Here is a 57,671-nt window from a genome sequence, read left to right as displayed (position 1 = left end):
CGCCGCGTACGTCTCCACGCTCGGTGCGGACGCGGTGGACGCCTTCTACGTCACCGATGCCGAGGGCCTGCCGCTGGCCGCGGCGCGTGCGACGCAGGTGGCCAGAGCGGTCCAGGAGGCCCTCGGCTGAGCCCGCGGCCGGCGGCCGGAGCGCGTGTGCGGCCGCCGGACGACCGGGGTGGAGACCGTTCGCCGGGCGGCCCGATACCCTGGGGGGCGACGACAGTACCCATACCGATGCCGCAAGGGACCCGCGACCGACGTGTTCGACACTCTCTCCGACCGCCTCGCAGCGACGTTCAAGAACCTCCGGGGCAAGGGCCGCCTCAGCGAGGCGGACATCGACGCCACCGCCCGCGAGATCCGGATCGCGCTGCTGGAGGCGGATGTCGCGCTGCCGGTGGTGCGGGCCTTCATCAAGCAGGTCAAGGACCGCGCCCTCGGCGCGGAGGTCTCCGGCGCGCTGAACCCGGCGCAGCAGATCATCAAGATCGTCAACGAGGAGCTCATCAGCATCCTCGGTGGCGAGACCCGCCGCCTGCGGTACGCCAAGACCGGCCCGACCGTGATCATGCTGGCCGGTCTGCAGGGTGCCGGTAAGACCACCCTCGCCGGAAAGCTCGGCCACTGGCTCAAGAGCCAGAAGCACACCCCCCTGCTGGTCGCCTGCGACCTCCAGCGCCCCAACGCGGTCAACCAGCTCGGCGTCGTCGCCGAGCGGGCCGGCGTGGCCTTCTACGGCCCCGAGCCGGGCAACGGCGTCGGCGACCCGGTCAAGGTCGCCCGCGACTCGATCGAGTACGCCAAGCAGAAGCAGTACGACGTCGTCATCGTCGACACCGCCGGCCGCCTCGGCATCGACGCCGAGATGATGCAGCAGGCCGCCGACATCCGGGCCGCCGTCCAGCCCGACGAGGTCCTGTTCGTCGTCGACGCCATGGTCGGCCAGGACGCGGTCACCACCGCGCAGGCCTTCCTGGAGGGCGTCGACTTCACCGGCGTCGTGCTCTCCAAGCTCGACGGCGACGCCCGCGGCGGCGCCGCCCTCTCGGTCGCCCACGTGACCGGCCGCCAGATCATGTTCGCCTCCAACGGCGAGAAGGTCGACGACTTCGACGCCTTCCACCCGGACCGGATGGCCTCGCGCATCCTCGGCATGGGCGACATGCTGTCGCTCATCGAGAAGGCCGAGCAGACCTTCTCGCAGGCCGAGGCCGAGAAGATGGCCTCCAAGCTCCAGGGCGGCGGCAAGGACTTCACGCTCGACGACTTCCTGTCGCAGCTGGAGCAGGTCCAGAAGATGGGCTCGATCTCCAAGCTGCTCGGCATGCTGCCCGGCATGGGTCAGATCCGCGACCAGATCAACAACATCGACGACAAGGACGTCAACCGCGTCGGCGCGATCATCAAGTCGATGACCCCCGCCGAGCGCACCGACCCGAAGATGATCAACGGCTCGCGCCGGCTGCGCATCGCCAAGGGCTCGGGCGTCCAGGTCGGCGAGGTCAACAACCTCGTCGAGCGGTTCTTCGAGGCCCGCAAGATGATGTCCGCCATGGCCTCCGGCAAGGGCATCCCCGGCATGCCGGGCATCCCCGGCATGGGCGGCGGCGGCAAGAAGTCCGCCAAGAAGGCCCCGGCCGCCAAGGGCAAGCGCAAGTCCGGCAACCCGCTGAAGCGGGCCCAGGAGGAGGCGGCCGCCGCCGAGCGTCGCGCCCTCGGGGCCGGCGGCCAGGGCCAGCAGCAGGCCGCCCCGGGCGGCGCCTTCGGCCTCGGCGCGGGCAAGGGCCCGGCCGACTTCGAACTGCCCAAGGAGTTCAAGGACCTGCTCTGACGGTCCCCGCCCGCCGGCCCGCCGCCCCCTCGCCCGGGGCGGCGGGCCGGCGGCGTTTCCGGAGGCCTGCCGCGCTGCGCGAACGACCCGTCCGGCGCCCGCCCGCACCCATGGCCGATGATGGTGGTGTGCGAGTGAGGATCAGGGAACCCCGACCGGACGACGTGGCCCCGTACGCCGAGGCGGTGCGGCGCTCGGCCGACCACATAGGGCGCTGGAACCCGGTGGAGCCGGACGGCCTCGCCGAGCTGCTGGACCGTCAGGGCCCCGGCCTGCGCACCTTCCTGATCGAGGACGTCGCCAGCGGCGGGCTCGTCGGCAAGTGCAACGTGGCCAACATCGTGATGGGCCGCTTCTGCAACGGCGCCCTCGGCTACGACTCCTACCTGCCCTACGCGGGCACCGGGCGGATGACCGAGGGCATGCGGCTGGTGGTCGACCGCTGCTTCGCCCCGGGCGAGCGCGGCGGGCTCGGCCTGCACCGGCTGGAGATCAACGTGCAGCCCGACAACGTCCGCTCCGTCGCCCTGGCCGAGCGGCTCGGCTTCCGGCACGAGGGCTTCACCCCGCGGATGCTGTTCCTCTCCGGCGCCTGGCGCGACCACGAGCGGTACGCACTGACCGCCGAGGAGTGGACCCCGCTCGACCGCTGAACCGCGGCCGGGCGGGGAGCCACCGCGCGCCGCGGCCCGGGGCGGGGGCGCCCGCCCCGGGCCGCGACGGATCAGCGCGGCTGCTCGGCCACCACGTACCGGAACACGTTGGCCATCCGCACCGAGGCGTCCGCCTGCACGAAGGGGTGCAGCGCCTCCTCCAGCTCCTTCGTCACCAGCGCCGGCCCCCACTCCTCGATCGCGCCCCCGTACAGGCCGGTCGAGAGCATGCCGCGGACGGCGCTGTCGAGGTCCGGGTAGGCGAATGGGCAGCTGACCCGGCCGCTGCCGGCGGGCCGGAGCCCCACGCCGGCGCACAGCTCCTCCAGTGCGCCGGGGGCGCTCAGTGCGAACGGGTCGCGGGCGGGGACCCGGGCCGAGCGGCGCCGGGCCACCTCCAGCACGCTCGCGCTCTCGCACCGCTCCGGCGGCCCCCAGCCGGCCAGCACCACGTGCCCGCCCTGCAGGGTGAGCGTCGCCGCCTCCAGCACCAGGACGGCGGGATCCGCCACGTAGGCTAGCTCCTCGAAAACAGTGACCAGCGAATACGCCGAGCGGGGGACGGGTTGGCCCGACCGGTCGATGCCGCCGACACCCGCCACCCGCAGTCGCCGGCCCTCCGCGAGTTCGCGCAGCTCCGCCTCCGGCTCCAGTCCGGCGACCTGCGCGCCGCGGTCCGCGGCGAGCAGCAGGGCGAGCCCCGAGCGGCAGCCGAGACCGAGCAGGCTGGTCGCCGGCCCGACCTCCAACCGCCGGTATACCGCCTGGTAGAGCGGCACCAGCATCCGCTCCTGGATCTCCGCCCAGTCACGCGCCCGACCGTGCGACCCCGCTCCGCCGCCCGCGTGCGGGCGCTGCGCGGTCGTGGCGGTCACCTGCGCTGAAGCCATCGCGGCCTCCCATTCGGTGTGTGCGTCCGATGCTCCGGCTCCCCCCGGTCGTGTCCCGCCCCGCCTTCCAGCGAACAGCGGTCGGGCGCTGCCGTCCAGAGGTGTGCAGGGAGTGTCCGTGCGCCGAGGCGTGCGCCCCCGCAGTGCGCTGGTGAAACGGATTCACGATCGGCACCCCGATCCCCGTACCATCTGCCCCATGGCCAAGACACCCGTACTCACCCCCCAGTCGGAAGACTTCCCCCGCTGGTACCAGGACCTGATCAACAAGGCCGAGCTGGCCGACAACGGTCCGGTGCGCGGCACCATGGTCATCCGACCGTACGGGTACAGCCTGTGGGAGCGGATGCAGCAGGAGATGGACGCCCGCATCAAGAAGGCCGGCGCACAGAACGCCTACTTCCCGATGTTCATCCCGCAGTCCTACCTGACCAAGGAGGCGGAGCACGTCGAGGGCTTCGCCCCCGAGCTCGCGGTGGTCACCCACGGTGGCGGCAAGGAGCTGGAGGAGCCGGTCGTCGTCCGTCCCACCTCCGAGACGATCATCAACGAGTACTTCTCCAAGTGGGTCCAGAGCCACCGTGACCTGCCGCTGCTGATCAACCAGTGGGCCAACGTCGTCCGCTGGGAGCTCCGCCCGCGCGTCTTCCTGCGCACCACCGAGTTCCTCTGGCAGGAGGGCCACACCGCCCACGCCACCTACGAGGACGCCCGCGCCTACGCCTCGCGCATCCACACCGAGGTGTACGGCGACTTCATGACCAACGTGCTCGGCATCGACGTGGTGCTCGGCCGCAAGACCGCCCGCGAGCGCTTCGCCGGTGCCATCAACACCCTCACCCTCGAAGGCATGATGGGCGACGGCAAGGCCCTGCAGATGGGCACCAGCCACGAGCTCGGCCAGAACTTCGCCAAGGCGTTCAACACCACGTACCAGCTGCAGGGTGCCGAGCGCGAGCACGTCTGGCAGACCTCCTGGGGCGTCTCCACCCGCATGGTCGGCGGCCTGATCATGTCCCACGGCGACGACAGCGGCCTGCGGGTGCCGCCGCGCCTCGCCGCCGTCCAGGCCGTCGTGCTGGCGATCAAGGGCGATGACGCGGTGCTCGCCAAGGTCCGCGAGATCGGCGCCGCCCTGGAGGCCGTCGGTGTCCGCGTCGTGGTCGACGACCGCACCGACACCCCGTTCGGCCGCCGCGCCGTCGACTGGGAGCTCAAGGGCGTCCCGCTGCGCATCGAGGTCGGCCCGCGCGACCTGGAGAACGGCACCGCGATGCTGGTCCGCCGGATCGCCGGCGGCAAGGAGCCGGTCTCGGTGGACGGCCTGGCCGCGATCGTGCCCGGCATCCTGGAGGAGGACCAGGCGCTGCTGCTCCGCCAGTCCCGCGAGCGCCGCGAGGCCCGGACGGTCGACGTCGCGAGCATCGAGGAGGCCGTCGAGGCCGCGGCCACCGGCTGGGGCCGGATCTCCTGGGCCGACCTCGGCCCGGAGGGCGAGGCCAAGCTGGCCGAGCAGGGCGTCTCGGTGCGCTGCATCGTCGCCGCCGACGGCTCCGTGCCGGAGGCCGACGACCAGGCCGGGAACATCGCCATCGTCGCCCGCGCCTACTGAGCACCGCCTACGGACAACTGTTCGCACCCGGGAGTCAACGATCGTGGAGTGCACGAGCGATCCCGGGCGCGGACCGGAACAAACCGAAGCCCTTCCGGGCGCCTCTCGGTTGCAATTCGATGCCGATTCAGCGGATTGTTAACCACGGTTTGCACACTGCTCGTCGATGCTACTCGCCGGTCAACTCCCGGCGGTGCGAAACAAGCGGTACGGTATACGGCCCGTGGCCCTGTCAATTTCGACCGGGCTGCGGGCCGTCCTCCTTGGGGCGGCATGCGCGTTCCCCGGGTGATAGCCGAGAGCCCGTCGAGAATCGGCGGGTCCACAGATGCAGGGGGTTGGTCTTGCGTCAGGTCAGAACAACGCAATTCAGGTGCGGCCACGCATTCCTGAGAGAATGCTGGGAATTCCCGGTGAACGGGAACTCGCGGAACATCGGCCCTCTCTCCATCGTTGGTCCAGCGTGAGCACGACACAGCCTCTCGTCCTCGCGGCCGAACTGGCCGCCGCCTGGAGCGACATCCAGGCCCATCATCAGGACCTCCCCGACCTGGCCTCGCCCGAGGCACTGATCGGCGAGTCCTCCTCGGCGTGCGGCACCCGGCTCGGTTTCGAGCGTCTGCTGCACGAAGCCGCCCACGGACTGGCCGCCGCGCGGGAGATCCGCGACACCTCGCGGGCCGGTCGCTACCACAACCGGCGCTTCCTGATGCTCGCCTCCGAGCTCGGGCTGGCCCACCCGGTCGAGCCGCACGCCAGCAGCGGCTTCTCCCAGGTGACCATGCTCAAGGAGACGCAGGACAGGTACGCCGACACCATCGAGCGGCTGGACCGCGCGCTCGGGGCGCACCAGCTCGCCGTCGCCGGCGAGGGCAGCCACCGGGCCTTCCGCGGCCCCGCGGCGCGGCACGGCTCGTCCGGCGGCGGCGTGCGCGTCAAGGCGGTGTGCGGCTGCGGGCGGAACGTCCGCGTCGTCCCCTCCGTGCTCGCGCAGGCGTCCATCGTGTGCGGTGCCTGCCAGCAGCCGTTCAAGATCGGCTGATTTCCCTCCGGCACCGGTCGGCCCCCCGGGGGACCGGCTGAGTACCGGCCGGCGGACGTGCGCCGCCGGTGACACCTCCTTCGCGACAGTTCGCTGTGCTCGGCTCTACCGGGGGCGGGGGCCCTCGGTCGAGCCGGTCCGCGTGCTGTCGCAGCCTGTGCGGTCCCTGCCCGCGCAGTCGTTCCCGCCCGCGCAGGCGTCCTTGTCCTGCTTGTCCTGTGCGGGCGTCCTTGCCCGTGCGGACCTCCGTGCCGTTCGGTCGTTCTGCCCTCGTCGTCGTGCACCGCCCCCGGTGGAACGCTGCCGGGGCTCCGTGCCGTGTTCCTGAACTTCGCGGTGCGTCCGGCCCTCCGGTGGGCCGCGGCCCCGGAGCGGGCCGGTTCGGGCGTCAGGCCCGACTGTGGCAGAATGGACAGCTGAGTACTCGGCAGCCGGGCAGGACCCCTCTCTCCTACGGCTGGCGTGTCCCTTGAACGGCCGGTCGCCGCAACCCCACGCAGTGACAGCGGCCGCTCACCCACGTCAACACCAGGAGAACCCACTCCCGTGGCAGTCAAGATCAAGCTGAAGCGTCTCGGCAAGATTCGCTCCCCGCACTACCGCATCGTCGTCGCCGACTCCCGCACCAAGCGTGACGGCCGCGCGATCGAGGAGATCGGCATCTACCAGCCGACCTACAACCCCTCGAAGATCGAGGTCGACGGCGACCGCGCCCAGTACTGGCTGTCCGTCGGCGCCCAGCCGACCGAGCCGGTCCTCGCCATCCTGAAGCTCACCGGTGACTGGCAGAAGTTCAAGGGCCTGCCGGCGCCGGAGCCGCTGAAGGTCGCCGAGCCCAAGGTCGAGGACTTCTCGCACCTGTTCGCCAAGGCCGTCGCGGGCTTCGAGGACAGCACCACCGGTGTTGCCATCACCCCGAAGGCGAAGAAGGCGGACAAGGCCGAGGCTGACGCCGAGGCCGCCTCCACCGAGGCCTGAGCATGATCGAGGAAGCCCTGGACCACCTGGTGAAGGGCATCGTCGAGCACCCCGACGAGGTGCAGGTGCGCTCGCGCAACCTGCGCCGGGGCAACACCATCGAGGTCCGGGTGCACCCCGACGACCTCGGCAAGGTGATCGGCCGCGGGGGTCGTACGGCCCGCGCACTGCGTACCGTGGTGGGTGCGCTCGGCGGCCGGAACGTCCGGGTCGACCTCGTCGACGTGGACAGCATCCGCTGACGCGGAGCCGTCAGGTCATCGTCGGTACCAGGGGCCGGCCGGGACGCACGTCGTCCCGGCCGGCCCTTCTGGCGTTCGGCCGCAGCCCGGCCCGCCAGCCCAGCCAGGAACGCGCCGTGGAGCGCGGCAACACCCCAGGAGAACGATCACCGTGCAGCTCGTCGTCGGCCGGATCGGCCGTGCCCACGGCATCAGGGGCGACGTCAGTGTCGAAGTCCGCACCGACGAACCCGAACTCCGGCTCGGGCCGGGCGCCGTCCTTCTCACCGACCCCGCCTCCACCGGCCCGCTGACCATCGAGTCCGGCCGGGTGCACAGCGGCCGGCTGCTGCTCCGCTTCGCCGGCGTCAAGGACCGCAACGCCGCCGAAGCGCTGCGCGGCACCATGCTGATCGCCGAGGTCGACCCGGAGGAGACCCCCGAGGACCCGGACGAGTACTACGACCACCAGCTGATCGGCCTGGACGTGGTGCTGGCCGACGGCACCGTCGTGGGCGAGCTCTCCGAGGTCCTCCACCTGCCCTACCAGGACCTGCTGACCGTCACCAGGCCGGACGGCACCGAGGTGCTGGTGCCCTTCGTCGAGCAGATCGTCCCCACCATCGACCTGGAGAACCAGCGCGCCGTCATCACACCGCCGGCCGGGCTGATCGAGCCGTTGGAGCCGGAGGCAGGTGATGCCGGTGCTGTCGGTGGCTCCGGTGCCGAGACGGAGGTCGGGGACGGCGGCGACGGCTCCGCGCGTGACGGCGACGCCGGAGACGGCTCCGCGGGCGGTACCGGGCGTGAGTGAGATGCGGATCGACGTCGTCACGATCTTCCCCGAGTACCTGGAGCCGCTGAACGTCTCCCTGGTCGGCAAGGCCCGCGCCCGCGGCCAGCTGGACGTGCACCTGCACGACCTGCGCGGCTGGACCACCGACGTCCACCGCACGGTCGACGACACCCCGTACGGCGGCGGGCCCGGCATGGTGATGAAGCCCGAGCCGTGGGGTGCCGCCCTGGACGCGGTGCTCGCCCAGGGGCCGGAGGGCGAGGTGCCGACCCTGGTCGTCCCCACCCCGAGCGGACGCCCGTTCACCCAGGAACTCGCACAGGAACTGGCAGGCCGCTCCTGGCTCGCCTTCGCCCCGGCCCGATACGAGGGCATCGACCGCCGGGTCATCGAGGAGGCCGCCACCCGCATGCCGGTGGTGGAGGCGTCCATCGGCGACTACGTGCTGGCGGGCGGCGAGGTCGCCGTCCTGGTGATGGTCGAGGCCATCGCCCGGCTGCTGCCCGGGGTGCTCGGCAACGCCGAGTCCCACCGGGACGACTCCTTCGCCCCCGGCGCCATGGCCGACCTGCTGGAGGGCCCCGTCTACACCAAGCCCGCCGAGTGGCGCGGCCGCGAGGTGCCGGAGGTGCTGCTCAGCGGCCACCACGGGAAGATCGCGCGGTGGCGCAGGGAGCAGGCCTTCGCCCGGACCCTCGCCAACCGGCCGGACCTGGTGGCACGCTGGCAGCTCGGCGCCTTCGACAAGAAGGAGCGCGAGGCGCTCAACCTGCTCGGCCTGGTCTGGGACGAGGCGGCCGGCCGATTTCGGCCCACGGCGGATGCTGTGGAAGAATAGGCGACTGTTGTCTGTCGCTGGGCGTCCCCTCGGGGTCGCTACGTGGCCCGATGCGCCCGCCACAGGGGGCTCACCGCCAGCCGATGCGGCCCGCAGCACCATCCTTCTTCACGAACTTCCGTGGGCGGCCTGTGGCGTCTGCGATGGAGAGCATCATGAGCAACAAGCTCGCTGCTGTCGACGCGGCCTCGCTGCGTACCGACGTCCCGTCCTTCCGTCCGGGTGACACCCTCAAGGTTCACGTCCGCGTCATCGAGGGCAACCGCTCCCGCGTCCAGGTCTTCCAGGGCGTCGTCATCCGTCGCCACGGCGCCGGCATCGGTGAGACCTTCACCGTCCGCAAGGTCAGCTTCAACGTCGGCGTGGAGCGCACCTTCCCGGTGCACACCCCGGTCGTCGAGAAGATCGAGGTCGTGACCCGCGGTGCCGTTCGTCGCGCCAAGCTGTACTACCTCCGTGACCTGCGCGGCAAGGCCGCGAAGATCAAGGAGAAGCGCGACAGGTGATCCGTCGCCCCGGCTCACCGGGGCACGGAGTCTCGGGTCGGGCCCTTCCTCCCGGGCCGCAGGCCTTGGCCTTTCAGGCCTGGGAGATAAGCTCAGCCCGATGACCACGCACGAACCTTCCACGGACCGCGACGGCAGGTCCGCACCCACGGGTGCGGACCTGCTGGCGCGGTCCGTGGTCGTTTCCGCAGGCCCGGCGGATGCCGGTCGGCCGGCGGAGGGTGCTCCGCCGGACGGTGCCGCGGATGACGGTGGCTCGGTGCACGGCGCCCCGGCGGACGGTAGCGCGGCGGACGGTAGCGCGGTGCACGATGACTCGGCCGTGGACGACGGCGTCACCGTGGGGGCGGCGCCCGAGGCCGCGGACGGCCCGGGCAGGGGCTGGGGGCGCGACCTCCTGCTGATCGGCGGGACGTGCCTGCTGCTCCTGCTCGTGGTGAACGCCTTCGTGGCGCGGCCGTTCGCCGTGCCCTCCGGCTCGATGGAGAACACCCTCCGGCCCGGTGACCGGGTGGTGGCCAATGAACTCGTGTACGCCTTCGGCGGGCACGTCCGGCGCGGTGACGTCGTCGTCTTCGACGGCACGGGCTCCTTCCTGCCGTACGCGGCCGAGCCCTCCGCCGGGCGCCGGCTGCTCGACCGCCTGGGGCTCGCCCCGGGCGGCGACTCGGTGTTCGTGAAGCGGGTGATCGGGGTCGGCGGGGACCGGGTGACCTGCTGCGGCGCGGACGGCCGGCTCAGGGTGAACGGTGTGCCGCTGGACGAGAGCGCCTACCTGGCGCCCGGGGACGCACCGTCGCGCGTCCCCTTCGACGTGGTGGTGCCGAGCGGCCGGCTCTGGGTGATGGGGGACCACCGCGGTGACTCCCGTGACTCGCGCGACCACCTCGGCGAACCGGGCGGCGGCTTCGTGCCGGAGTCCAAGGTGATCGGCCGCGCCGACTGGGTGGTCTTCCCGTTCGGTCGCCTGACCTCGCTCGACCGGCCGGAGGCGTTCGCGGCAATAGGGGGGACTGGTGGCCATGGGGACCAGAGGTAGGGGCAGGACGGTCGAGGCGGAGCCCGAGGAGGCGCGCTCGACCACCCCGATACGCGGCCGCGCCGAGCGGCGCCGGACCGCGCAGCGCGCCGCCCGCCGCCGCCGGCGTTCGCTGCTGCGCGAGATACCGCTCGTGGTGGTCGTCGCGCTGGTGATCGCCCTCGTACTGAAGACGTTCTTCGTCCAGGTCTTCGTCATTCCCTCGGGGTCGATGGAGGAGACCATCCAGATCGGCGACCGCGTCCTGGTCGACAAGCTGACCCCGTGGTTCGGCAACGAGCCGGGCCGCGGCGAGGTCGTTGTCTTCCGCGACCCGGGCGGTTGGCTGGAGACCGACCGCGGGTCGTCCGACGACGGGCCGGTGGTGAAGAAGGTCAAGCACGTCTTCTCCTCTGTCGGCCTGCTGCCCTCAGACAACGAGCACGACCTGATCAAGCGGGTCATCGGCGTCGCCGGCGACACCGTGGAGTGCTGCGACGCCAAGGGCCGCGTCAGCGTCAACGGCACCCCGGTGGACGAGCCCTACCTGGCGCCGGGCAACGTGCCCTCCCGGCAGCCGTTCAAGGTCAGCGTGCCCGCAGGGCGGCTCTGGGTGATGGGCGACCACCGCGACCTCTCGGCGGACTCCCGCTTCCACATGAACAACCCCGGCAACGGCACCATCCCGGTGAGCAACGTCGTCGGGCGCGCCGTCCTCATCGCCTGGCCGCTGCCGAGGCTCGGTCAACTCGACGTTCCGTCGTCACTCTCCTCGATCCGGGCCGGATCGGCGGCAGGGGCAGCCCAGGGGTCGGCGTCCGGGGTGGCGCCGGGTTCGGCCGCCGCGCTGCCCGCGCCGACCGGATTGGTCGGCCTTCCGCCGACTCCTGCGGAACCCTCGCTCGTTATGGGTGTGTTGGGCGTCCTTCCGTTCGCCGTCAGGCGGAGGTCGACCAGGCCAGGGCGCACAGGCCGGTCCGGTTGATGGATCGGCCTGCCGTGTGGGAGCACGGACGGGTCGATCCGGAGTGATAGAGAAGTGCTGGACTGCTCGGCGCATGGTCTCGTGGCCTTCCCGGGTTCTCGGGTCGTCACCGGTGTAGACGTGCCCTCGGCGGGCAGGCTGATGCGGGTCGACGGTCGGTTACGGAGCGTGGTGCCCGCTGTGCGGCACTGATGAGCGCGGGCGCGCGGGCGTCCGCACAGCAGGGAGGAGATGTCGTGGGGGATCTGGTGGTCGGTGCCCGCTCGGGCGCCCCGGAGCCCGAGGGCCCGGGTAGCCGCGCGGTCCGGTCGGCCCAGTCCGCACAGGCCGTGCAGCCCGCCGACGCGGGCACGGCGGCCGCCGCCGGCGGTAGGCTCGTCGGTGCCCCGAACGACGCGGAGGACGTGGTGAGTGAGGCCGCGGAGGAGAACGACACCGCGCAGGACAGTTCCGACGAGACCGGGACGCGGCCGCAGCGGCAGCGGTCGTTCTGGAAGGAACTGCCGATCCTGATCGGCATCGCGCTGATCCTGGCGCTGGTGATCAAGACCTTCTTCGTCCAGGCGTTCTCGATCCCCTCGGGATCGATGGAGCAGACGCTGAAGATCGGCGACCGCGTCCTGGTCGACAAGCTGACCCCCTGGTTCGGATCCGAGCCGGAACGCGGCGAGGTCGTGGTCTTCCACGACCCGGGCGGCTGGCTGAACGACGAGCCGACGCAGCAGAACAGCAACGCCTTCGTGCGCGGCATCCAGAACGTGTTCAGCTTCATCGGCCTGATGCCGTCGTCCAACGAGAAGGACCTCATCAAGCGGGTCATCGCGGTCGGCGGCGACACCGTCGAGTGCCAGGGCAGCGGACCGGTCAAGGTGAACGGCATCGCGCTCGACGAGCCCTACCTGTACCCGGGCAACACCCCCTGCGGCGAGAAGCCGTTCGGCCCGGTGAAGGTCCCGGACGGGCGGATCTGGGTCATGGGCGACCACCGCGGCGACTCGCTGGACTCCCGCTACCACCAGGACCAGCCCGGTGGCGGCACGGTGCCGGTGAAGAACGTCGTCGGCCGCGCCTTCGTCGTCGCCTGGCCGATCGGCGACTGGGCCACCCTGCCGGTGCCGGACACCTTCGACCAGAAGGGGCTCTCCGCCTCCGCACCCCTGCTCCCGCCGATGGCGGGGGCCGCGGCCGCCGTGCCGGCCGTCTGGTGGCTGCGCCGGCGCCGTCACTGACGGACGCACGGCGAAGGCCGTTCGGCCGGAGGGCGTGAACGGCCCACCCGGGCTGGACCGGCAAGCGGGCGGCCCACCCTGGTGAGCGGGCGGCCTGTTCTGCGGAACCGGCGGCCGGTCCCGGCGAACGGGCGGCCGGTCGTGGTGAACCGGCGGCCGGTCCCGGCGAACGGGCGGCCGGTCGTGGTGAACCGGCGGCCGGTCCCGGTGAACGGGCGGCCGGTCGTGGTGAACCGGCGGCCGGTCCCGGTGAACGGGCGGCCGGTCCCGGGAAACCGACTGCCTGTCCTGGGGAACCGGTGGCCGCCGATCCACCGCCGACTCTTGCGCGAGCCGCGGTACCGACGAGTAATCTGCTCGGACGTGCCGCGGCTCGCCGGTTCTCCGGAGCGCGGTGCAGCGTCCGTACCGCAGGCGCGGACCGAGCAGGAGCGAGCCGGACGGGCCCGCACCGACCAGGAAGGCGCGACCGCGATGAGCAGTGGCAGTGTCACGGAGCGCCCGGTCGCGGCACCGGCGGCCCGCCGGCCCCGGCGGAGCGTCGCCTCGGTCCTCCAGGGTGTGGCCATCGCCGTGGGCTTCGCGATGCTGGTGGGCGGCTTCGGCCTGATCGCACTCCAGTACCGGCCCTACCGCATCCCGAGCACCTCGATGTCGCCCACCCTGCAGGTCGGTGACACCGTCCTCGCCCACCGGGCCGACGGGGCATCGGTCGGCCGCGGCGACATCGTCGTCTTCAGCGAGCCGCTGTGGGGCGGCGCGACCATGGTCAAACGGGTCGTCGCCGTGGGCGGGGACACCGTCGCCTGCTGCGGCTCCGAGGGCCGCCTCACCGTGAACGGCGTCGCCGTCGACGAGCCCTACACCGACGACCACCTCGGCCCCGGCGAGGGGTACCGCATCACCGTCCCCGAGGGCCGGCTCTTCCTGCTCGGCGACTCCCGGTCGAACTCGCTCGACTCGCGCAGCCACCTCGACGTGGCGAGCGGTACCGTGGCCGCGACCGACGTCGTCGGCCGGGTCGAGGGCATCGTCTGGCCGTCGGCCAGGATCGCCGCCGTACCGCGGACCCCCGCCTTCGACGAGGTGAAGGGGCCCACCGCCTCGCGGCACGGCCTGCTCGTTCCCGCCGGCTACGCCGCGGTGGGCGGTGCCGTCCTCGTCCTCGCGGCCGGGGCCGCCGGATGGGCGGTCTCGTTGGGCCAGTGGGTACGCCGACGTTCCCGCCGCTGAGGTGCCTGCTGCCGAGGTTGTTGCCGCCGAGGTTCTTGCCGTCGAGGTCGCCCGCCGCCGCGGCGGGCCGTGGGACGAGGAGGTGAGTGCCGTGGCCGTCCTGCGCCGACGTGCCGCCCGCGTCCTGCTGCTCGACCGCGACGACCGCCTGCTGCTGCTCCGGGGGCTCGACCCGGCCGTCCCGGAGACCATCTGGTGGATCACCCCGGGAGGCGGGCTGGAGCCTGGCGAGAGCGTCCGGGAGGCGGCGCTGCGCGAGCTGGCCGAAGAGCTCGGGTCGGCCGACGTGGAGCTGGGGCCGGTGGTGGCGTACGGCACCGTGTCGTTCTCCTTTCAGGGGCAGGACTACGAGCAGGAGCAGTGGTTCCATCTGGCCCGGACCGAGGCCGAGCCCGACAGCTTCGGGCTCGCGGGTGTCGACGGTCCGGCCGGCGTGAGTGCCGGCGGTGCCGGCGGTTCTACGGGAACGGCGGGTGCGGGCGGCGGTGCCGGTGGTCCTGCGGGAACGGCGGGCGCGGGCGGCGAGGAGCACGCCCGGCTGCTCGCCGCCCGCTGGTGGACCGTCCAGGAGCTCCGCGACACCGCGGAGACGGTCTACCCTGCGGGCCTGGCCGAACTGGTCGAACAGCTGGTCACGGATGGCCCGCCAGTCCCGCCGGTACGGCTTTGACGGTGGGTGCGGTGGTCCACAATGGGGTGGACGTGACGAGTGAGGGGACGCCTGGATGAGTGCCGAAGATCTCGAGAAGTACGAGACCGAGATGGAGCTCAAGCTCTACCGGGAGTACCGGGACGTCGTCGGACTCTTCAAATTCGTGATCGAGACCGAGCGAAGGTTCTACCTCACGAACGACTACGACCTGCAGGTCCACTCGGTGCAGGGCGAGGTGTTCTTCGAGGTGTCGATGGCGGATGCGTGGGTCTGGGACATGTACCGGCCGGCCAGATTCGTCCGCAAGGTGCGGGTCCTGACCTTCAAGGACGTCAACATCGAGGAGCTGGCGAAGAGCGACCTGGAGCTGCCGTCCGACGACGCCTCCTTCGGCAACTGACCGACGCGCCGCCCGGCGCCGGGAGTCGACGTCGGCAGCCATCGGCCGCCGGGAGCTGACAGCGAAGGCCACCGGGAGCGATCGACGCCGCGTCCGGAGCACCGAGCATGGACGGGCCTGCATCCGCATGTCCAGACCGGCTCCGGAAAGCCACTCCTGAGAGGGACGCGGGTTATCCACAGGCCCGGGTTGTCCACAGGATCCGACGCCGCGCCGCTTGCACCTTCGCCCTCACGGCAATCTCCGTGCCACGGAGGTGATAGCCGTGCAGAGTCCCAACAACGGTCTCGGCCGCTACGGCGAAGAAGTGGCCGCCCGCAGGCTCGCCCACGAAGGCCTGCACATCCTCGAACGCAACTGGCGATGCGCCGAGGGTGAACTCGACATCGTCGCGCTGGACGGCGACACCCTCGCGATCTGCGAGGTCAAGACGCGTTCGGAGAACGCGTTCCAGCAACCCACCGAAGGCATCGACCGGTCGAAGGCAGACCGACTGCGAAGACTCGCCGAGCGCTGGCTGGCGGAACGCTGGCCCACCTATTTCGAACTGCTCGCCGAACGTGTGACCTGTCTGTCCGGGAGCACAGGCATCCCCGTGCCGGCGGCCGCAGCTTCGATCCGGTCGGCGGACGGGCCGGCCCCGCAGTCCCACCGGTCGGAGACGGCCCCGCGGGAGAGCACGAGCGGCGAGGGCACAAGCGGCGGGAGCCCGGGCGAGGAGGGGCCGAGGAAGCGGACCTCGAAACAGGCCGCATCGGGCAAGGGCCCGGCCCGGAAGCGGGCTGCCGCGAAGGGCGGCGCGCCGCCCTCGTCGGACACCCGGGGCGGGGCGCCGCACCCCGCGGATCCGCCGACACCACCGCCGCCCGGCGGAGTCCGCATCGACCTGGTGGCCGTCATCAACCGGGCCAAGGGAGCAGCCCGGGTCGAGCACGTCCGAGGGGCGGTCTGAGATGGCCTTCGCCCATACCTGCTCGGTCGCGCTCGTCGGTGTCGAAGGCGTGGTGGTCGAGGTCCAGGCCGACCTCGAACCCGGTGTGGCCGCCTTCACCCTGGTCGGCCTGCCCGACAAGGCCCTCTCCGAGGCGCGGGACCGGGTCCGCGCGGCTGTCGTCAACAGCGGCGAGAGCTGGCCGCAGCGCAAGCTCACCGTCGGCCTCAGCCCGGCCTCCGTGCCGAAGAGCGGCAGCGGATTCGACCTGGCCGTCGCCTGCGCCGTACTCGCGGCGGCGGACCGGATCGACCCCGCCGCGATCGCCGAACTGCTCATCATCGGCGAACTCGGGCTGGACGGCCGGGTGCGGCCCGTCCGGGGTGTGCTGCCGTCCGTGCTGGCGGCCGCCGACGCCGGGTACCGCCAGGTCGTCGTGGCGGAGCAGACCGCGGCGGAGGCCTCCCTCGTCCCGGGCATCTCCGTGCTGGGCGTCCGGAGCCTGCGCCAACTCGTCGCACTGCTCACCGACGCCACGCCGCCCGATGACGAGCCGGAGATCCTGGCCGGCCGCCCGGACCCACTGCTGGCCGGCCTGCTGCTGCCCGGTATCGGCATCCGCGACATCTCGTCCGCGCGCGCCGTCCGGCCGGACCTCGCCGATGTCGCGGGCCAGTACGAGGCCCGGCACGCCCTGGAGATCGCCGCGGCCGGCGGGCACCACCTCTACCTCAAGGGCCCGCCCGGCGCCGGCAAGACCATGCTGGCCGAGCGCCTGCCCGCCCTGCTCCCGCCGCTCACCGAGAAGGAGGCGCTGGAGGTCACCGCCGTGCATTCCGTCGCCGGGCTGCTGCCACCGAACCGGCCGCTCGTCGACAGCCCGCCCTACTGCGCGCCGCACCACTCGACGACGATGCCCGCCATCGTCGGCGGCGGCAGCGGGATGCCGAGACCCGGCGCCGTCTCCCTGGCGCACCGGGGGGTGCTGTTCCTGGACGAGGCGCCGGAGTTCCCGGTCCGCGTCCTCGACGCCCTGCGGCAGCCGCTGGAGTCGGGCGAGGTGATGATCGCTCGCGCGGCCGGCTCCATGCGGCTGCCCGCCCGCTTCCTGCTCTGCCTCGCGGCCAACCCGTGCCCCTGCGGGCGCCACTCGATCCGCGGCGAGGGCTGCGAGTGCACACCGACGATGGTCAACCGGTACCAGGCGAGACTCTCCGGACCTCTGCTGGACCGGGTCGACCTCCAGGTCCGGGTGTCCTCGGTCTCCCGGGCGGAACTGATGACCCGCGACAGCGCGGCCGAGTCCACCGCCGTCGTGGCCTCCCGCGTCCTGGCCGCCCGCCACCGCGCGGCCGCCCGGCTGGCCGAGACCCCGTGGCGCACCAATGGGGAGGTGCCGGGCCACGAACTGCGGACGCGCTGGCGGCTGCAGCCCGACGCACTGACCGACGCCGAACGGGACCTGGAGCGGGGGCTGCTGACGGCCCGCGGACTCGACCGGGTCCTGCGGGTCGCCTGGACCATCGCCGACCTGGCCGGCCGCGAACGGCCGGCGCGGTCCGACGTCAGAACCGCCCTCGCCCTGCGGACCGGTGTCCACCGTGGCCCGATGGTCGAACGGCCGCGACTGCCGCGCGACACCGACCTGGACCACACCCACGACCTGTGACGGTGCGCGCCGAGGAACGCCACCCGCGACACGGCACGCCGGACCCCGCTCACACCCAGGAGACCAGCATGGACAGCACCAGCGTCAACACCGCAACGCGCACCGGCGATGGGGCAGCCGACCGCGGGTCGCACCTCGCGCTCGACACCGACCCCCGGCCGGTCGGACGCCCATCGGCCGGCCCGGCGCAGGGTCCCCCACCCGGCGGCGGGCTCCCGGCGCCCTCACCGGAGCGCCTGGCCAGGGCCGCCCTCACCCGGCTGATCGAGCCGGGTGACGCCGTGATGGGCCGCTGGCTCGCCGAACTCGGCGCCACCACGGTGATCAACGCCGTCCGGGGCAGGGCGGACCCGCAGTCGCTCGGCCTCGATCCCGGCAGGGTCGCCGACTACCGGGCCCGCTGTACGGCGCTCGACCCCCTGGCGGACCTTCGACTCGTCGACCGCCACGGCGGACGGTTCATCATTCCGGGCGACGCCGAATGGCCCAGCCAGTTGGACGATCTCCGCGAGGGGCGGCCGGTCGGTCTCTGGGTGCGCGGCACCGGCTCGCTCCGCCTGCTGGCGCTGCGGTCCGTTGCCATGGTCGGCTCCCGGGCGTGCACCGCCTACGGTGCGCATGTCGCCGGTGAGATCGCCGCCCAACTGGCCGAACGCGGCTGGGTGGTGGTGTCCGGAGCCGCCTACGGGATCGACGCGGCGGCGCACCGCGGCACCCTCGCCGTCGGCGGAGCCACGGTCGGCGTCCTCGCCTGCGGCGTCGACATGAGCTACCCGCCCGGAAACACCGAGCTGATCCGCCGGATCTCCCAGCAGGGGCTGCTGGTCAGCGAACTGCCGCCCGGCGCTCATCCCAACCGCTTCCGGTTCGTCCTGCGGAACCGCGTCATAGCGGCGCTCACCCGCGGCACAGTCCTCGTCGAGGCGGCCGTCCGCAGCGGGGCCCTCAGCACCGCACGCCGGGCCCGCGATCTCAATCGGCACACCATGGGCGTCGCCGGCCCGGTCACCTCAGAGCTGTCCGCAGGCGTGCACGCACTCATCCGCAGCGGCGGCGCCACGCTGGTGACCGACGCCGCCGAGATCGCCGAACTCATCGGGGCGATCGGCGACGACCTCGCTCCGGCCAGGTCAGGTCCGGTTCTGCCGAGGGACCTGCTGGAGCCGTCGGTGGCACGCGTACTCGAAGCCGTCCCCGCCGGGGTGGACGGCGCACCGGTCGACCGACTCGCCCGGGAGGCGGGACTTTCTCCGGACGCCGTGCTGCAGCATCTGTACGAGCTGGTGTCGCTCGGCTATGTCGAGCGATTCGGCGCGCACTGGCGGCTGATTCGGCGTCGCTGAAGGTCACGACACACCCCGGCGCGCGTCGCGGGCACGCGCCGGGTGGGCCACCGGATCGGGGGACGACCGAGTGGCGGTAGCACACCGCAGCGACGTGGTCACGCTACGCTCCTTTGTGGCTTCCCTATCAGCACATGACTCGGCAGAACGGCGCAGACCAACGCATGCCCACAAACATTCCGGGACACAGGGTGACCGGTGACGCCCGGTCTGCGGGCAGGGCTGGGGCCGGGGCCCGCCCCGCGGCGGACCTCGGACCGCAGGGGCCGATGCTGGTGAACCCCGGCCGGTCGCTCGGCCCGAACCGAGCGGCAAGTCGGCCGCTCTCGCCGGGCCAGCAGGACACCCGCGGTGCCGGAGTTCCGCCCGCGCCGACCCCGCGACCCGGCCTGGCGCCACCCGCGGCCCCCGCAGCGCCCGTCGCCCCGCACACTCCGGCGCAACCGCTCGTGCCGCGCGCCCCGATGAGCCCGCCCTCCGCGGCATCGGGCGCGCCGTCCGCCCCTCCGGCGGCCGCTCGGCCGCAGACAGCCCCGGCTGCCACGCCCGCCACGCCCGCCGAGTATGCGCGCTCGACCGGACGACCGGTGCCCCCGGAAGCGGCCTGCGGATCGGCGCCGTACGGACGGGAACGCGGCGATCGCTCGGACGAGGCGCACCGAGGTACGGCCTGCCTGCAGCGTCCCGAGCCCGGACACGCAGAGCCTGGACGACCTGAGCCTGCACGTCCCGATCCCGGACGCGCCGAGGGACGGGCGGCCGGCGGCGGCGCAGACGGGGACAGCGGAGGCAGACCGGCCCGGCGTGGCCTGCGCGGCACGGACCCGTACGAGGTCGAGCCGAGCCACACCCGCGTCCATGCCCGGGCGGACCAGCCTCCGCCGGCGCGCAACGCACCGTCCTCGCCGGGCGGGGAACGACGTTGGCCGACCGCCCGCCGAGCGGGATCCGACGGTGCCGGCGGTACCGGGAGCGGCGATCGCACAGCCGCACGCCGACTGCCGGGCCCTGTGAAGCCGACCCCGGCACCCCGGACCATCGGCGGCGGAGGCGGACACGAGCGGGTGCCCGACGGCGTCGAGACCGTCGGACGCCCGGTGGCGCCCCGGGGGCCCGCCCACCCGGAGCCGCTCGGGCCGGAACAGGCCCACGAGGGCTCACCCGTCGGAGCAACCGTCCGTCCGACGCAGCCACAGACGGCCGCTTCGGAACCCGGCCAGGTGGAGGACGTCCGCCCGGAGCCGACCCAGCGCCGCCCGGCCGATCCGGACGACGCGGCCTCCGCCGTGCCCCACCCTGACCTCCCGGCCCCCACGTCGGAGACGCCTGCCGCCCGGACGTCCGTGCCGTCCGTCCCACCTGCGGCGCGGCCTTCCACCCGGACGACCGCGCAGCCCGCGGCGTCACCGTCCGGACGGCTCGGGCCGCAGTCATCGCCGGGCCGCACCGCGAAAGTCCCCAGCGAACGCAGCGCCCTGGAGATGCTCTGGCGCTCGTACAAGGAGTCGGGAGACCCGCGGCTCCGGGAGCAGTTGATCCTGCACTACTCGCCTCTGGTCAAGTACGTGGCCGGTCGGGTCGGCGTCGGCCTGCCGGCCAACGTGGAGCAGGCCGACTTCGTGTCCTCCGGTGTGTTCGGGCTGATCGACGCGATCGAGAAGTTCGACATCGACCGCGCGATCAAGTTCGAGACCTACGCGATCAGCCGGATCCGCGGGGCGATCATCGATGAACTCCGCGCGCTCGACTGGATCCCCCGGTCGGTCCGGCAGAAGGCCAAGACCGTCGAGCGGACGTACGCCACGTTGGAGGCCCGGCTGCGGAGAACGCCGCACGAACCCGAGGTGGCGGCCGAGATGGGCATCACGCTGGAGGACCTGCACGCGATCTTCAGCCAGCTGTCCCTCGCCAATGTGATGGCCCTCGACGAACTGATCCACCCGATCGGAGAGAGCGGCGACGCCCTCACCCTGATGGACACCCTGGAGGACACCGGCGCGGACAACCCGGTCGAGATCGCCGAGGACCGCGAACTCCGCCGCCTGCTCGCCACCGCCGTCAGCACCCTGCCCGAACGGGAGAAGACAGTGGTGACGCTCTACTACTACGAGGGCCTCACCCTGGCGGAGATCGGCCAGGTGCTGGGGGTCACCGAGAGCAGGGTCAGTCAGATCCACACCAAATCGGTGCTGCAGCTCCGGGCCAAGCTCTCCGACGTCCGCTGACCCGCTCGCCCGAATCGGCAGGCCGCCTTGCTCGACGGATGGCTGCATCGGCACCTGGCCCGACCGGCCGGGCTGCCCGGGCGCGGGCTGCCCGGGCGAACAGGGCGAACAGGGCGAACAGGGCGAACAGGTTGAACAGGGCAGACAGCGCGGACAGGGCAGCCGGACCGGCAGCTGCCCGGGCGCGCTGCGCGGTCGGGCGTCGGCGTGCGGGCTGCGCCGTGCGCCGGTGGCTTGCGTGGTGGCGGCCGGCCGGGCCGTAAGGCTCCGTAGAGTAGGGGGGTGCCGAAGATCAGGGCCGCCACGGTGGCCGAGCATCGCCAGTTGCAGCGGGCCGCCCTCCTGGACGCCGCCCGCTCGCTGCTCGCCGAGGGCGGCCGGGAGGCACTGACCTTCGCGGCCCTCGCCACCCGGACCGGTCTGGCCCGGTCTTCCGTGTACGAGTACTTCCGCTCCCGTGCGGCGGTGGTCGAGGAGCTCTGCGCCGTCGACCTTCCGCTGTGGGCCGCCGAGATCGAGGCCGGTATGGCTGTGTGCGACAGCGCTCGGGACCGGTTGGAGGCGTACATCCGCGGCCAGCTGGACCTGGCGGCCGACCCTCGGCACCTCGCGGTGACGGCGATCTCCGAGGTGGAGCTGGACGAGGCCGCGCGCGAGCGGATCCGGGCGACGCACAGCAGCCTGGTCGCGCTGGTCGTCGAGGCCCTGGGGGAGCTCGGCCACGCGAATCCCCGCCTCGCCGCCGTGCTGCTGCAGGGGGTGGTCGACTCGGCCTCGCGGCAGGCGGAGCGTGCCACACCCGAGGAGGCCGTTGCGATCGCCGACGCGGCGGTCGCCCTGGCCCTGGACGGACTGGCGGCCTCCGACCGCGGGTAGGCGGGCTCCGGAGCCGGTTCCCGAGTGCTCCTCGATGCCGGTCGTCCGGCCGTCTCCGGCCGCCGGTTGCCGGACGGTGCCGAGCGGACGGCGGCTCAGGCCCGTACCCGCCTCCACATGTGTGCCGTCACCGCCGCCGCTCCGGCCGAGTGGAAGCAGGCGGACCCGGCCGGCGCCGAGCAGGGCGAGTGGGTCGAGGTAGCGCGGGCCCCGCAGCAGGCCCCAGTGCAGGCAGTTCCCGCCCGGGCAGTGGTGACCGCTGTCGGCAACCGTGCCGATGATGTCTCCGGCGGCGACCGCGGTGCCAGTCCCGACGGAGCCCTCGACCGGGAGGTAGGTGGTCCGCAACGGAGGGTTTCCCGACGCGGGGTGGGTCACCGTCACCACCGGACGCCCGGCCACCGATCCGGCGAACGAGACGACGCCGGGAGCGGCGGCGCGCACCGGAGTGCCCACGGAGGCGGTCATGTCGACACCCCGGTGCCCGGCCGCCCAGCGCGCGGCGGGCGGTTCGAAGCGCCGCACCAAGCCGCCCGGCCCCCCGACCGGCCAGGCCCGGCCGGGACCCTTCACCGCCTCACCGCCAGACCCGACCGGCAGGCGCTGCCCGTCCTGGGAGGGGCGTGCATCGGCGACCCGGACGATCCCGGATCGGCCGAACGGGCTGGCCTGCCGCGTGTCGGCTCCGGCACGCGGCGCCGGGAGCATCAGCGCGACCGTGCCGGCCAGCATCAGGGCGAGCAGCAGCCCGCTCCCACGGTCCGGCGTGGGAGGCAGCGGAAGCAGCGGACCCGGCCGGGCACCCCACGGCGGTCGGGTCCGAGCGACCGGAGACCCGACCCCCGGAGAAGTCCCCGGGACCGACCGGGCCGGACGGCAGAACCGGAGCAGACGGGCGGACCCGAGCAACCAGGCGAAGAGGGTCAGCCAGGACAACCGGTGCGGCGAAGTGATCGGACGGCTCATGCCGGCAAGGCTCGCCGCCGTCCGCCGACGCGGTGCTCCACGCACCGACCCCTGTGGACAACCCCGCCCTGTGGACAACCGGTGTCACCCGCGAGGGTGAACAACTCCGTAGCGCCGGGGGAGCGGTAGCGGTCCGGGAATGAAGGCCGTCCCACCCCCGGCTGAACTGATCCCCGTTCACCCCTGCCCGGACCGGTCCCCCCGACCGCCGGAGTCGCCCGCAACTGGGGCCTTCCCGTACACTTCACACGCGACCCGGGTCCACCGGGTCGACTTCGCACGCCCCGCCACTGGTGGAGCGGCCGCCCCGTGAGGGCTCCGGCCGGGTCTCCGCCCGGTGCGAGTGCCGCTCGGTCCGCCGAGCCTGCCGGCCCAGTGCCGTCCAGGCCGCGGCGGCTTGGCACGTCCGGGGCGTCAGGCGTGGCGGTCACCCGGCCGCTGCGGACACAACCGAGAGACCCGGTTCCCCGCTTCCTCGCGGAGCGGCGCGCCGGGCGCAAAACCTGAGGAGCACGGCTATGGCCGTCGTCACGATGCGGGAGCTGCTGGAGAGCGGCGTCCACTTCGGTCACCAGACCCGTCGTTGGAACCCGAAGATGAAGCGCTTCATCTTCACGGAGCGCAACGGCATCTACATCATCGACCTCCTGCAGTCGCTGAACTACATCGACCGCGCCTTCGAGTTCGTCAAGGAGACCGTTGCCCACGGCGGCAGCATCCTCTTCGTCGGCACGAAGAAGCAGGCCCAGGAGGCCATCGCCGAGCAGGCCACCCGCGTGGGCATGCCCTACGTGAACCAGCGCTGGCTCGGCGGCATGCTGACCAACTTCTCGACCGTCTACAAGCGTCTGCAGCGCCTCAAGGAGCTCGGCGAGATCGACTTCACGGATGTGGCCGGCTCCGGCCTCACCAAGAAGGAGCTCCTGGTCCTCCAGCGTGAGTACGACAAGCTGGAGAAGACCCTCGGCGGTATCCGCGACATGCAGCGCGTTCCCAGCGCTGTCTGGATCGTGGACACCAAGAAGGAGCACATCGCGGTCGGCGAGGCCCGGAAGCTCAACATCCCGGTCGTCGCGATCCTCGACACCAACTGCGACCCGGACGAGGTCGACTACAAGATCCCGGGCAACGACGACGCGATCCGCTCCGTCACCCTGCTGACCCGTGTGATCGCCGACGCCGTCGCCGAGGGCCTGAAGTCTCGTGCCGGTGTCGCCAAGGGCGACACCAAGGCCGAGCCGGGTGCCGACCAGCCGCTGGCTGCCTGGGAGAAGGACATCCTCGAGGGCCAGAAGGCCGCCGAGGCCCCTGCCGCGGAGGCCCCGGCCGACGAGGCTCCCGCTGCCGAGGCTGCGGCCACCGAGGCTCCGGCCGACGAGGCTCCCGCTGCCGAGGCTCCGGCCGCCGAGGCCGAGCAGGCCTGACGTACCAAGGGTGAGGGGCACCCGCCGGGTACGACACCGGTAGGTGCCCCTCTCTCCCGTGCGAGGGCCGAACCACCGCCCCGCGCACCACTCCACGCAGACACGCGAGACGCGAGAAGAGATCACACCATGGCGAACTTCACCGCCGCGGACGTCAAGAAGCTCCGTGAGCTCACCGGCGCCGGCATGATGGACTGCAAGAAGGCCCTGGACGAGGCCGAGGGCGACGTCCAGAAGGCCGTCGAGCTCCTGCGCATCAAGGGCCAGAAGGGCGTCGCCAAGCGCGAGGGCCGTGACGCCTCCAACGGCGCCGTCGCCTCCCTGATCGCCGAGGGCAACAAGGCGGGCGTCCTGGTCGAGCTCAACTGCGAGACCGACTTCGTCGCGAAGGGTGGCAAGTTCGTCGAGGTCGCCAACGCGATCGCCGCGCACGTCGCCGCCACCTCCCCGGCCGACCTCGAGGCTGCCCTGGCCTCCGAGATCGCCGCCGGCCAGACCGTCCAGCAGTACGTGGACGAGGCCAACGCGACCCTGGGCGAGAAGATCGTCTTCCGTCGCTTCGCCCAGTTCGACGGTGACGGCTTCGTCGGCGTCTACATGCACAAGTCCGACCCGGACCTCCCGCCCACCATCGGTGTCCTCGTCGAGCTCGACAAGGAGAACGCCGAGGTCGCCAAGGACGTCGCGCAGCACATCGCCGCCTTCGCGCCGAAGTACCTCTCCCGCGAGGAGATCCCGGCCGAGGACCTGGAGAACGAGCGTCGCGTCGCCGAGGCCACCGCTCGCGAGGAGGGCAAGCCCGAGGCTGCCCTGCCGAAGATCGTCGAGGGCCGCGTGACCGGCTTCGTCAAGGAGAACGCCGTGCTGGAGCAGGCGTTCGCCAAGGACAACAAGAAGACCGTCGCCAAGGTCCTCGAGGAGAACGGCGTCGCCCTCAAGCGCTTCGTCCGCTTCCGCGTCGGCGCCTGAATCCGTTCCGCGGCGCTTCCGGCCTAAGGTAGGAAGCGCCCCGCGCCGCGACAGCGGCCCGGAACGCGCCGATCGGGCTCTCCAGCACCCCTCGGGGGGCGCGTCGGCACCATGAACGACGAGGAGGCCATTGCCGTGCAGGACACCGTACCGGTTCCCGCGGCAGTGGCCTCCTCGCGTGTACGCGCCCAGCGCGTACGCACAGAGCCGGGCACCGCACTCCCGGCGTTGTGAGCAGCACATGCAGCCCTGCGATTCCGCAGGTGGAGAAGGAGAAGCCCATGCAGGAGACGCTGGAGACCGGCCGGGACACGCAGGACGGTTCGCGCCGCCGGGTGCTGCTCAAGCTGTCGGGTGAGGCCTTCGCCGGCGGCGGCGGCCTCGGCGTGGACCCGGACGTGGTGCACGCGATCGCCCGCGAGATCGCCACCGTCGTTCGCGCCGGCACCGAGGTGGCCGTGGTGATCGGCGGCGGCAACTTCTTCCGCGGCGCCGAGCTGCAGGTCCGCGGCATGGACCGGGCCCGCTCGGACTACATGGGCATGCTCGGTACGGTGATGAACTGCCTGGCACTGCAGGACTTCCTGATCAAGGAAGGCATCGAGACCCGCGTCCAGACGGCCATCACCATGGGCCAGGTCGCCGAGCCCTACCTGCCGCTGCGCGCGGTGCGGCACCTGGAGAAGGGCCGTGTGGTGATCTTCGGTGCCGGTATGGGCATGCCCTACTTCTCCACCGACACGACGGCGGTGCAGCGCGCTCTGGAGATCCACGCCGAGGTGCTGCTGATGGGCAAGAACGGTGTCGACGGTGTCTACGACGCCGACCCGCGGACCAATCCGGCGGCGGTCCGGTTCGACTCGCTGGACTACACCGAGGTGATCGCCCGCGACCTCAAGGTGGCGGACCTGACGGCCATCACCCTGTGCAAGGACAACGACCTGCCGATCCTGGTCTTCGAGCTGCTGGCCGAGGGCAATATCGCCCGGGCGGTGAAGGGTGAGAAGATCGGCACACTCATCAGCCAGGACTCCGCCCGGCCCTGAGCAGCAATCAGCCGTCCGGGGCACCGGTACGGGACTACAGCAGATGAACCGGACAGGGAGCAGACAGTGATCGAAGAGACCCTCCTCGAGGCCGAGGAGAAGATGGAGAAGGCCGTCGCCGTCGCCAAGGACGACTTCGCCGCCATCCGGACCGGCCGTGCCCACCCGGCGATGTTCAACAAGATCGTCGCGGACTACTACGGCGCCCTGACGCCGATCAACCAGCTCGCGTCGTTCTCCGTGCCGGAGCCGCGGATGGCCGTCATCACGCCGTTCGACAAGAGCGCGCTGCGCAACATCGAGACCGCGATCCGCGACTCGGACCTCGGCGTCAACCCGTCCAACGACGGCTCCATCATCCGCGTGGTGTTCCCGCAGCTCACCGAGGAGCGCCGCAAGGAGTACATCAAGGTCGCACGCAGCAAGGGCGAGGACGCCAAGGTCTCGATCCGCTCCATCCGCCGCAAGGCCAAGGACGGCATCGACAAGCTCGTCAAGGACGGCGAGGTCGGCGAGGACGAGGGCCGCCGCGGCGAGAAGGAGCTCGACGACACCACGGCCCGCTACGTGGCCCAGATCGACGAGCTGCTGAAGCACAAGGAAGCCGAGCTCCTCGAAGTCTGATGAACGACGCCCCAGACGCCCAGGGCCTCCGGGGCGGAACCGAAACGCTTGCCACCGAGTTCTCTGCTGCGGGTGACCCTCGTACCGGCGGTCCCCGTCGGCCCCGAACGGGTCACTCGCAGCAGCCTGTGGTGTACCGAAGGGGCACTGCGGCACAGAATCGGACCATGCCCCCCGCGCAGGAGACACCCGTGGCCCAACCCGACCAGCAGCCCCGCAAGCAGCGCGGCGGCCGCAATCTTCCGGCCGCGATAGGCGTGGGGGTCGCCCTCGGCGCGGTGATCATCGCCTCGCTGTTCGTCGTCAAGGCGCTCTTCCTGGTGGTCGTCGTCGCAGCCGTGGCGGTCGGCGTCTGGGAGCTGAACTCCCGCCTGGCGGAGACCAAGGGCGTGCACGTGCCGATGGTCCCGCTGATCGCCGGGGCGGTGGCGATGCCGCTCGTCGGTTACACGGCGGGCGGGCAGTGGGCCGCGGCGGTGCTGGCGCTCACCGGCCTCGCGGTGCTCGTCTGGCGGATGAGCCGGCCCCCGGAGAACTACCTGCGGGACATAACGGCCGGTGTCTTCACCGCCTTCTACGTCCCGTTCCTGGCCACCTTCGTGGCGCTGATGCTGGCCGCGGACGACGGCTCCTGGCGCATCCTGCTCTTCCTCGTCGTCACCATCTGCAGCGACACCGGCGCCTACGCGGTGGGCTACAAGTTCGGCCGCAACAAGCTCGCCCCGACCATCAGCCCCGGCAAGACCCGTGAGGGGCTGGCCGGCGGCATCGGCCTGTCGATGCTCGCGGGCGCCCTGCTGATGGAGTACGTCATCGACGACGGCGCCTGGTGGCAGGGGCTGATCCTCGGCGGCTGCGCGGCGGTCACCGCCACCCTGGGCGACCTGGCGGAGTCCATGATCAAGCGCGACATGGGCATCAAGGACATGGGCACCCTGCTGCCGGGCCACGGCGGCATCATGGACCGGCTCGACTCCCTCCTGCCGACCGCCCCGGTGGTCTGGCTCCTCCTCACCGCCTTCGTCGGCGGCTGAGCCGCGCCGCGCACCCGTCCCACCGCGCGCCGCGCACCTGTCGCACCCGCCTGTCCCACCGCGAGCCCCGGGCCCCGTAGCCCGGGGCTCGCGGCGTTCCGCCCGCCCGCAGCGCCGGGCCGGGGACGTTCCGGCATCTGCGACCGTGGATGCACCATGCCCAAGCCCGGAGAACAGCATCGGGTGCATGCAAAGAGGGCCCTCTACCAGCGGGTTTCCCGCCAAGAGAGGGCCCTTTCGTGTTCCCTGGGCCGCGTCGGCCGTGGGAGAGGACCTTGGATCCCTCGGCCAGGGCTGCCGGCCCGACTGGCGATGGCATGGGACCTCCAGGACTTCGAGACTGACGTTCGTGCGCTCGCAGAACCATCGGACGAGCAGGTCTTGGAGGTGGTCAAGCGCGTGGCGCTCGCGTTGAACGCAGTCAACGAGTTCTTCGATCACGCCGCCTACGAGACCGGCTGGCGGCGAGGGCAAGCGCCGGGACGCCAACCGCATGGCCGCTACGGTCCCCCTGGTGGCCGCGCGGGCCAGTCCGCGCTGACCGGCGGGTACGTACGTTTTCCTCATCGGCGGCAGATCGCGAAAGAGGGAGACGGACCCGTGGAGGACACCCAGTACGACACGTGTGTGATCGGAGCGGGACCTGCTGGACTGGCGGTCGCGCGGGCGTTGGCGGAGCGGAACATTCCATACACGCACATCGAGCGGCACACGGGCCCAGGGGGTCTGTGGGACATCGACAACCCCGGTGGTCCGATGTACGAGTCGGCCCACTTCATCTCCAGTAAGACCCTCTCGGGCTTCGGCGGGTGGCCGATGCCGGACCACTTCGCTGACTACCCGTCGCACCGCCAGATCTTCTCCTATCTCACGTCGTTCGCCGACGCGTACGGACTGGCGGGCCGGATCGAGTTCGGCACCGAGGTCCGCAGCATCGGGAAGAACGCGGACGGCAGCTGGACGGTGACGCGGGCCGATGGGCGGCAGAGCGTCCACGGGCAGGTCGTGGTGTGTACGGGCTCGCAGTGGCATCCCAACGTCCCCGACCTGCCTGGTCACTTCACCGGTGAGGTGCGGCACACGGTCGGTTACCGCAGCGCGGACGAGCTGCGCGGAAAGCGCGTGCTGGTCGTCGGGGCCGGGAACTCGGGCTGCGACATCGCCTGCGACGCGGCCCGGGCCGCCGACCACGCGGTGATCAGCATGCGGCGCGGCTACTGGTTCATCCCCAAGCACCTGTTCGGCCGGCCCGTGGACACGATCGCCCAGAGCGGGCCGAAACTGCCGATGTGGTTGGAGCAGCGGATCTTCGGTGCTCTCCTTCGCGTCATCAACGGCGACCCGAGCCGGCTGGGCCTGCAGAAGCCCGACCACAAGTTGTTCGAGACGCACCCCGCGATCAACTCGATGCTGATCCATCACCTCCAGCACGGGGACATCACGGCCAAGCCGGGGATCGCCCGTACCGAGGGCAGGACGGTGCACTTCACCGACGGCACCCGCGACGACTTCGACCTCGTCCTGCTGGCGACCGGATACGTGCACAAGGTGCCGGTCGCACAGCAGTACTTCGGCAGTGAGCAGCACCCCGATCTCTACCTGTCCTCGTTCTCCCGCGAGCACCGAGGGCTGTTCGGCGTCGGCTTCGTGGAGACGAACTCCGGGGCCTACCAACTCTTCGACACCCAGGCGCAGCTGATCGCCGGGTTCATCCAGGACACGCAGCGCAAGCTGCCGAGCGCGCAGCGCTTCGCCGACCTGATCCGAAACGACCGTCCGGATCTGTCCGGCGGGCTCAAGTTCGTCGCCTCGCCCCGGCACACCGGCTATGTGGACGGCGGGGCCATCGTGAAGCACCTGGCCAAGGTGGCCGGTCAGATGGGCTGGCGCACCCATGGCAACCCGCCCTCGGCCCCGGCCCGCCAGCCGGCGGTGCAGTCATGAGCTACGACTTGAGCGACAAGGTCATCCTGGTCACGGGCGGTGCGGGCGGGATCGGCAGTGCCCTGTGCCGCCGGTTCGCCGTCGGCGGCGCGCGGTGCATCGTCGTCGACATCGACGCGGCCCGCGCCAAGCGGGTCGCCGGTGACCTCCCCGGCGCCGGGCACACCGGACTGGACTGCGACCTGCTGGACCGCGCCGCGGTTCAGCGGCTGTTCGACCAGGTCACCGCCACCCACGGACGCCTGGACGTCCTGGTCAACAACGTCGGCATGACCAGCGCCGAACGCTTCGACGTGCGCAGCATCGAGAGCATCGAACGGGAGATCGACCTGAACCTGCTCTCCCCGCTGATCACGACAAGGATCGCCATCCCGCTGCTACTGGCGTCGAGCGACGCCCGGGTGGTCACCACGGTCTCCCTCGGGGGCATCTTCCCGCTGGGCGAGACGCCGATCTACACCGCCTCGAAGTTCGGGCTGCGCGGCGCGATGCTCTCCATCGCTCTCGACCTGCGGGACAAGGGCATCCTGGCCGGGTCGGTGCTGCCGTCGGCCACGGACACCCGGATGCTCCGTCAGGAGGCCGTGGACGGCGGCAACGCCATGCAGTTCCAGGACCCGCCCCAGCAGCCCGCCGACGTCGTGGCCGCAGTCGTGAGTCTGCTGGACAGGCCCCGCCTGGAGGTCTATCCCAAGCCGAGCGAGTCTCTTCTGGTGCGGCTGGCGATGCTGGCCCCGAACCTGCTGCCCAAGGTCTTCCCGCTCTTCCGTGGGCGGGGAGAGCGCGGCATGGCCCGCTACCTGGAGGACCTGCGGAGCCGAGGGCTGGCGCGCCAGGTCGACGGCCACTGGGAACTCGTGGAGGAAGCATGACCGTGACGGATGCGACCGACCAATCGGTGCTGCGGGTGACCAATCCGGCGACCGGAGAGCTGATCGCCGCACTGCCTGCTGCGAACGCCCGCCGGGTCGCCGAGGCGGCCGAGCGTGCCCAGCGGGTCTTCGAGAGCGGGTCGTGGTCCCGACGGCCGCCCAGGGAACGGGCATCGGTGCTGCTGCGGCTCGCCGACCTGATGGAACGAGACGCCGAGACGCTGGCACGCCTGGACAGCGAGGACGCGGGCAAGCCGATCACCGAGTGCCGCACCGGCGACGTGCCCGGTGCGATCGAGTCGATCCGCTGGTTCGCCGAGGCGGCGGACAAGCTCTTCGGCCGTCTCGCCCCCACCGGCCGGGACCACCTCGCGCTGATCAGCCGCGAGCCGGTCGGGGTGGTCGCGGCGATCCTGCCGTGGAACTACCCGCTGGCCATGGCCGCCTGGAAGGTCGGGCCCGCTCTCGCCTCCGGCAACTGCCTTCTGATCAAGCCGGCCGAGGCGACACCGCGCTCGGCGCTTCATCTGGCGCGCCTCGCCACCGAGGCCGGTCTGCCGGAAGGGGTGCTCACGGTGCTGCCCGGTCACGGGCCGGTCGCCGGCACGGCTCTGGCCCGCGATCCACTGGTAGGGGCGCTGTCCTTCACCGGCTCCAGCGCCGTCGGGCGCCGTATCCTGACCGACGCGGCGCAGACCAATTTCAAACGCGTCTCGCTGGAGATGGGCGGAAAGAGCCCCCAGATCCTCATGGCCGACGCGCTCGGCTTCGGCGACGAGCTCATCGACAACATGATCGAGGCCGCCTTCCTGACGATGGGTCAGAACTGTACGGCCGGCTCGCGCGTCCTGATCCACCGGGACATCGCCGAAGAGGTCCTGGCCCGGTTCGTCGTCGCCGCCGAGTCGCTGGTCATCGGCGACCCCGCCGAACCGGAGACCCGCATCGGCCCCCTGATCAGCCACGCCGCCCGTGACCGGGTCGCCGGTGCCGTGGATGCCGCCGCCGCGGCCGGCGCGCACATCCACACCGCGGGCCTTCCCGACGGTCTGCCCGGCGCTGGCGCCTACTATCCGCCCACCATCGTCACCGGAGCCCCCGTCGCCAGCGACGTGCTGACGCAGGAACTCTTCGGACCGGTCGTCACAGTCCAGACCTTCACCACCGAAGCCGAGGCGGTCCGCCTGGCCAACGCCACCGAGTACGGGCTCGCAGCCTCCGTGTGGACCCGCGACCTCGATACCGCACTGCGCCTGTCGCGCGACGTTCAGGCCGGTGTGGTCTCCGTGAACACCTACAGCGAAGGGGACCTCAGCACTCCGTTCGGCGGTTGGAAGCAGTCCGGATTCGGCGGTGCGGAGAAATCCACCGCGGCCTTCGCCCAGTGGACCAGGGAGAAGACCATCTGGATCCGCACCCACTGAAAGCCGGCCATGACCCACCACCTTGCCCACCCCGTACAGTTGGATGCGCCAGCCGAGGAGCGGCCGAGGCTTCGCGGCGTCCTGCATGCCGCGACCGCCCCGCTCGCCCTGGCCGTCGGCCTCACTCTCACCGCCACCGCTCCCGACGACCGGGGCCGAGCGGCCTGCGCGGTCTTCACCCTCACCGCCACGCTTCTGTTCACCACCAGCGCCGCCTACCACACCGGCCGATGGACCCGCGCCGCAGAAGAGGCACTGCGCCGCCTCGACCACGCCAACATCTTCCTGGTCATCGCCGGGACCTACACCCCGCTGGCGGTCCTGCTGCTGCCGCCACCGGCAGGCCGGGACCTGCTCTGGACGGTCTGGGGCGCGGCGGCAGTGGGCACCGCACTCCAGTGGCTGTGGCCCGCCGCCCCTCGGTGGCTCTCCGCACCCGTCTACCTCGCGGTCGGCTGGATCGTGCTGCTGTTCATCCCGGACTTCGCCCACAGCGGTCGGCCCGTTGTCCTCGCCCTCGTCCTGGCCGGGGGCCTGCTCTACAGCGCGGGCGGCGTCGTGTACGCCCGCAAACGCCCCAACCCGTCACCGGTCTGGTTCGGCTTCCACGAGGTGTTCCACGCCCTGACAGCCGCCGCGTTCGCCGCGCACGCCGCCGCCATCGGCCTGCTCACCTCCCGCTGACGCCGCCGGGCTCCTCGGACCGCTCGAACCGCCTGCGCAACTCCAGCGGGGCCATGCCGTGCCAGCGGCGCACGGCGCGACGAAGGGTGCGTTCGTCGGAGAAACCGGCCTGGCGCGCGACATCGCGCAAGGTCGGTTCCGAGCGCCGCAGCAGCTGTTCGACGCGTTCGCGTCGTACCCCGTCGACGATCGCCTCGTAGGTGGTGCCGCAGTCCGCCAGGCGCCGGCGCAGGGTGCGCTCGCTGGCCGCGTGCCGACGCGCCTGCTCGGCGAAGGACGGCACCGACGGGAGGCCCTGCGCGATCGAGACCTCCAGCACTTCGAGCAACTCCTGCTGGTCGCGACGGGCAGCCACCTGAGTGTCCAACAGCTCCAGCACCGAGGCGAGAACGACCGGGTCGCGGCCCGGCATCGCGGTGCGAGCCCACGTCGGATGGACGACGAAGCGGTTGCCGTCCGCGCCGAAGCCCACCGGACAGGCGAACAGGTCACTGAAAGGGCTGGTGTCGCGCGGGCCGTCATGGACGAACGAGACACGGCTCGGCGCGAAGGCCGGGCCGACGATCAGGCGGGTCAGCGTGACGACGCTGGAGAACGCCTCCTCGGTCAGGAAGACCCCGACCCCCGGGTCCAGGGCGGGGTCCGGCAGGTCGGCGCGCAGCACGAAGCCGTCCTCCTCGGCCCCGGCCGACCAGGTCATCATCGCTCCCGACAGGTTCTGGTACTTCACCCCGGTCTCGATCGCGTGCTGCAGGGTGTCGCAGGCCATCAGGGCGAAGCCGAGCAGTCCCCACGCGGTCAGGTGCTGCGCGGAGCCCACCCGCAGGCCCAGGCGTTCGTCCCCGGTCAGCTCCAGCGCGCGGCGGATGACGGTGCTGCCCTGCCGGTAGGAGACCCGCAGGGCGGCGGACCGCATCACGGCCTCGTCCAGGCCGACCTGGGCCAGCACGGGCCGCAGGTCGACACCGTCCTCGCCGGCGACCACCGCGAGGGAGCGCAGGATGTTCGGCGGGATGGTCGCCGAGGTGCTGCGGCTGGTTCCCGGAGGACTCGCCGGGCCGGGGGAATCGGGCATCTCGGTCCCTCTCACCAGGGCCTGGACGTGACCACTGTAAGTGCGCGGATCCTGCCGGTTCGCATGGTGGCCGCTGGAGTCCGCCACCCGGCCCCCGACGCCCTGCCTCCGGCCCGACCCGCTCCGTACGGTTGCGGCAATCCGCTCCATCGTGATGCGCCGGTGCCCCCATCGAGCGCCCGGCAGTTAGGCGCGCCATGCCCCTCTCGTTGCAGGCAGCGGCCCCGGCAAGGGCCCGACGAAGAGACTCGCTCGCGGGCGCCCGGCAGGTCACGGCAACCGCGTTCGCCGCTCAGGGCGCCGCCGTGGCGGCGGTGTTCACCACTGTGCCGGGCATCCAGCAGCATCTCGGGCTGTCGTCGCTGGTGACCACCGTGCTGATGGTCACCGTCGCACTTGCCGCAGGCGCCGGCAGCTTCGCCGGGTTGGCTGCGATCCGCCGTGTGGGCGCGGTCGCCGCCATGCGCTGCGCCGCCGTGGCGACTGCCGCCGCCCTGCTGCTGATCGGGTGGGCGCCCGGTCAGGCAAGCGTCACCGTCGCCTACCTGCTGTTCGGAATGGCCCTGGGCGGCATCGACGTCTCCGTGAACACCCGGGCCGCGGCGGTCGAGCGTGCGTACGGGCGCAGCATCTTCTCCTCGTTCTACGCCCTCTGGAGTGTGGGAGGCGTCGCCTCGGCCCTCCTGACGGCGGGCATGGCTCGCCTCGGCAGGCCGCCCGAGCAGATCCTGACCGCTCAGGCCGCCCTCGTCCTCGCTCTCGCCCTGACCATCCGCTCCCACCCGATCGCGGACACGGCGGCATCCGGCACACCGTCCGAGACCGCCGCAGTGCCGCTCGGCCGGAGGATGTGGGCCAAGCTCGTCCCGTTCGGCCTGGTCCTCCTCGTCGCGTACGTCATCGACTCCACGGTCTCGGCCTGGTCGACCGTCTACCTCCACCAGGTTCTCGCCGCCTCCTTGCCGACGGCTCCCCTGGCCTACGCGGCGTACCAGGCGGGCACCATCACCGGACGAGCCTGTGCTGACCACCTGATCCGCAGGACGGGGCCGGCCGCGGTCATCCGCGCCGCCGCGCTGGTCGCCGCCACCGCCCTGGCCGCGCTCGCCGGGGCCCCCGGCTGGCCGTACGCGATTGCGGCAGCCGGGTTCGTGGGCCTGGGCGTCTCCGCGTTCACCCCGCTGTGTCTCGCCACCGCAGGGCGGCTGCAACCGGATGCCGCCGAAGCCATCCTCGCCCGCCTGAACCTCTTCAACTACCTGGGCGTCATCAGCGGGGCGGCCGCAAGCGGGCTCATCGGCTCCAGCGGCCACTTCCGCCTCGCATTCGCGATCCCCGCAGTCCTGGCCCTCCTACCGCTGGTCACCGCTCGTAGTTTCGCCCACGATGCCCGACTCCGCCCGGGGGTGCACCACACCTGAGGTGCGGAGGGCCGACGTGCGGTGCTACCCGGCGTCTTGGGAGAGGGACTCGATGCCCGCCTCGACGAAGCGCAGGGCGGCCGCCATGCCACCTGGCCGACGCGCTGCCGCTGTTCATCGTCATCATCACGGTCCTGGCCATCGTCCTGCTGACCATCGCGTTCCGGTCGCTGCTGGTCCCGCTCAAGGCCGTACTCGGTTTTCTGCTGTCTACCGCGGCCAGCCTCGGCTTCGCCGTCTGGGTGTTCCAGGACGGCCACCTCGGCGATGCCTTCGGGGTCGCCGCCACAGCACCGGTCGTGGCCTTCCTGCCGGTCCTGCTCGTCGTGGTGCTCTTCGGGCTCGCCATGGACTACGAGGTCTTCCTGGTCAGCCGCATGCACGAACACTTCGAGCACACCGGCAACGCAGGTGAAGCCGTCGCGCACGGCGTGGCCAAGCGCGGACGCGTGGTCGTCGCCGCCGCACTGATCATGACGGTCGTCTTCGGCGGCTTCATCGTCACCGACGACCCCGTCATCAAGTCGATCGCCTTCTCGCTCGCCTTCGGCGTGATCTTCGACGCCTTCGTCGTCCGCCTGACGATCGTCCCCGCCGTCATGGCCCTGCTCGGACACCGCGCCTGGTGGCTCCCTCGCCGGCTCGACCGCATGCTGCCCGACGTCGACATCGAAGGCACCCGACCGCCCCCTCGCACACCGACGGGAAACACACCGGTGACCACTCCGATTCGGCAGCACGACCACGTCTGAGCTGAGCAACCGCTGATCCACAGGTATTGACGATTGCTCCGCCCGCTCTCCTGCAGCCGTTCTCTCTGCCATAACGCCAACGGCCCCGGGCGGTGAATCCCGGGCCGTCCGTGGGCCGTGCCAGGTCGCCCAACGATGACGGACGACAGACAGGGCCGATCGCTCCGGGCCCAAGGGGGACACGGGTCAGTTCTTTGGATCTGCGACACTGGATGAACCATGCCTAAGCCCGGAGAACTCACCTTCGTCGCGCCGCGCGGCGCCAAGCCCCCGCGACACCTCGCCGACCTCAGCCCCGCCGAGCGCAAGGAGGCCGTCGCCGAGCTGGGCGAGCAGCCGTTCCGCGCCAAGCAGCTGTCGAACCACTACTTCGGCCGGCTGTCCGCCGACCCGGCGAGCTGGACGGACATCCCCGCGGCCAGCCGCGGCAAGCTCACCGAGAGCCTGCTGCCCGAGCTGATGTCGGTGGTCCGGCACGTCTCCTGCGACGACGACGCCACCCGCAAGACGCTGTGGAAGCTCTTCGACGGCACCCTGGTCGAGTCGGTGCTGATGCGCTACCCGGACCGGGTCACCATGTGCATCAGCTCGCAGGCCGGCTGCGGCATGAACTGCCCGTTCTGCGCGACCGGTCAGGCGGGCCTGACCCGCAACCTGTCGACCGCCGAGATCGTCGAGCAGATCGCCTCGGGCATGCGGGACCTCCGCAGCGGAGCGGTGCCCGGCGGCGAGGCCCGGCTGTCCAACGTGGTCTTCATGGGCATGGGCGAGCCGCTGGCCAACTACAACCGGGTGCTGGCCTCGATCCGCCGGCTCACCGACCCGGCGCCGGACGGCTTCGGCCTCTCGCAGCGCGGCATCACCGTCTCCACGGTCGGCCTGGTGCCGGCCATGTACCGCTTCGCCGACGAGGGCCTCAGCTGCCGGCTGGCGCTGTCGCTGCACGCCCCCGACGACGAGCTGCGCGACGAGCTGGTGCCGGTGAACACCCGTTGGAAGGTCGACGAGGTGCTGGAGGCCGCGTGGAACTACGCGGACAAGTCCGGCCGCCGGATCTCCATCGAGTACGCGCTGATCAAGGACATCAACGACCAGGCGTGGCGGGCCGACCTGCTCGGCCGGCTGATCAAGAACCGCCGGGTCCATGTGAACCTGATCCCGCTGAACCCGACGCCGGGTTCGAAGTGGACGGCGTCCCGCCCGGAGGACGAGCGTGAGTTCGTCCGCCGTCTGCAGGCCCACGGTGTGCCGACCACCGTCCGCGACACCCGCGGCCAGGAGATCGACGGCGCCTGCGGCCAGCTCGCCGCGGCCGGCTGACGGCACCGCACGCGCACAGCGAGGAGCGGCGGGCACCCACGCGGGTGCCCGCCGCTTCGGCGTTCCAGAGGGACGGCCTCAGACCAGGCAGGCCGCCGCGAAGAGTGCGGTCAGGCCGCCGGTGAGGAGCAGGACGGCTGCCGCGGCTGCCGCGCGGACGGCGACCGCCCGGCGCAGGGTCCGCGCGTCGGCGCCGAGCCGGACGAGCGCCGCCGTCACCTCGCGCCGGGCCGCGCGGATCTCCAACGCCCGGGCGACCACCGCGCCGACCGCGCAGCCGGCGAGCAGCACCACGGCCGCCCGGACCGGCAGGTCGGGATCGTCCCCGTAGCCGAGGGCGGCGACGAGGACGGCGGTACCGAGGGCCAGTACGGCGAGCGGTCCGGCGAGCGGCCGGGCCTCGGCGGTGAGCGACCGGGCGGCGAGCAGGCGCACCGGGCCGGGCCGGCGCAGGGCCAGCGCCCGTCCGGCGGACGCGAGCAGCGGCGCGGTGAGCAGGGCGAGGCCGAGGGCGGTGAACGCCCAGCCGGTGAGGGCGGCGGTGCCGACCGAACCGAGGTGCGCGGGCAGGTCGACCGGGCGGCCGTCCTGCTCGGCGCCGGGCCGCAGGCCGTACAGCTCCAGGGCCATGCCGACGACGGTGAGCCCGGTGGGCACGGCGATCCGCGCGGGGTGGAAGCCGGTGCCGCGGGGCTCGGCCATGCGGCCGGGCAGGGCGTCGGTCAGCGGGACGGCGGCGGCGGCCGCGCAGCCGGCGGTGAGCGGGACGAGGACGAGCAGGGTGATCGGCGCGGCGGCCGGCAGTGTGCTGCCCAGGCCGACGTCGGCGGCGAGCTCTGGCCCGGCGATGTCGTTGCGCAGGACGAGGAAGGACAGCAGCGCCAGTGCGCTGCCGAGGGCGGCGGCGAGGGCGGTCTCGACGGCGATCAGCAGTCGGATGCGGACCGGGCCGAGGCCGGCCGCGGCAAGGCCGGCGATCCGCTCGGGGTGCTGGACGGGCACCGCGCGGGCCGCGGCGGCGGAGAGCCAGCCGACCGCGGCGAGGGTGGGCAGGCACCACAGCAGCCGGGGCACCGAGGTGGCGGAGGGTTCGCCGAGGGCACGGCCGAGCGAGCGGAGCAGGAAGGCGGCCGCGGTGGCGGCGGCGGTCGCGGTGATCAGCCAGCGGCCCAGGTCGAGCGCCCGGTAGCCCCTGACCAGTCGGAGTGGGAACACGTCGTCCTCTCGGCTCTCAGCGCGAAGCCGTGACGGCGGTCGAACCGCTGGCGGTGGAGCCGGTGGCGGTCGGGGCGGCGGAGGCCGTGGACCCGGTGGTGATCCGGCCGTCGACCAGGACGAGGGTGCGGTCGGCCTGGCCGGCCGGCTCCGGGTCGTGGGTGGCCAGGATCAGGGTCAGGCCGTGCGAGCGGGCCGCGCTGGCGAGTATCCGCAGTACCTGGTCCTGCTCCTCGCGGTGCAGGGGGGCGCCCGGGTCGTCGGCGAAGACCACGGGGGGCAGCGGGGCGAGGGCCCGGGCGACGGCGATCCGCTGGCGCTGAGCCTGGGTCAGCTCGGCCGGGCGGCGGGCCGCGCAGTCGGCGACGTCGAGGCGTTCGAGCCACTCGGCGGCGGCGGTGTACGCGGCGCGGTGGCCGGCGCCGGCGAGCAGCAGCGGCAGGGCCGTGTTCTCGCGGGCCGTCAGTTCCGGCACCAGGTGGGGCTCGGATCCGACCCAGCCGAAGCGCCGGCGGCGGAGCTTCTCACGGCCGGCGCGGCCGAGGGTGTGCACGGGGGAGCTGTGGAACCAGACCTCGCCCTCGTCCACGGGCAGCTGGGCGGAGAGGCAGCCGAGCAGGGTGCTCTTGCCGGAGCCGCGGGGCCCGGTGACGGCGAGCACCTCGCCCTCCCGGACGGCGAGCGAGACCCCGCGCAGGGCCGGTGTGCCGTGGTGGGACTTGACGATCCCTCGGGCCCACAACACGTCGTTGTCGGGCGGGGCCGCTGACATGGAGATCCATCCTGGTGCCTTGGCGGGATATGACAGTCGTCAGATTAGAACGAACAGGTCGCGGCGCGGTTGCGGCACACTGGCCCATCCCCGGGCAAATCGCCGTGAATCCGGCGGTCGGATCGGCCGGAGGTTTGTCGAACGCCGCAGGGCGGCCCCGGAGACCGGGGCCGCCCTGGGCGGAGGGTGGGAGGGAAGGTCAGATCTTCGCCCACGCGTCGGTGAGGCTGACCCGCAGGATCTGCTCGATCTCGTCGAAGGTCGACTGGTCGGAGATCAGCGGCGGGGCCAGCTGGACGACCGGGTCGCCACGGTCGTCGGCGCGGCAGTACAGGCCGTTGTCGAACAGCGCCTTCGACAGGAAGCCGTAGAGGACGCGCTCCACCTCGTCGTCGTTGAACGACTCCTTGGTGGCCTTGTCCTTCACGAGCTCGATGCCGTAGAAGAAGCCGTTGCCGCGGACGTCGCCGACGATCGGCAGGTCGCGCAGCTTGTTCAGGGTGCCGAGGAAGTTCGCCTCGTTGTCGAGCACGTGCTGGTTGAGGCCCTCGCGCTCGAAGATGTCGAGGTTGGCCAGCGCCACCGCGGAGGACACCGGGTGGCCGCCGAAGGTGTAGCCGTGCAGGAAGGTGTTGTCGCCCTTGTAGAACGGCTCGGCGATGCGGTCCGAGATGATCGTGGCGCCGATCGGGGAGTAGCCCGAGGTCATGCCCTTGGCGCAGGTGATCATGTCGGGCTGGTAGCCGAACTTGTCGGCGCCGAACATGGTGCCGAGGCGGCCGAAGGCGCAGATGACCTCGTCCGAGACCAGCAGGACGTCGTGGCGGTCGCAGATCTCGCGCAGGCGCTGGAAGTACCCGGGCGGCGGCGGGAAGCAGCCGCCGGCGTTCTGCACCGGCTCGACGAAGACGGCGGCGACGGTTTCCGGGCCCTCGAAGAGGATGGCCTGCTCGACCTGGTCGGCGCACCAGCGGCCGTAGGCCTCCGGGTCCACGGTGCCGTCCGGGCCCTGCAGGTACTCGGGGGCGCGGTAGATGTTGGTGTTCGGCGCCTTGTGGGTGCCCGGGACCAGCGGCTCGAACGGGGCCTTCAGGCCCGGCAGGCCGGTGATCGACAGGGCGCCCTGGGGGGTGCCGTGGTATGCGACGGCCCGGGAGATGACCTTGTACTTGGTCGGCTTGCCGGTCAGCTTGAAGTACTGCTTGGCGAGCTTCCAGGCGGTCTCGACCGCCTCGCCGCCGCCGGTCGAGAAGAAGACCTTGTTCAGGTCGCCCGGGGCGTGGTTCGCCAGGCGCTCGGCGAGCTCGACCGCCTTGGGGTGGGCGTAGCTCCAGACCGGGAAGAAGGCGAGCTCCTTGGCCTGCCTGGCGGCCGCCTCGGCGAGCTCCTCGCGGCCGTGGCCGGCCTGGACCACGAACAGGCCGGCGAGGCCGTCGAGGTACTTGCGGCCCTTGTCGTCCCAGACGTAGGTGCCCTCACCGCGCACGATGGTGGGGACGGGGGAGTTCTCGTACGACGACATGCGGGTGAAGTGCATCCACAGGTGGTCGTAGGCGGTCTTGGAAAGGTCCTTCTGCGCCGGGTCGGCTGTCATCTGGTGCCCCAGGTGTAGGTCTGTTTCCGGAGCTTCAGATAAACGAAGCTCTCGGTGCTCCGCACGCCGGGAAGCGCGCGGATGCGCTTGTTGATCATTTCGAGCAGGTGCTCGTCGTCCTCGCACACCAGCTCGGCCAGCAGGTCGAACGAGCCTGCGGTGCAGACGACGTAGTCGACCTCGTCGAGCGCGGCCAGCGCGTCGGCGACCGGTTCGATGTCGCCCTCCACCCGGATCCCCACCATCGCCTGGCGGGTGAACCCGACGGTGAGGGGGTCGGTGACGGCGACGATCTGCATCACGCCCTGGTCGAGCAGCTTCTGGACGCGTTGCCGTACGGCGGCCTCCGACAGGCCGACGGCCTTGCCGATGGCGGCGTACGGGCGGCGCCCGTCCTCCTGGAGCTGTTCGATGATCGCCTTGGAGGCGGCGTCGAGGGGAACGCTGGCGTTCCGGTCGCGGTTGGCCACGTCGCCACTGTGCACGATCGCCGAGCGCCGCGCAAGCCGCTTCGTTGCTGATTTCGTCGCGGTTTCTGAAATTGCATGCGGATTGCGTCGCGTCCGGGCGGGGAGCCTGTCGATACCGTCGGTCTTTGGGTAGCCTGGCTCATGTGCACGCGAAGGCGTGCACACCCCCAGTGGACCGCGGCCGGTCCGACCCGGCCAGCCGTGCGCCGGAGGTACCCTGGCGCCGGATTCTGCAACGCCGCAGGCCCAGACCGAGGAGAGACCCGTGAGCGACCTTCGTACGCTGCGCAACTACATCAACGGCGAGTTCGTCGATGCGGCGGACGGCCGCACGCTGGACGTGATCGACCCGACGACCGGCGAGGTGTACGCGACCTCCCCGCTCTCCGGCGCCACCGACGTCGACGCTGCGATGGCCGCCGCCGCCGAGGCGTTCCCGGTATGGCGCGACGCCACGCCGTCCACCCGCCAGAAGCTCCTGCTGAAGATCGCGGACGCGGTCGAGGCCCGGGCCGAGGAGATCGTCGACGCCGAGGTCCGCAACACCGGCAAGCCGCGCGGGCTGACCCTCTCCGAGGAGATCGGCCCGATGGTCGACCAGATCCGCTTCTTCGCCGGCGCCGCCCGCCTCCTGGAGGGCAAGGCCGCGGGCGAGTACATGGACGGCATGACCTCGATCGTCCGCCGCGAGCCGGTCGGCGTCTGTGCCCAGGTCGCGCCGTGGAACTACCCGATGATGATGGCGGTCTGGAAGTTCGCCCCGGCGATCGCCGCCGGCAACACCGTCGTCCTCAAGCCGTCCGACACCACCCCGGCCTCCACCGTGCTGCTCGCCGAGATCATCGGCGGCATCCTCAAGGACCTGGAGCTGCCGGCCGGCGTCTTCAACGTCATCTGCGGCGACCGCGAGACCGGCAAGCTCATGGTCGAGCACCCGACCCCGGCGATGGCCTCCATCACCGGCTCCGTCCGCGCCGGCATCCAGGTCGCCGAGTCCGCCTCCAAGGACGTCAAGCGCGTCCACCTGGAGCTCGGCGGCAAGGCCCCGGTCGTGGTCTTCGAGGACGCCGACATCGCCGAGGCCGTGGAGGGCATCTCCGTCGCCGGCTTCTTCAACGCCGGCCAGGACTGCACCGCCGCCACCCGCGTCCTGGTGCACGAGTCGATCCACGACGCCTTCGTCGAGGCGCTCGCCAAGGCCGCCGCCGACACCAAGACCGGCGGCGTCGACGACGAGGACGTCCTCTACGGCCCGCTGAACAACGCCAACCAGCTCGCCCAGGTCACCGGCTTCATCGAGCGCCTGCCGAAGCACGCCAAGGTCGAGGCCGGCGGCCACCGGGTCGGCGACAAGGGCTACTTCTACGCCCCGACCGTCGTCTCCGGCCTGCTGCAGGACGACGAGATCATCCAGCACGAGGTCTTCGGCCCGGTCATCACCGTGCAGAAGTTCAGCGACGAGGACCAGGCCGTCGGCTACGCCAACGGTGTGGAGTACGCCCTCGCCTCCTCCGTCTGGACGAAGGACCACGCCCGCGCCATGCGGATGTCCCGCCGCCTGGACTTCGGCTGCGTCTGGATCAACACCCACATCCCGCTGGTCGCCGAGATGCCGCACGGCGGCTTCAAGAAGTCCGGCTACGGCAAGGACCTGTCCTCGTACGGCTTCGAGGACTACACCCGCGTCAAGCACGTCATGACCGCGATCTGAACCGGATGAACCCCGCCGGGGGCGCGGGCGGCCGTGCGCACAGCGCCGCCGCCCGCGCCCCGGCGCTTTGCCACCCTGTCACGGCGACGCGCGGATCGGGTGACATGGTGCAACTGCCTCGCGGGCCCGCCGCTCCCTAGGCTGGCCGCATGAGCATCCCCACCGCTGACTCAGCCGCAGGGCGGTCCGTCAAGGCCGCCGACCGCGCGCACGTCTTCCACTCGTGGTCCGCCCAGGCGCTGATCGACCCCCTCGCGGTGGCCGGCGCCGAGGGTTCGTACTTCTGGGACTACGAGGGCAACCGCTACCTCGACTTCTCGTCCCAGCTGGTGAACACCAACATCGGCCACCAGCACCCGAAGGTCGTCGCCGCGATCCAGGAGCAGGCGGCCAGGCTCTGCACCATCGCGCCCGGCTTCGCCGTCGAGCCGCGCAGCGAGGCCGCCCGGCTGATCGCCGAGCGCACCCCCGGCGAGCTGAACAAGATCTTCTTCACCAACGGCGGCGCCGAGGCCAACGAGAACGCCATCCGGATGGCCCGCCTGCACACCGGCCGGCAGAAGGTGCTCTCCACCTACCGCTCGTACCACGGCGCCACCGCCAACGCCATCGCGCTGACCGGCGACCCCCGCCGCTGGGCCAACGAGACCGGCGTCTCCGGCATCGTCCACTTCTGGGGCCCCTACGCCTACCGCTCGGTCTTCCACGCCGAGAACGAGACGCAGGAGTGCGAGCGCGCGCTCGCACACCTGGAACAGACCATCGCCTTCGAAGGCCCGGCCACCGTCGCCGCGATCATCCTGGAGACGGTCGTCGGCACCGCCGGCATCCTGATCCCGCCGCCCGGCTACCTGCAGGGCGTCCGCGAGATCTGCGACCGCTACGGCATCGTCTTCATCCTCGACGAGGTGATGGCCGGCTTCGGCCGCACCGGCGAGTGGTTCGCCGCCGACAACTGGGGCATCACCCCCGACCTGCTGACCTTCGCCAAGGGCGTCAACTCCGGCTACGTCCCGCTCGGCGGCGTCGCCATCAACCCGGAGATCGCCGCCACCTTCGACGAGCGGCCCTTCCCCGGCGGCCTCACCTACTCCGGCCACCCGCTGGCCTGCGCCTCCGCCATCGCCACCATCAACGCGATGGCGGACGAGGGCATCATCGAGAACGCCAAGCACATCGGCGAGACGGTGATCGGCCCCGGCCTGCGCGAGCTGGCCGAGCGCCACCCCTCGGTCGGCGAGGTCCGCGGCCTCGGCGTCTTCTGGGCCCTCGACCTGGTGAAGAACCGCGAGACCCGCGAACCGCTGGTGCCCTACAACGCCGCCGGCCCCGCCAACGCGCCGATGGCCGAGCTGGCCGCCGCCTGCAAGCAGCGCGGCCTGTGGCCCTTCGTCAACATGAACCGCTTCCACGTGGTGCCGCCGTGCACCGTCAGCGCGGAGGAGGCCAAGACCGGCCTCGCGATCCTCGACGAGGTCCTCACCCTCACCGACGCGCACACGGTCTGACGCACCGACGGCAGCGGCCCCGGGGCACACCGCCCCGGGGCCGCTCCCGCATGCCGCGCGGGCTCAGCGGCGCACCGCGTCCAGTGCCAGCAGCGCCACGTGCAGCGACAGGCAGGACTCCACCTGGTCCAGGTCCACCCCGAGGATCCGCTCCACCTTGTGCAGCCGGTCGTAGAACGACGGCCGGGACAGGTGCGCCGCGTCCGCCGCCGCCGACTTGTTGCGGCCCTGCTCCAGGTAGATCCGCAGCATCCGCACCAACTGGCCGCCGTGCTCGGCGTCGTACGCCAGCAGCGGGCCCAGCTCCCGCTCCACGTAGGTCTGCAGCCGCTCGTCGTCGCGCAGCAGGTGCAGCAGACCGCGCAACCGCACGTCCGGCAGCCGGTAGTACGCGGCCGCCCGGCCGCCCGGCGCGTCGTGCAGCGCCGCGTCAGCGACCTGGGTCGCCTCCAGCAGGGTGCGGCGCGCGTCGCGCACCGAGCCCACCGAGGACCCCACCGCCACCACGGGCTCCGGCGGCGGCGCCGACGCGTCCCGGGCACCGTCCGCCACCAGCTTGCGCAGCGCCGCCGCGAACGCCTCCAGCGCCGCGTGCTCGTCCTGCTGCGAGCCGAGCGCGATCAGCATCCCGACACCCTCGTCGTCCAGCGCGCCGACCAGCGCCGACAGCCGGCAGGTACGGATCGCCGTCGCCGCCAGCTCGGTGAAGTCCCGCAGCCGCGCCTGCGCCTCCAACGCGGCCGGCACCGGCCCGCGGCGCTGCCGCAGCACCACGCCCACCAGCCGCCGGCCCTCCAGCGGCACACCCAGCGCCTGTGCCCGCAGGGCGACCTCACTGACCGTCAGCGCATGGGTGAGGACGCCGGACAGCAGCGTGCGGTGGGTCTGCCGCTCCAGGCTCTCCCGGTCGCGCACCACCAGCCGGTTCAGCGCCAGCGTCGCCGCGCCGCGCTCCAGCATCATCGCGTGCGGGTGCGGGGTGTCCTCCGGCAGCGGGCCCGGCTCGCCGATCAGGACCAGTCGGCCCCAGTCCTGGCCGCGCGCCCCGACCGTCGTCACCAGCCAGCCGCTGCGCGCGTCGTACCCGGTCCGGCCCGGCGGGCGGACCCCGCGCGAGCGCGCCTCCCAGTCCTCCAGCAGCTCCGCCTCCGGCCGCCCGGCGCTCTCGTGCGCCAGCACCTGGTGGGCCAGGTTCTCCAGCACCACCGGCGCACCGGCCAGCTGGGCCACCTGTCGGACCACCTCGCCGGGCTCGGCGCCCTCCACCGCCAGCTCGTTGAAGACCTGGTGCACCGCCTCGGAGGTGCGCAGCTGCTCCAGCTGCGCGTTGACCACCAGGGCGTGCACCGCCTCGGTGACGGCGACGAAGCGCAGCTCGCGGCGGAGCGCGACCAGCGGCAGGCCGCGCTGCTCGGCGGCGTTCACCAGGGCCCGCGGCAGCGAATCGAAGTAGCGGCGGCCGAACTCCACGACCAGCCCGGCGACGCCGACGTCGGCGAGCTCGTGGACGTAGCGGGCCAAGCCCTCGCGCTGCTCCGGCAGGGCGATGCCGGTGGTGAGCACCAGCTCGCCGCCCTGCAGGACGCCGGCGACGTCCGGCAGCTCGCTCACGTGGACCCAGCGGACCGGTCGTTCCAGGTGGTCCGCGCCGGCCACCACCTGGGGCAGTCCGCGCCGCATCACGTCCAGGTCAAGTACCCGGGCGACGGTGGGGAGCATCGCGGGCCTCCAGCTGATCAGGGGTGTCAGGGAAATCTTGCCTCGGCCAGGTGCCCGCCCACCTGCCGCGAAGCCTTGCAGCCTGTAAACCCCTTGCCGCCGGGCCTGCCGGAGTGACCCTTGTCACCCGATCGCCGGAGACGGCATGGTCGGGCGAGTCGCTAGTAGCGAAATCCGGGCAGAAGCAGCGGAATCCGCAGCGTAACCAGACGGCAACAGCGGAATCCCTTGTGGATGAAAACGGGGCCTGTCAGGATCGCGCAATCCCGGTGATCCACCGTGTCGGATCCGTCCGTCTGCTATGCGGCGACTCGACCAGTTGCACGCCCCGGCACACGGGCATCGCCGCTCCGCCGAGGAAGCATGGGCGTGCAGCGGTTCCCGCCGCAGGCGCGGAAGCCGAACCACCGGGTACTTGGAGGACAGCACGATGGACCTGACCAACTTCGGCGCCGGCGCGCAGTACATCGCCGGGCGAACGGTCACCGGGAGCGGCGACGAGCGGTTCCGGGTGGTCAACCCGGCCGACGGCAGCACCGTGGAGGAGGTCGTGCTGGCCTCGCCCGCGGACGTCGACGCCGCCGTCGACGCGGCCCGCACCGCCCTGCCCGAGTGGTCCCGCGCCACGCCCGGCGCCCGCGCCGAGGCGCTCAACCGGCTGGCCGCCGTCCTCGCCGACCACGCCGAGGAGTTCGCCCACGTCGAGACCACCCAGACCGGCAAGCCGATCAAGCTCTCCACCGAGTTCGACGTCCCCGGCACCATCGACAACACCGCCTTCTTCGCCGGCGCCGCCCGCAACCTGGAGGGCAAGGCCGCCGGCGAGTACTCCGGCGACCACACCTCCTACGTGCGCCGCGAGGCGATCGGCGTGGTCGGCTCGATCTCGCCGTGGAACTACCCGCTGCAGATGGCCGCCTGGAAGATCCTCCCGGCGATCGCCGCGGGCAACACCATCGTCCTCAAGCCGGCCGAGCTCACCCCGCTCACCTCGCTGATGTTCGCCGCCGCCTGCACCGAGGCCGGGATCCCCGACGGTGTCGTCAACGTGGTCACCGGCGCCGGCCGCACCGCCGGCGAGCGCCTGGTCTCCCACCCCGCGGTCTCGATGGTGTCCTTCACCGGCTCCACCGCCGTCGGCCAGCGGGTCGCCGAACTCGCCACCGCCACCGTCAAGCGCACCCACCTCGAACTCGGCGGCAAGGCCCCGTTCGTGGTCTTCGACGACGCCGACCTGGAGGCCGCCGTGCACGGCGCGGTCGCCGCCTCCCTCATCAACAGCGGCCAGGACTGCACCGCCGCCACCCGCGCCTACGTCCAGCGCCCGCTCTACGACGCCTTCGTCGCCGGCGTCGCCGAGCTGTACGCCGCCGTCCGCCTCGGCGACCCGCGCAACCCGCAGACCGACCTCGGCCCGCTGGTCTCCTTCGCCCACCGCGACCGGGTCGCCGGCTTCGTCGACCGCGCCCGCCGCGACGGCGCCACCGTCGTCACCGGCGGAAGCACCGGCGCCAAGGGCCACGACGGCACCGACCTCACCCTCGGCGCCTACCACCTGCCCACCCTGATCACCGGCGCAGCCCAGGACAGCGAGGTCGTCCAGGGCGAGATCTTCGGCCCCGTCCTCGTCGTCCTCCCCTTCGACAGCGACCAGGAGGGCCTGCGGCTCGCCAACGACACCCCCTACGGCCTGGCCGCCTCCGCCTGGACCCGCGACGTCCACCGCTCGCTGCGCGCCACCCGGGAGATCGCGGCCGGCTGCGTCTGGATCAACGACCACATCCCGATCATCAGCGAGATGCCGCACGGCGGCTACAAGGCCTCCGGCTACGGCAAGGACATGTCGCAGTACTCCCTCGACGAGTACACGCAGGTCAAGCACGTCATGTTCGACACCACCGCGGTCGCCCGCAAGGACTGGCACCGCACGATCTTCGGGGACCGATAACCCCGTCGCCCCCCACGCCCGAGCCCCCTTCAGGAGGGTGTCCCCGCATGCAGCTCCACGAGATCACCGACGGCCTGCCGGAGCCGGTCCGCAAGGCCTGGGAACGCAGTCTCACCAACGGCCGCGCCGCCCTCAGCCGCCGGACGGTGCTGCGCGCCGGTGCCCTCGCGGCCGGCGCGGGCACCCTCACGGCCTGCGGCATCCCGCCGGCGAAGAGCCCGACCGGCAGCTCCGGCGAGGCCGCGAACGCCGCCGCGAAGGACCTCTCCGACGCCGACAAGGTGGTCAACTTCTCCAACTGGCCGCTGTACGTCGACGTCGACCCCAAGGACGAGCAGAAGCATGCCACCCTCGACGCCTTCACCAAGGCCACCGGCGTCAAGGTCAAGTACACCGAGGACGTCAACGACAACGTCGAGTTCTTCGGCAAGGTCAAGCCGCAGCTCGCGGCCGGCCAGGACACCGGGCGCGACATCATGGTCCTCACCGACTGGATGGCCGCCCGGCTGATCCGCCTCGGCTGGGTGCAGAAGCTCAACCAGTCCGAGATCACCACCGCGATCACCAACCTGGAGGCCCGCTTCCGCGCCCCCGACTGGGACCCGGGCCGCCTCTACTCCTACCCGTGGGCGGGCATCCAGGTCGTCATCGCCTACAACAAGAAGGCGACCAAGGGGAAGGTCGTCAGCAGCGTCTCCCAACTGCTCGACGACCCCGAGCTCAAGGGCCGCGTCACCTTCCTGTCGGAGATGCGCGACACCATCGGCATGACCCTCCTCGACATGGGCAAGGACCCGGCCAAGTTCACCGCCGACGACTACGCCGCCGCGATCGCCCGCCTCCAGAAGGGCGTCGACAGCAAGCAGATCCGCAAGTTCACCGGCAACGACTACGGCCAGGAGCTGTCCTCCGGCGACATCGCGGCCTGCGTCGCCTGGGGCGGCGACCTCATCCAGCTCAAGGCCGACAACCCCGACATCGAGTTCGTCGTCCCGGAGGCCGGCTACGTCGCCTCCACCGACAACATGCTGATCCCGGCCCGCGCCCAGCACAAGAAGAACGCCGAACGCCTCATCGACTTCTACTACCGGCCCGAGATAGCCGCCCAGCTCACCGCGGGCATCGGCTACGTCTCCCCGGTCACCGGCGCCCAGACCGAGCTCGCCAAGCTCGACCCCGACGCCGCCGCCAACCCCCTGGTCATCCCCACCCCCGAGATGGCCGCCAAGGTCCACAACTTCCGCAGCCTCACCGAGGCCGAGGAGAGCGACTTCGAGGACAGGTTCTCCAAGCTCATCGGCGCCTGACCAGCGCCCCGACCACCGGCCTCGGACAGAAGGACCCCACACCATGACCGACCAGGCGACCGCCACCACCGCGCAGGCCACCGGCCCCGCGGCAACCCCCGCGGGCGGCGACGTCCGTCTCACCGGCATCAGCAAGACCTACGGCAGCTCCACCGCCGTCCACCCGCTCGACCTGACCGTCCCCCAGGGCTCCTTCTTCGCCCTGCTCGGCGCGTCCGGCTGCGGCAAGACCACCACCCTGCGCATGATCGCCGGCCTGGAGGACCCGACCACCGGCACCGTCCTCATCGGCGGCCAGGACGTCACCGCCCTGCCCCCGTACAAACGGCCGGTCAACACCGTCTTCCAGAGCTACGCGCTCTTCCCGCACCTCGACATCTACGAGAACGTCGCCTTCGGCCTGCGCCGGCGCGGCAAGAAGGACGTCAAGAAGCAGGTCGAGGACATGCTGGAGCTGGTCGAACTCGGCCCGCTCGCCCGCCGCAAGCCGCACCAGCTCTCCGGCGGCCAGCAGCAGCGCGTCGCCGTCGCCCGCGCCCTCATCAACCACCCCCAGGTCCTGCTGCTCGACGAACCGCTCGGCGCCCTCGACCTCAAGCTCCGCCGCCAGATGCAGCTCGAACTCAAGCGCATCCAGACCGAGGTCGGCATCACCTTCGTCCACGTCACCCACGACCAGGAAGAGGCCATGACCATGGCCGACACCATCGCGGTCATGAACGCCGGACGCATCGAACAACTCGGCGCCCCCGCCGACCTCTACGAGAACCCCGCCACCACCTTCGTCGCCAACTTCCTCGGCCAGTCCAACCTCATAGCCGCCGAGGTCACCGGCACCTCCGGCGACGAGCTCCTGCTCAGCGCCGGCGGCACCCGCCTCGCCGTCCCCCGCGCCCGCTGCGCGAGCGACGCAGGCAAGCTCCACCTCGGCGTCCGCCCGGAGAAGATCACCATCGCGCACTCCTCCGCGGACGTCCCGGAGGACCGCAACCGCCTCGTCGGCACCGTCGTCGACTCCAGCTTCATCGGCGTCTCCACCCAGTACACCGTCCGCACCGGCACCGGCCAGGACATCACCGTCTTCGAGCAGAACATGGAGCGGGACAGCCGGATCGTCCCCGGGGCCTCCGTCCAGGTCCACTGGAACCCGGCCCACTCCTTCGCCCTCGACGCCTCCCAGGCGATCGACGCCGGCACCGCGGAGGAGGACGCGTGACCACCACCACCGAGGCGGCACCCCTCCAGGAGGCCGCGCCCGCCGCACCCCCGCGCACCCGGCGCAAGCTCGTACCGTACTGGCTGCTGCTGCCCGGCATCGCCTGGCTCGTGGTCTTCTTCGCGGTGCCGATGGTCTACCAGGGCTCCACCTCGCTGCAGACCGGCTCCCTGGAGGACGGCTTCCGCGTCACCTGGCACTTCGCCACCTACTGGGACGCCTTCACCGAGTACAAGTGGCACTTCGTCCGGTCCTTCGGATACGCCGCCACCGCGACCGTGCTCTGCCTCGCGATCGGCTACCCGCTCGCCTACACGATCGCCTTCAAGGCCAGCAAGCGGTGGCGCAACGTCATCCTCATCCTGGTGATCGCGCCGTTCTTCACCAGCTTCCTGATCCGCACCCTCGCCTGGAAGACCATCCTGTCCGACGGCGGCTACGTGGTCGGCGCCCTCAACACCCTGCACGTCCTCGACATCACCGACGCCCTCGGCGTCACCGCCGGCCACCGCGTCCTCGCCACCCCGCTCGCCGTGGTCTGCGGCCTGACGTACAACTTCCTGCCGTTCATGATCCTCCCGCTCTACACCTCACTGGAGCGGATCGACCCCCGACTCCACGAGGCCGCCGGCGACCTGTACGCCAAGCCCTTCACCACCTTCCGCAAGGTGACCTTCCCGATCTCCCTGCCGGGCGTCGTCGCGGGCACCCTGCTCACCTTCATCCCCGCCTCCGGCGACTACATCAACGCCCAGCTGCTCGGCTCGCCCAGCGAGCAGATGGTCGGCAACGGCATCCAGAAGCAGTTCCTCAACGTGCTCGACTACCCCACGGCGGCCGCCCTGAGCTTCATCCTGATGGCCCTGATCCTCGGCGTGGTGACGGTCTACATGCGCAAGGCCGGAACGGAGGACCTGGTCTGATGAGCAGTGTGTTCAGCTGGCTGCGCCGGCACCTCGTCACCCTCGCGGGCATCCTCGCCCTCGCCTACCTCGTACTGCCCAACCTCGTCGTCCTGCTCTTCTCGTTCAACAAGCCGGCCGGCAAGTTCAACTACGAGTGGGCGGAGTTCTCCACCGCCGCCTGGACGGACCCCTGCGGCGTCGCCGACATGTGCGGCTCGCTCGCCCTCAGCCTCCAGCTCGCCCTCGCCGCGACCGCCGGCGCCACGATCCTCGGCACCATGGTCGCCTTCGCCCTGGCCCGCTACCGCTTCCGCGGCCGCGCCGCCACCACCGGGCTGATCTTCCTGCCGATGGCCATGCCCGAGGTCGTCATGGCCGCCTCGCTCGGCACGCTGTTCCTCAACATGCGCATCCCGTTCGGCTTCACCACGATCCTGATCGCCCACATCATGTTCTGCCTCAGCTTCGTGGTCACCGCCGTCAAGGCCCGCGTCATGAGCATGGACCCGCGCCTCGAACAGGCCGCCCAGGACCTCTACGCCACCCCCGTGCAGACCTTCCTCAAGATCACCCTGCCGCTCGCCGCCCCCGGCATCGCCGCCGGCGCGCTGCTCAGCTTCGCCCTCTCCTTCGACGACTTCATCATCACCCAGTTCAACTCCGGCCCGACGACCGTCACCTTCCCGATGTTCGTCTGGGGCGCCTCCCAGCGCGGCATACCCGTCCAGGTGAACGTGATCGGCACCGCGATGTTCGTCGCCGCCGTCCTCCTCACCGTCACCGGACAGTGGATCGGCAACCGCCGGAAGGCGCGCGCCTGATGCCCCACCACGCCACCTCCCCGTTCTACTGACCACAGCCCGAACGACGACCAGAAAGCGGCTGATACGGCATGGACTCCGCCCGTGCGCTCAGTGACGTCAAACCCACCCCGTTCTGGCTGGAGGACCCGGGGCGGCCCGAGGCCCTCCCCGCCCTCGTCGGCGACACCACCTGCGACCTGCTGGTGGTCGGCGGCGGCTACACCGGCCTCTGGACCGCCCTCCTCGCCAAGGAGCGCGACCCCTCGCAGGACGTCGTCCTCGTCGAGGCCAACGAGGTGGGCTGGGCGGCCTCCGGGCGCAACGGCGGATTCTGTGCCGCCAGCCTCACCCACGGCTTCGGCAACGGCCTGCAGCGCTGGCCCGGCGAACTCACCCGCCTCGAACAGCTCGGCCAGGCCAACCTCGACGCCATCGAGAACACCCTCAAGCAGTACGACCTCGACTGCGAGTGGGAGCGCACCGGCGAGATCGACGTCGCCACCCAGCCCCACCAGCTCGACGAACTCCACGAGGTCGCCGAGGCCCTCGCCGAGCACGGCTTCGACATCACCGTGCTCGACGCGGACGAGGTGCGCCGCGAGGTCGACTCGCCCACCTTCCTCGGCGGCCTCTGGGACCGCGAGGGCGTCGCCATGGTCCACCCCGCCAAACTCGCCTGGGGACTCAAGGCCGCCTGCCTCGCCCAGGGCGTCCGCATCCACGAACGCACCAAGGCCCTCACCCTCACCGAGCACGGCACCGGCATGGCCGTCCGCACCCCCTACGGCCGGGTCTTCGCCCGCCGGGTCGCCCTCGGCACCAACGTCTTCCCGTCCCTGCTCAAGCGCGTCCGCCCCTACATCGTCCCGGTCTACGACTACGCCCTCATGACCGAACCCCTCAACGACGAACAGATGGCCGCCATCGGCTGGCGCGGCCGCCAGGGCCTCGGCGACAGCGCCAACCAGTTCCACTACTTCCGGCTCTCCGCCGACAACCGCATCCTCTGGGGCGGCTACGACGCCATCTACCACTACGGCGGCAAGGTCCGCACCGAACACGACCAGCGCCCCGACACCTTCCGCACCCTCTCCCGGCAGTTCTTCGAGACCTTCCCCCAGCTCGAAGGAGTCCGCTTCACCCACGCCTGGGGCGGCGCCATCGACACCTGCAGCCGCTTCTCCGCCTTCTTCGACACCGCCCACCGCGGCCGCGTCGCCTACGCCGCCGGCTTCACCGGCCTCGGCGTCGGCGCCACCCGCTTCGGCGCCGAGGTCATGCTCGACCTCCTCGCCGGCGAACGCACCGAACGCACCGAACTGGAGATGGTCCGCAGGAAGCCGCTGCCCTTCCCGCCCGAACCCGTCCGCTGGGCCGGCATCGAACTCACCCGCTGGTCCCTCGACCGGGCCGACCGCCACGGCGGCCGACGCAACCTCTGGCTGCGCACCCTCGACCGCCTCGGGCTCGGCTTCGACAGCTGACCGCACCCGCACCCGCACCCGTCCGTGGGGCGCGTACCGGCCGTCCGGCCCGGAGCGCGCCCCACGGACATGCGCCCGCGAAGCCGTCCGGTGGCCGCGACCGAGCCGTGACCGAAGCCGTGGCCGAAGGCGTGTAAGAACCCGCGCCCACCGCCCTCTCCCCGGTGAGCGACCCCGACCCGCCCATGCAGGAGAGACCGATGCCGCCCACCGCCCGCACCGCCGCAGCCTGGCTCGCCACCGCCGCCCCCGACCCGCGCGCCTTCCTGCGCACCTGGGAGCGGACCGGCCGCCGTCCCGCCCCGCTGCCCGCCGGCCGCCAGTGGGACGCCGTCCTCACCCCCGCACCCTTCGGCCGCGCCGCCCTCGACTCCCTCGCCCGCCTCCCCGGACCGGGCCCCGCCCTCCAGGACCGCACCGCCGCCACCGTCGCCTTCCTCGTCCCCACCGGCACCGCCGCCGGCTGGCTCGGCTCCGGCATCCGCATCCTCGGCCACGGCACCGCACTCACCGTCCCCCATCCGGACGGAACCGACCCCGCCCTGCACTGGCTGATCCCCCCGGACGGCACCGGCCGACTCGTCGACCCCCGCAGACTCGAACTCGCCCTCCACGACGCCGCCGCCCGCCTCACCGGCCTCCCGTGAACCCGCGCCCGCGACCGCCCACGCCCGTGACCGGCCCACCGACCCGCCCACGCACCGCCACCCCGAGGCCGAACCGCGCCAGACTGGACCCATGACCGCAAGCGCTCTCGCCGACGAGCACCTCCGACTGCTGGAGACGGCCCAGCCGCTCTGCCTCCGGTACGCCCTCGCACTCGCCGGCCCCGACGCGCTCGCCGCCCACGGCCTCCCCGCCACCCGCTCCGGCGGACTCGTCCTCGTCACCGCCGAGGGACCGCCCCTCGCCGACATCGCCGCCGGCCTCGCCGAGCACTTCCGCGCGGCCGGCCACCACGCCGGAATCCAGCCCGGCACCCCGCGCCAGATCCAGCTCACCGGGACACCCTGCCCCGTCGAACTCCGCAAGGAACCCCTGCGGCACCCCGCCGTGCTGCTGCCCGGCGCCCCCGTCCCCGTGGTCGCCCTGCCCGACGCCGCCGCCCTCGCCGTGCTGCGCCTATGTGATCGCGCCCTCCCCGAGGACCTCGCCGCCCTCCACGCGCTGACCGGCTCGTTCTCCGAGGGGGAACTGCTCGTTCTGGCGGGCGGACTCGACGAGGAGTTCCAGCCCGCGGTGCTCGCCGACCGGCTGGAGTCGGCCGCCGCGCTCGTCCACCCGGAGGCGTCGGCCCGGTCGGCCTGGGCGCAGGCCTGGGCCCAGGACCTCCGGCTCGACCTGATGGAGGTCCGGGAGGGCGACGACGGACTGCACGACCCCTACCTGGAGGACGTCGAGGCGGAGCAGTCCGACGACCTGTAAGGGTGAATCTCGGTTCCCCGTCATGCTGCTCGTTGAGGCGGGCCGATCAGGTCCGCAGACTGGATTATGAGCGCGGGAGCCCCGTGATCCCGTCGTCCGGACGAAGCCGGGCGGCGCCGTTACCAGGTACCGGCGGCCCACACACCGCACGGGACTTCGGAGGCAGACGACCTTGAGCAAGCCCAGCCCGTACAAGCACGTCACCCACTGGATCGGTGGCGCCCCCGTCGCCACCGCCGGCGCCGCGCCCCGTCGCGGTGACATCTTCGATCCGGCCACCGGACAGGTGTCGGGCCAGGTCGACTTCGCCGAGATCGCCGAGGTCGACCAGGCCGTCGCCGCCGCGGCATCGGCGTTCGCCGAGTGGCGTCGTTCGTCCGTGGCCAAGCGCACCCAGGTGCTCTTCCGCTTCCGCGAGCTGTTCAACGCCCGCAAGGACGAGCTGGCGTCGATCATCGTTTCCGAGCACGGCAAGGTGCACTCGGACGCGCTCGGCGAGCTCGCCCGCGGCCTGGAGGTCGTGGAGTACGCCTGCGGCATCCCGCAGCTCTCCAAGGGCGGCTTCTCCGAGCAGGCGTCCACCGGCATCGACGTCTACTCGATCCGCCAGCCGCTCGGCCCGGTCGCGATCATCTCGCCGTTCAACTTCCCGGCCATGGTGCCGATGTGGTTCTTCCCGATCGCCATCGCGACCGGCAACACGGTCGTGCTGAAGCCGTCCGAGAAGGACCCGTCCGCCGCCAACTTCCTGGCCGAGCTGTGGAAGGAGGCCGGCCTGCCGGACGGCGTGTTCAACGTCGTGCACGGCGACAAGGCCGCGGTGGACCGGCTGCTGGAGCACCCCGACATCAAGTCGGTCAGCTTCGTCGGCTCCACCCCCATCGCCCGGTACGTCTACGAGACCGGCACCCGCTACGGCAAGCGCGTCCAGGCACTCGGCGGCGCCAAGAACCACATGCTGGTGCTGCCCGACGCCGACCTCGACCTCAGCGCCGACGCCGCCGTCAACGCCGGCTTCGGCGCGGCCGGCGAGCGCTGCATGGCGGTCTCCGTCCTGGTCGCGGTCGACCCGATCGGCGACGAGCTGGTCGAGAAGATCAAGTCCCGGGTCGCCAACCTGAAGGTCGGCCCCGGCTGCAACGGCGACTCCGAGATGGGCCCGCTGGTCACCGGCCAGCACCGCGACAAGGTCACCTCGTACGTCGAGTCCGGCCTCGCCGACGGCGCCGAGCTCGCGGTCGACGGCCGCAAGCACGCGATCGCCGCCGAGGACGTCAACGGCGCCCCGACCACGGACGGCTTCTGGCTCGGCCCGACCCTGTTCGACCGCGTGAAGCCCGGCATGTCCGTCTACAGCGACGAGATCTTCGGCCCCGTCCTCTCCGTCGTCCGGGTCTCCACCTACGAGGAGGGCCTGGCCCTCATCAACGCCAACCCGTACGGCAACGGCACCGCCATCTTCACCAACGACGGCGGCGCGGCCCGGCGCTTCCAGAACGAGGTCGAGGTCGGCATGGTCGGCATCAACGTGCCGATCCCGGTCCCCGTCGCGTACTACTCCTTCGGCGGCTGGAAGGCCTCGCTCTTCGGCGACGCCCACGCCTACGGCCCCGACGGCGTGCAGTTCTTCACCCGCGGCAAGGTCGTGACCCAGCGCTGGCTCGACCCGTCGCACGGCGGCATCAACCTCGGCTTCCCCACCAACAGCTGAGCCACCCCGCCCCGAACACCGGCCGGACCCTTTCCCCCGAGGGCCCGGCCGGTTCGTTTGCATCCGCTCCCCGTTCGGCGTAGTGTTCACTGGTCGCTCGGCAGGGAGCACCGGACACGCAGTCAGCGCGGACGGTCCCGGAGCGGCCAATCCCTTGAAACACCACTTCCCGGCTCGGGCTGGGTCGCGTCTTGTCGCGTCCCGGTGCGAATTCGTCGTGCGCGTTTATAGGGATTGTGTTCGGACCGGCGCCGGATTCGCTTTTCGGAGCGGGGATCGGCTAAGGTTTGAAACGTCGGACGGGCCGTCAGGTCGGGCCGGCAAAGCGGTGAAGAAAGCAAGTCGGCGAAGAGCACTGACTCGGGTCTGATAAGCTGGAAACACGAAAGAGCGAAAC

49 protein-coding genes and 3 pseudogenes (1 of these 52 running past the window's edge) are annotated in these 57,671 nt (G+C 71.8%); 44 read left to right on the top strand and 8 right to left on the bottom strand.

Annotated features, from left to right (window positions below; translation table 11 throughout):
- The 3 genes from AB0P35_RS23855 to AB0P35_RS23845 form a co-directional block, all read left to right on the top strand.
- Window positions 1–130, top strand: the 3' portion of a protein-coding gene (locus AB0P35_RS23855; protein WP_363513911.1) for a [protein-PII] uridylyltransferase. 2,312 nt of this gene lie to the left of the window's left edge; the window shows 130 of its 2,442 coding nt (coding positions 2,313–2,442); its start codon lies off the left edge, out of view; it ends in the stop codon at window positions 128–130.
- A gap of 132 nt (window positions 131–262) precedes the next feature.
- Window positions 263–1,834 (top strand): signal recognition particle protein, encoded by a 1,572-nt coding sequence (gene ffh, locus AB0P35_RS23850; protein ID WP_363513908.1) that lies wholly within the window; start codon window positions 263–265, stop codon window positions 1,832–1,834.
- A 110-nt stretch (window positions 1,835–1,944) separates the two neighbouring features.
- Complete coding sequence (locus tag AB0P35_RS23845) at window positions 1,945–2,487, top strand: GNAT family protein (protein ID WP_095873016.1); 543 nt, start codon at window positions 1,945–1,947, stop codon at window positions 2,485–2,487.
- A gap of 71 nt (window positions 2,488–2,558) precedes the next feature.
- On the opposite strand, the gene AB0P35_RS23840 is transcribed toward AB0P35_RS23845, so the two are convergent.
- Complete coding sequence (locus tag AB0P35_RS23840) at window positions 2,559–3,377, bottom strand: methyltransferase domain-containing protein (RefSeq protein ID WP_095873015.1); 819 nt, start codon at window positions 3,375–3,377, stop codon at window positions 2,559–2,561.
- A gap of 199 nt (window positions 3,378–3,576) precedes the next feature.
- On the opposite strand from AB0P35_RS23840, the gene proS reads away from it, so the two are divergent.
- The 18 genes and pseudogenes from proS (at window position 3,577) to AB0P35_RS23750 (ending at window position 21,931) form a co-directional block, all read left to right on the top strand.
- Window positions 3,577–4,989 carry a proline--tRNA ligase gene (proS, locus tag AB0P35_RS23835; RefSeq protein ID WP_095873014.1) on the top strand — a complete coding sequence of 471 codons (1,413 nt, stop codon included), beginning with the start codon at window positions 3,577–3,579 and terminating at the stop codon, window positions 4,987–4,989.
- A gap of 463 nt (window positions 4,990–5,452) precedes the next feature.
- A complete protein-coding gene (locus AB0P35_RS23830) occupies window positions 5,453–6,031 on the top strand; it encodes a hypothetical protein (protein ID WP_363513903.1) in 579 nt (192 codons plus the stop codon).
- Between the two features lie 546 nt (window positions 6,032–6,577).
- On the top strand, window positions 6,578–7,009 hold the full coding sequence (gene rpsP / locus AB0P35_RS23825) for a 30S ribosomal protein S16 (protein ID WP_030275690.1): 432 nt from the start codon (window positions 6,578–6,580) through the stop codon (window positions 7,007–7,009).
- 2 nt (window positions 7,010–7,011) lie between these two features.
- On the top strand, window positions 7,012–7,251 hold the full coding sequence (locus AB0P35_RS23820) for an RNA-binding protein (protein WP_030275689.1): 240 nt from the start codon (window positions 7,012–7,014) through the stop codon (window positions 7,249–7,251).
- Between the two features lie 151 nt (window positions 7,252–7,402).
- Window positions 7,403–8,044, top strand: a complete 642-nt coding sequence (rimM, locus tag AB0P35_RS23815; RefSeq protein WP_363513899.1) for a ribosome maturation factor RimM — start codon at window positions 7,403–7,405, stop codon at window positions 8,042–8,044.
- 1 nt (window position 8,045) lies between these two features.
- On the top strand, window positions 8,046–8,864 hold the full coding sequence (trmD, locus tag AB0P35_RS23810; RefSeq protein WP_095873011.1) for a tRNA (guanosine(37)-N1)-methyltransferase TrmD: 819 nt from the start codon (window positions 8,046–8,048) through the stop codon (window positions 8,862–8,864).
- 155 nt (window positions 8,865–9,019) lie between these two features.
- The gene (gene rplS / locus AB0P35_RS23805; RefSeq protein WP_095873010.1) at window positions 9,020–9,370 is read left to right on the top strand and encodes a 50S ribosomal protein L19; all 351 of its coding nucleotides are present in this window, start codon (window positions 9,020–9,022) and stop codon (window positions 9,368–9,370) included.
- Between the two features lie 397 nt (window positions 9,371–9,767).
- Window positions 9,768–10,409, top strand: a complete 642-nt coding sequence (lepB, locus tag AB0P35_RS23800; RefSeq protein WP_363513995.1) for a signal peptidase I — start codon at window positions 9,768–9,770, stop codon at window positions 10,407–10,409.
- A complete protein-coding gene (gene lepB, locus AB0P35_RS23795) occupies window positions 10,393–11,373 on the top strand; it encodes a signal peptidase I (RefSeq protein WP_363513896.1) in 981 nt (326 codons plus the stop codon). The genes lepB (AB0P35_RS23800) and lepB (AB0P35_RS23795) overlap by 17 nt, the downstream gene beginning before the upstream one ends.
- A gap of 236 nt (window positions 11,374–11,609) precedes the next feature.
- A complete protein-coding gene (lepB, locus tag AB0P35_RS23790; protein ID WP_257019032.1) occupies window positions 11,610–12,602 on the top strand; it encodes a signal peptidase I in 993 nt (330 codons plus the stop codon).
- 474 nt (window positions 12,603–13,076) lie between these two features.
- The gene (gene lepB / locus AB0P35_RS23785; RefSeq protein ID WP_363513892.1) at window positions 13,077–13,835 is read left to right on the top strand and encodes a signal peptidase I; all 759 of its coding nucleotides are present in this window, start codon (window positions 13,077–13,079) and stop codon (window positions 13,833–13,835) included.
- A 1-nt stretch (window position 13,836) separates the two neighbouring features.
- Window positions 13,837–14,505, top strand: a complete 669-nt coding sequence (locus AB0P35_RS23780) for an NUDIX domain-containing protein (protein ID WP_363513889.1) — start codon at window positions 13,837–13,839, stop codon at window positions 14,503–14,505.
- Window positions 14,506–14,560: 55 nt separating this feature from the next.
- Window positions 14,561–14,887 carry a DUF2469 domain-containing protein gene (locus tag AB0P35_RS23775; RefSeq protein WP_030275680.1) on the top strand — a complete coding sequence of 109 codons (327 nt, stop codon included), beginning with the start codon at window positions 14,561–14,563 and terminating at the stop codon, window positions 14,885–14,887.
- Window positions 14,888–15,143: 256 nt separating this feature from the next.
- A pseudogene (locus tag AB0P35_RS23770) lies at window positions 15,144–15,413 on the top strand (YraN family protein); the annotation flags it as partial.
- Window positions 15,414–15,840: 427 nt separating this feature from the next.
- Window positions 15,841–17,487 (top strand): YifB family Mg chelatase-like AAA ATPase, encoded by a 1,647-nt coding sequence (locus tag AB0P35_RS23765; RefSeq protein WP_363513886.1) that lies wholly within the window; start codon window positions 15,841–15,843, stop codon window positions 17,485–17,487.
- 68 nt (window positions 17,488–17,555) lie between these two features.
- The gene (gene dprA / locus AB0P35_RS23760) at window positions 17,556–18,830 is read left to right on the top strand and encodes a DNA-processing protein DprA (RefSeq protein WP_363513883.1); all 1,275 of its coding nucleotides are present in this window, start codon (window positions 17,556–17,558) and stop codon (window positions 18,828–18,830) included.
- A gap of 1,469 nt (window positions 18,831–20,299) precedes the next feature.
- Window positions 20,300–21,055 (top strand): annotated as a pseudogene (whiG, locus tag AB0P35_RS23755) (RNA polymerase sigma factor WhiG); the annotation flags it as partial.
- 282 nt (window positions 21,056–21,337) lie between these two features.
- Window positions 21,338–21,931, top strand: a complete 594-nt coding sequence (locus AB0P35_RS23750) for a helix-turn-helix domain-containing protein (protein ID WP_363513880.1) — start codon at window positions 21,338–21,340, stop codon at window positions 21,929–21,931.
- Between the two features lie 201 nt (window positions 21,932–22,132).
- On the opposite strand, the pseudogene AB0P35_RS23745 reads toward AB0P35_RS23750, so the two are convergent.
- Window positions 22,133–22,639 (bottom strand): annotated as a pseudogene (locus AB0P35_RS23745) (M23 family metallopeptidase); the annotation flags it as partial.
- 776 nt (window positions 22,640–23,415) lie between these two features.
- Between AB0P35_RS23745 and rpsB the strand changes: the two are divergent.
- From rpsB to AB0P35_RS23700, 9 genes are all read left to right on the top strand, one after another.
- Entirely contained in the window at window positions 23,416–24,321 is a 906-nt protein-coding gene (rpsB, locus tag AB0P35_RS23740; RefSeq protein ID WP_095872969.1) for a 30S ribosomal protein S2, read from the top strand.
- Window positions 24,322–24,450: 129 nt separating this feature from the next.
- A complete protein-coding gene (gene tsf, locus AB0P35_RS23735; RefSeq protein ID WP_095872968.1) occupies window positions 24,451–25,290 on the top strand; it encodes a translation elongation factor Ts in 840 nt (279 codons plus the stop codon).
- Window positions 25,291–25,571: 281 nt separating this feature from the next.
- Complete coding sequence (gene pyrH, locus AB0P35_RS23730; protein ID WP_179419360.1) at window positions 25,572–26,336, top strand: UMP kinase; 765 nt, start codon at window positions 25,572–25,574, stop codon at window positions 26,334–26,336.
- Window positions 26,337–26,402: 66 nt separating this feature from the next.
- The gene (frr, locus tag AB0P35_RS23725; protein ID WP_179419359.1) at window positions 26,403–26,960 is read left to right on the top strand and encodes a ribosome recycling factor; all 558 of its coding nucleotides are present in this window, start codon (window positions 26,403–26,405) and stop codon (window positions 26,958–26,960) included.
- A complete protein-coding gene (locus tag AB0P35_RS23720; protein WP_257019026.1) occupies window positions 26,960–27,994 on the top strand; it encodes a phosphatidate cytidylyltransferase in 1,035 nt (344 codons plus the stop codon). The genes frr and AB0P35_RS23720 overlap by 1 nt, the downstream gene beginning before the upstream one ends.
- A 600-nt stretch (window positions 27,995–28,594) precedes the next feature.
- A complete protein-coding gene (locus AB0P35_RS23715; protein ID WP_363513992.1) occupies window positions 28,595–29,938 on the top strand; it encodes an NAD(P)-binding domain-containing protein in 1,344 nt (447 codons plus the stop codon).
- Complete coding sequence (locus AB0P35_RS23710; RefSeq protein ID WP_363513875.1) at window positions 29,935–30,810, top strand: SDR family oxidoreductase; 876 nt, start codon at window positions 29,935–29,937, stop codon at window positions 30,808–30,810. Before AB0P35_RS23715 ends, AB0P35_RS23710 begins: the two co-directional genes overlap by 4 nt.
- Window positions 30,807–32,234, top strand: coding sequence for an aldehyde dehydrogenase family protein (locus AB0P35_RS23705; RefSeq protein ID WP_363513872.1), 1,428 nt, complete (start codon window positions 30,807–30,809; stop codon window positions 32,232–32,234). Before AB0P35_RS23710 ends, AB0P35_RS23705 begins: the two co-directional genes overlap by 4 nt.
- Before the next feature lie 9 nt (window positions 32,235–32,243).
- Window positions 32,244–32,918 (top strand): hemolysin III family protein, encoded by a 675-nt coding sequence (locus tag AB0P35_RS23700; RefSeq protein WP_363513869.1) that lies wholly within the window; start codon window positions 32,244–32,246, stop codon window positions 32,916–32,918.
- Here the strand turns inward: AB0P35_RS23700 and AB0P35_RS23695 are convergent.
- Window positions 32,905–33,993 (bottom strand): AraC family transcriptional regulator, encoded by a 1,089-nt coding sequence (locus tag AB0P35_RS23695; RefSeq protein WP_363513866.1) that lies wholly within the window; start codon window positions 33,991–33,993, stop codon window positions 32,905–32,907. The genes AB0P35_RS23700 and AB0P35_RS23695 overlap by 14 nt on opposite strands.
- A 197-nt stretch (window positions 33,994–34,190) precedes the next feature.
- Between AB0P35_RS23695 and AB0P35_RS23690 the strand changes: the two genes are divergently transcribed.
- The 3 genes from AB0P35_RS23690 (at window position 34,191) to rlmN (ending at window position 37,486) form a co-directional block, all read left to right on the top strand.
- The gene (locus AB0P35_RS23690) at window positions 34,191–35,414 is read left to right on the top strand and encodes an MFS transporter (RefSeq protein WP_363513863.1); all 1,224 of its coding nucleotides are present in this window, start codon (window positions 34,191–34,193) and stop codon (window positions 35,412–35,414) included.
- Window positions 35,411–36,166 carry an MMPL family transporter gene (locus AB0P35_RS23685; protein WP_363513989.1) on the top strand — a complete coding sequence of 252 codons (756 nt, stop codon included), beginning with the start codon at window positions 35,411–35,413 and terminating at the stop codon, window positions 36,164–36,166. Before AB0P35_RS23690 ends, AB0P35_RS23685 begins: the two co-directional genes overlap by 4 nt.
- 219 nt (window positions 36,167–36,385) lie before the next feature.
- Complete coding sequence (rlmN, locus tag AB0P35_RS23680) at window positions 36,386–37,486, top strand: 23S rRNA (adenine(2503)-C(2))-methyltransferase RlmN (protein ID WP_363513860.1); 1,101 nt, start codon at window positions 36,386–36,388, stop codon at window positions 37,484–37,486.
- 78 nt (window positions 37,487–37,564) lie between these two features.
- On the opposite strand, the gene AB0P35_RS23675 is transcribed toward rlmN, so the two are convergent.
- The 4 genes from AB0P35_RS23675 to AB0P35_RS23660 form a co-directional block, all read right to left on the bottom strand.
- Window positions 37,565–38,701, bottom strand: a complete 1,137-nt coding sequence (locus tag AB0P35_RS23675; RefSeq protein ID WP_363513857.1) for a hypothetical protein — start codon at window positions 38,699–38,701, stop codon at window positions 37,565–37,567.
- 16 nt (window positions 38,702–38,717) lie between these two features.
- Entirely contained in the window at window positions 38,718–39,473 is a 756-nt protein-coding gene (locus AB0P35_RS23670) for an ATP-binding cassette domain-containing protein (protein ID WP_363513855.1), read from the bottom strand.
- A gap of 199 nt (window positions 39,474–39,672) precedes the next feature.
- Entirely contained in the window at window positions 39,673–41,067 is a 1,395-nt protein-coding gene (locus tag AB0P35_RS23665; RefSeq protein WP_363513852.1) for an aspartate aminotransferase family protein, read from the bottom strand.
- On the bottom strand, window positions 41,064–41,537 hold the full coding sequence (locus AB0P35_RS23660) for an Lrp/AsnC family transcriptional regulator (RefSeq protein WP_030306695.1): 474 nt from the start codon (window positions 41,535–41,537) through the stop codon (window positions 41,064–41,066). Before AB0P35_RS23660 ends, AB0P35_RS23665 begins: the two co-directional genes overlap by 4 nt.
- 265 nt (window positions 41,538–41,802) lie before the next feature.
- On the opposite strand from AB0P35_RS23660, the gene AB0P35_RS23655 reads away from it, so the two are divergent.
- Complete coding sequence (locus tag AB0P35_RS23655; RefSeq protein ID WP_363513849.1) at window positions 41,803–43,248, top strand: gamma-aminobutyraldehyde dehydrogenase; 1,446 nt, start codon at window positions 41,803–41,805, stop codon at window positions 43,246–43,248.
- A gap of 149 nt (window positions 43,249–43,397) precedes the next feature.
- Window positions 43,398–44,756 (top strand): aspartate aminotransferase family protein, encoded by a 1,359-nt coding sequence (locus AB0P35_RS23650; protein WP_095872956.1) that lies wholly within the window; start codon window positions 43,398–43,400, stop codon window positions 44,754–44,756.
- A 63-nt stretch (window positions 44,757–44,819) separates the two neighbouring features.
- On the opposite strand, the gene AB0P35_RS23645 is transcribed toward AB0P35_RS23650, so the two are convergent.
- Window positions 44,820–46,475 carry a PucR family transcriptional regulator gene (locus AB0P35_RS23645; protein ID WP_095872955.1) on the bottom strand — a complete coding sequence of 552 codons (1,656 nt, stop codon included), beginning with the start codon at window positions 46,473–46,475 and terminating at the stop codon, window positions 44,820–44,822.
- Between the two features lie 430 nt (window positions 46,476–46,905).
- On the opposite strand from AB0P35_RS23645, the gene AB0P35_RS23640 reads away from it, so the two are divergent.
- From AB0P35_RS23640 to AB0P35_RS23600, 9 genes are all read left to right on the top strand, one after another.
- Entirely contained in the window at window positions 46,906–48,423 is a 1,518-nt protein-coding gene (locus AB0P35_RS23640) for a gamma-aminobutyraldehyde dehydrogenase (protein WP_363513846.1), read from the top strand.
- Window positions 48,424–48,470: 47 nt separating this feature from the next.
- Window positions 48,471–49,730, top strand: a complete 1,260-nt coding sequence (locus AB0P35_RS23635; RefSeq protein ID WP_363513844.1) for a spermidine/putrescine ABC transporter substrate-binding protein — start codon at window positions 48,471–48,473, stop codon at window positions 49,728–49,730.
- Window positions 49,731–49,773: 43 nt separating this feature from the next.
- Window positions 49,774–50,946, top strand: a complete 1,173-nt coding sequence (locus AB0P35_RS23630; protein ID WP_095872952.1) for an ABC transporter ATP-binding protein — start codon at window positions 49,774–49,776, stop codon at window positions 50,944–50,946.
- Window positions 50,943–51,869 carry an ABC transporter permease gene (locus AB0P35_RS23625; RefSeq protein WP_095872951.1) on the top strand — a complete coding sequence of 309 codons (927 nt, stop codon included), beginning with the start codon at window positions 50,943–50,945 and terminating at the stop codon, window positions 51,867–51,869. The genes AB0P35_RS23630 and AB0P35_RS23625 overlap by 4 nt, the downstream gene beginning before the upstream one ends.
- Window positions 51,869–52,672, top strand: a complete 804-nt coding sequence (locus tag AB0P35_RS23620; protein WP_095872950.1) for an ABC transporter permease — start codon at window positions 51,869–51,871, stop codon at window positions 52,670–52,672. The genes AB0P35_RS23625 and AB0P35_RS23620 overlap by 1 nt, the downstream gene beginning before the upstream one ends.
- Before the next feature lie 71 nt (window positions 52,673–52,743).
- Window positions 52,744–54,138, top strand: a complete 1,395-nt coding sequence (locus tag AB0P35_RS23615) for an FAD-dependent oxidoreductase (protein ID WP_363513839.1) — start codon at window positions 52,744–52,746, stop codon at window positions 54,136–54,138.
- A 200-nt stretch (window positions 54,139–54,338) separates the two neighbouring features.
- The gene (locus AB0P35_RS23610) at window positions 54,339–54,785 is read left to right on the top strand and encodes a hypothetical protein (protein ID WP_363513836.1); all 447 of its coding nucleotides are present in this window, start codon (window positions 54,339–54,341) and stop codon (window positions 54,783–54,785) included.
- Between the two features lie 91 nt (window positions 54,786–54,876).
- Window positions 54,877–55,563, top strand: coding sequence for a hypothetical protein (locus tag AB0P35_RS23605; RefSeq protein WP_363513833.1), 687 nt, complete (start codon window positions 54,877–54,879; stop codon window positions 55,561–55,563).
- 172 nt (window positions 55,564–55,735) lie between these two features.
- Complete coding sequence (locus AB0P35_RS23600) at window positions 55,736–57,274, top strand: CoA-acylating methylmalonate-semialdehyde dehydrogenase (protein WP_363513830.1); 1,539 nt, start codon at window positions 55,736–55,738, stop codon at window positions 57,272–57,274.
- Window positions 57,275–57,671: the final 397 nt, after the last annotated feature.

It is taken from the genome of Kitasatospora sp. NPDC085879 (assembly GCF_040686255.1).
Lineage (GTDB): Bacteria > Actinomycetota > Actinomycetes > Streptomycetales > Streptomycetaceae > Kitasatospora.
This window is presented reverse-complemented; position numbering and strand designations above follow the sequence as displayed.

What these genes read in the sequence shown, in the direction of transcription:
- AB0P35_RS23845 (WP_095873016.1), top strand. Translation starts at nt 1,945, where the DNA reads ATGGCCGATGATGGTGGTGTGCGAGTGAGGATCAGGGAACCCCGACCG.
- AB0P35_RS23840 (WP_095873015.1), bottom strand. Translation starts at nt 3,377, where the DNA reads ATGGCTTCAGCGCAGGTGACCGCCACGACCGCGCAGCGCCCGCACGCG.
- proS (WP_095873014.1), top strand. Translation starts at nt 3,577, where the DNA reads ATGGCCAAGACACCCGTACTCACCCCCCAGTCGGAAGACTTCCCCCGC.
- AB0P35_RS23820 (WP_030275689.1), top strand. Translation starts at nt 7,012, where the DNA reads ATGATCGAGGAAGCCCTGGACCACCTGGTGAAGGGCATCGTCGAGCAC.
- trmD (WP_095873011.1), top strand. Translation starts at nt 8,046, where the DNA reads ATGCGGATCGACGTCGTCACGATCTTCCCCGAGTACCTGGAGCCGCTG.
- rplS (WP_095873010.1), top strand. Translation starts at nt 9,020, where the DNA reads ATGAGCAACAAGCTCGCTGCTGTCGACGCGGCCTCGCTGCGTACCGAC.
- lepB (WP_363513896.1), top strand. Translation starts at nt 10,393, where the DNA reads ATGGGGACCAGAGGTAGGGGCAGGACGGTCGAGGCGGAGCCCGAGGAG.
- lepB (WP_363513892.1), top strand. Translation starts at nt 13,077, where the DNA reads ATGAGCAGTGGCAGTGTCACGGAGCGCCCGGTCGCGGCACCGGCGGCC.
- AB0P35_RS23775 (WP_030275680.1), top strand. Translation starts at nt 14,561, where the DNA reads ATGAGTGCCGAAGATCTCGAGAAGTACGAGACCGAGATGGAGCTCAAG.
- AB0P35_RS23765 (WP_363513886.1), top strand. Translation starts at nt 15,841, where the DNA reads ATGGCCTTCGCCCATACCTGCTCGGTCGCGCTCGTCGGTGTCGAAGGC.
- dprA (WP_363513883.1), top strand. Translation starts at nt 17,556, where the DNA reads ATGGACAGCACCAGCGTCAACACCGCAACGCGCACCGGCGATGGGGCA.
- rpsB (WP_095872969.1), top strand. Translation starts at nt 23,416, where the DNA reads ATGGCCGTCGTCACGATGCGGGAGCTGCTGGAGAGCGGCGTCCACTTC.
- tsf (WP_095872968.1), top strand. Translation starts at nt 24,451, where the DNA reads ATGGCGAACTTCACCGCCGCGGACGTCAAGAAGCTCCGTGAGCTCACC.
- pyrH (WP_179419360.1), top strand. Translation starts at nt 25,572, where the DNA reads ATGCAGGAGACGCTGGAGACCGGCCGGGACACGCAGGACGGTTCGCGC.
- AB0P35_RS23720 (WP_257019026.1), top strand. Translation starts at nt 26,960, where the DNA reads ATGAACGACGCCCCAGACGCCCAGGGCCTCCGGGGCGGAACCGAAACG.
- AB0P35_RS23710 (WP_363513875.1), top strand. Translation starts at nt 29,935, where the DNA reads ATGAGCTACGACTTGAGCGACAAGGTCATCCTGGTCACGGGCGGTGCG.
- AB0P35_RS23705 (WP_363513872.1), top strand. Translation starts at nt 30,807, where the DNA reads ATGACCGTGACGGATGCGACCGACCAATCGGTGCTGCGGGTGACCAAT.
- AB0P35_RS23700 (WP_363513869.1), top strand. Translation starts at nt 32,244, where the DNA reads ATGACCCACCACCTTGCCCACCCCGTACAGTTGGATGCGCCAGCCGAG.
- AB0P35_RS23695 (WP_363513866.1), bottom strand. Translation starts at nt 33,993, where the DNA reads ATGCCCGATTCCCCCGGCCCGGCGAGTCCTCCGGGAACCAGCCGCAGC.
- AB0P35_RS23690 (WP_363513863.1), top strand. Translation starts at nt 34,191, where the DNA reads ATGCCCCTCTCGTTGCAGGCAGCGGCCCCGGCAAGGGCCCGACGAAGA.
- rlmN (WP_363513860.1), top strand. Translation starts at nt 36,386, where the DNA reads ATGCCTAAGCCCGGAGAACTCACCTTCGTCGCGCCGCGCGGCGCCAAG.
- AB0P35_RS23670 (WP_363513855.1), bottom strand. Translation starts at nt 39,473, where the DNA reads ATGTCAGCGGCCCCGCCCGACAACGACGTGTTGTGGGCCCGAGGGATC.
- AB0P35_RS23665 (WP_363513852.1), bottom strand. Translation starts at nt 41,067, where the DNA reads ATGACAGCCGACCCGGCGCAGAAGGACCTTTCCAAGACCGCCTACGAC.
- AB0P35_RS23650 (WP_095872956.1), top strand. Translation starts at nt 43,398, where the DNA reads ATGAGCATCCCCACCGCTGACTCAGCCGCAGGGCGGTCCGTCAAGGCC.
- AB0P35_RS23645 (WP_095872955.1), bottom strand. Translation starts at nt 46,475, where the DNA reads ATGCTCCCCACCGTCGCCCGGGTACTTGACCTGGACGTGATGCGGCGC.
- AB0P35_RS23640 (WP_363513846.1), top strand. Translation starts at nt 46,906, where the DNA reads ATGGACCTGACCAACTTCGGCGCCGGCGCGCAGTACATCGCCGGGCGA.
- AB0P35_RS23635 (WP_363513844.1), top strand. Translation starts at nt 48,471, where the DNA reads ATGCAGCTCCACGAGATCACCGACGGCCTGCCGGAGCCGGTCCGCAAG.
- AB0P35_RS23630 (WP_095872952.1), top strand. Translation starts at nt 49,774, where the DNA reads ATGACCGACCAGGCGACCGCCACCACCGCGCAGGCCACCGGCCCCGCG.
- AB0P35_RS23620 (WP_095872950.1), top strand. Translation starts at nt 51,869, where the DNA reads ATGAGCAGTGTGTTCAGCTGGCTGCGCCGGCACCTCGTCACCCTCGCG.
- AB0P35_RS23615 (WP_363513839.1), top strand. Translation starts at nt 52,744, where the DNA reads ATGGACTCCGCCCGTGCGCTCAGTGACGTCAAACCCACCCCGTTCTGG.
- AB0P35_RS23610 (WP_363513836.1), top strand. Translation starts at nt 54,339, where the DNA reads ATGCCGCCCACCGCCCGCACCGCCGCAGCCTGGCTCGCCACCGCCGCC.
- AB0P35_RS23605 (WP_363513833.1), top strand. Translation starts at nt 54,877, where the DNA reads ATGACCGCAAGCGCTCTCGCCGACGAGCACCTCCGACTGCTGGAGACG.